The following is a 57,671-nucleotide window of genomic DNA, read 5'->3' as shown; positions in this document are numbered from 1 at the left end:
CATCTAACCCAGAGGCTCTAGGAAGTTATGTTTATGCTAGTAGAGAGGGAAGCGGTAACGGCGATGAAGCATCGGGTGATGGTTATAAATATCGCGGCAGGGGATTAATTCAAATAACATTCAAGGATACATATAAAAAATTCACAAAAGAACACAATAAAAGAAACCCTGAGGATTTAAAAGATTTTGTGCTTTCTCCTGACGATGTGCTTGATCTTGGATATGCTACGGAATCAGCATTTTTCTTCTGGTTTGTATATAAAAAAGACTTAAATAAGGTCGCTTCTATAGGGACTGTTAGTGAGGTAACTAAAATTGTAAATGGTGGGAAGAATGGATATGATGATAGACTGATGAGATTTAATTCTGTTGCTTCTGTAATTGGTATAAATAAAAGCAGTGAATAAAGTGGTGGTTTTCATGAATATACGCAAATGTCTTTTGGTTATTTTTACGTCTTTTGTATGTTTTTTTTCTTATGCGGGAGAGGTAATACAAGGTCCCTATAAAATAAGTCATGACACAGATTCTATTAGTGTGGAAAAAAGTAGCGATGAAGATTGTCCTGTAAACCTAATCGTATCTGGTAATAAGACATCCTATGTTATGGATAAGTTATGTATCAATGGTGATTTTCCAAATGTTAGGAGTGTTTTTTTTGCTAGGTTGGGAGGTGTAAACTATATTGGCACAATCGTTTCTTGGTATAACAAACATCAAGCTGAAGGGATAGATCAAACGGATTATCAGGTGACTATGTACAAAAAAAACAAGAGCGGGATTTATGTAATTGATAAAGAAAAAAACAATGATGCATCTTTTTATGGAACAGAAGATGGCACTGGTGATGGAAGTTATAGGTTTAATACCGCTTCGGCAGTAAAAAAATATTTAATGGGGAAGTATAACTAGGGTAGATAAAACTAGGGCAGGTGCGAATCGAATAAGAGCTCGATTCTAGTGATTACTAGGCATCGGCCAATAGTCTGGCTTGCGTGACTTTAGTGTATATTTCCTGCTGTATCAATTTCAGCCTCATCTTAGTGTATGGCCGGGGGGGGGGGGGGGGCGCTAGCCATCCTATTATTTGTAACAATGGTCAGATTATCCGCAAGGTCGGCTCTAGCAGATAAAAAGAAACCCGCCATGGGCGGGTGGAAGGATTGCAACACTAACCAGGAGGAGGTGTTATCAAGTAGACCCCGCTTCTTCGGTAATAGTTCAATTTTATTGAAGTTTTTTCGATTTCTTCGCGGGGTTTCCATCGGGATCTGCGGGGGAGGATAGGTTATCATTCTGCTCCCGTCATCCGGTTGCAGAGGATCTATGCCCGCGTTCTCCTGGTTAGCGCTCTTTTTCGGCGCCTTCTATTTTGTCTACGGCGCTTACTTGCCGTTCTGGTCGCTCTGGCTGGAGGGGGTGGGCGTCAGCGCCGAGATGATTGGTCTCCTGCTGGGGGCGGGGATGGCGATCCGCTTTGCCGGCAACCTGATGGTGATGGGACAGATCAAGGGGGCGGGCCATCTGCTGCCGGTTACTCGATTGCTCTCCCTGCTCAGCCTGCTCGCCTTCCTTGGTTTCTATCTCAGCCATCACCTCTGGTGGCTGGTTGGTCTCACCCTGATTGCCAACTTTATCTACCCGACCCTGATGCCGGTGGGTGAGGCGCTGGCAACCCGCATGGTGGTGCAGGCGCATATCGACTACGGCAAGGTGCGGCTGTGCGGTTCGTTTGCCTTTATCGTTGCCTCGACTTTGGTGGGGGCGCTGGTGGGCAACTTCGGCAGCGACTGGATTTTGCACACCATGGTGGCGGGGCTGGTGCTGATGCTGCTGCTCAGCTGGCTGCCACTTAGTCCCGCGCCACAGGATGTGCAGGGGGAGCGCGCCAAGGCATCCTTGCTGGCGACCCTACGCAGCGCGCCGGTGCGCCGCTTCCTGTTGCTGACAGCGCTGCTGCAGGGAAGCCACGCCGCCTATTACGGTTTCAGTGCCATCTACTGGAAGGCGCAAGGATATAGCGGCACCATCATCGGCTATCTCTGGGCGATCGGGGTGGTGGCCGAGATCTGTATGTTCGCCGCCGACAAGCGCTTCCTGCAACGCTTCGGGGCGCAGAGCCTCTTTATCGCCGGAGCCATCGGTTGTGTGGTGCGCTGGGTATTGCTGGGAGCTTCGACCGAGCTGTGGGTACTGGTGCTGGGGCAGCTGCTCCACGCGGTGACGTTCGGGGTGAGCCATCTCGGGGCGGTGCGCTTCATGACCCGCCAGCTACCGGCCGAGCAGTTGATCCCGACCCAGTCCCTTTACGCAGCGCTGGGTCTTGGCATGACGGTGGCGGCTCTGATGGCACTCTGCGGCGTGCTGTTCGAGCCACTGGGCGGCGGCATCTTCTTCCTGATGGTGCTGGTGGTCTTGCCGGTTTTCTTCCTGCGGCTGCGCCCCTTTGTGCCCTCTGCGCAGGAGAGTGCTCCATCCTGATATCTGTCTATCTGAACCATCACCTGGAAAAAGGGAGAGCCACGGCTCTCCCTTTTTCGTTGCTGCGGTTTGCGGTGTTACTGTGGTTCGCCAAGATAGCGGCGGCTGAGGCGGCGCCAAGTATCCGAGCCGATGGTGCCGGCAAGCAGTTCACTGGATGCGGCATCAAAGCGGCCATCCGTTAGCCAGCCCAGTTGGGGCAGCAGTTGGGCCAGCGTCACGTCATTGTGCTGCAGCTCCCGCTCCAGCGCTTCCCAGAAGGCGCTCCCCTTGACGTAAAAGAGCGGGTAGTAGGAGCGATCGCCAGCCATCACCTCGCGAGCTGCCCGATAGAGGCCACTCTCGCTATGGGGCAGCTGTTTGCCCCGCTCGGCCAGCTCGTTGACCGCCGTGACCTGATGCAGCCGAAAGCGGCGCAGTGCCTTGATGGCGAGGTACTCGGCGAGGCTCTCTTCAACCCAGGTGGGCTGTGGCGTCGAGCTGCGGGCGTTAAGAATGTGCGCAGCCTCGTGGGCCGAGGTGCGCAGCAGGCGCAGGGGCGCCTGTGGCGTCGGCTTGCCATTCATGGTTGGGTAGTTGGCGACAAACACCTGATCCCCGGCGGCTCCGCCAAGAGAGCGGGTCGCCACATCTCGCCCGAGCCACACCAGTTGCCATGGATGAGTGGGCGGGGCCACATCGAGCTGAAAGGCCAGATAGTCGATGATCTCATTCAGTTGTTGCTGCAAGGCCGGCAGATCGAGCTGGTTGGCAATCTCGTCATGGCTCAGCACCAGCCGCGGATCCGGTTTGGTGACGGGCACAGTTTGCAGACCAAATGGCAGGATCAGCGGTGGCTGGTTGACATCCGGTAACGGTTGGCAGCTGCCATCCGGCAGACACACCTTCCCTTGGTGGCTCCCCTGCTGGCGCACAAAGTTACCCCACTCGGTCAATAGCCACTGGTCGGGGGCAAACAGCAGCGACTGTTGAGCCGAGGCATCCGCCCCCAGCGCTGGAGCTGGTGTGAGAGTGATCTGCCAGCCAACCTCTTTGCAGGAGAAGGGCTGGTTGAGGGCTACCGGCTGGTTGTCTGCAAGGCAGACCAGCGCGGGGGAAACCGGCGTGGCACTGCCCGGCAACTGGCGGGCGGGGAGCAGGGTAAAAGGGGGCTCGCCCTGCATGGTGAGGCGCACTTGCAGCACATTAGCGCTGGCGTCCTGTTCGACAAGGTAGCGGGGGCCGCTCGCGTCATCGCTGGCGCAAGCCCACAACGGCAGCAGCCACAGGGCAAACAGGGTGATATGACGACTCATAAGGGGTTAGCGCTCCTGCTCGTAGCCCAGCAGATCGCCGGGCTGGCACTGGAGTTCACGGCAGATGGCCTCCAGAGTGGAGAAGCGCACCGCCTTGGCGTGGCCATTCTTGAGGATCGAGAGGTTGGCTTCGGTGATGTCGATGCGCTGGGCCAGTTCGCGAGCGGTCATTTTGCGTTCGGCCAGCAGGGCATCGAGCCGGATGATGATGGGCATGGGATCCTCACACCGTCAGTTGCTGTTCATCGGCCAGCAGTTTGGCCTCGCGCATGACCAGTGCCAGCGCCAGCACGATCAGTCCCGCCAGCAGTACCCGGAAATCGGAGGTACTCAGCGCTATGGTACCGAGTACTTCCGGGCCTCTCATGGTGAGCACCGTATCCAGCAGGGGCAGGTGGATCAACTCGACCACGAAGGTTGCACAGAGCAGCAGCCCGATTTGCCGGTAGCGGCGGATCTGCTCGAAGGTGAAGAGCAGGCCGTGGCGGTAGCCACGAAACAGCTGGCGCAGTTGCCAGAGCATCATCATGAAGACCAGATCCGGCAACAGTTGTACCAGAGTGCCGAGCAGCCGGGTGGAGAAGTGCAGTGGATAGTCTGCCGGGTTGATGCCGGGACGGCTCAGAATGGTGTTGAGCTTCTCCTGCAGCAAATCGGCGCCACCGAAGGGGGTCCACACCTCCAGCAAGGTGATCAAAGGGGTCGCCAGCAGAGCCAGTAGCAGCAGCCATTCGATCAGCATGCTCGAGCGTTCGAGTTTGTTGGATATCATCTCATTCCTCACCGTGATGGGTTTTGTATGAAAGGTAAAGTTTATCGTTTATCAATATTCATAGCGGCAATGTTTATTGTTTTGCGATATACAGTCAAGGCAAAACTTATTGAAAAACGATAATTTCAATCTGTCTGAAGGTGATGACTTTTAGCGGCCACCTCTCTAGACTGGCCGAACCTGCATACAAATTCTCAACATGGACAAGGGGTTGCAGATGCACCAGGGATGGTTGCTGATCGGATTGTCGCTCTCCTATCTGGGGCTGCTGTTTCTGATCGCCTTCGTGGCGGACAAGCACAAGCGGCATCGAATGAAGGGGCAGCCGCTGCTCTACAGCCTGTCGCTGGCGGTCTACTGCACCTCCTGGACCTTCTTCGGCACCGTGGGGCAGGCGAGTGAATCACCCTGGTCGCCGGTGCCCATCTATCTCGGCCCCATGCTGGTCTTTCTGTTTGGCTGGCGGCTGCTGGCGCGCCTCATTCTGGTGGCCAAGCGGGAACACATCACCTCCATCGCCGACTTCATCGCCGCCCGTTACGGCAAGTCCCAGCGTCTCGCCATGCTCATCGCCCTTATCGCCATCATGGGGATCCTTCCCTACCTGGTGCTGCAGCTCAAAGCGATCGTGACCGGGCTCGATCTGCTGATGGTCAACAGCGCAGGGACGGGGCACGCCAGCGCCATATCGGGCAATACCGCCGAACTGGCGCTCGGGGTCGCCATGCTGCTGGCGTTGTTCAGCATCCTGTTCGGCACCCGCCATCTCGATGCCACCGAGCACCACAGAGGAATGGTGGTAGCCATCGCTTTTGAGTCGGTGGTGAAGCTGCTCGCCTTTATCTCGGTGGGGGGCTTTGCCCTCTGGCTCATTCTGAGCAAGCCGAGCCCGGCACGCAGCGAGGTGGCGGGACACTTCTTCGATGCGGTGATGGCGGTGACGCCCGGCAGTCTGCTGGAGCTGGCCATCTACACGGTATTGGCGATGTGCGCGGTCATCTGCCTGCCGCGCCAGTTTCATGTGACTGTGGTGGAGAACAATCAGGGGCAGGATCTGCACTGGGCGCGCTGGATCTTCCCGCTCTACCTGTTCGTGATGGGGCTCTTTATCTGGCCGCTGGCGCTGGCTGGCAAGCAGTGGGTGGGGGCGGACATGGCCTCCGACACCTATGTGATCAGTCTGCCGATGGCCCTTGGTTTTGACGGGGTCGCCATGCTCGCCTTCCTTGGCGGCACCTCGGCGGCGACCGGCATGGTGATCGTCTGCACCATCGCGCTGGCCATCATGGTGAGCAACGATCTGGTGCTGCCGGTGCTGCTGCGCCGTTTCTGGCAGCAGGGGCGCGATGAGCGGCTGGTGCGGTTGCTGCTGCAGGTACGTCGTGGCGCCATCCTGTTGATCCTGCTGGCGGCCTGGTTGCTCTACCTCTGGCTTGGCGATCTCACCAGCTTGTCGCGCATCGGTTACCTCTCCTTTGGTGCCGTGGCCCAGTTTGCCCCAGCCCTGCTGCTCGGTCTCTATTGGCGGCACGGCAATCGCAAGGGGGTCTATCTCGGCCTGATCCTCGGCGTGAGCCTCTGGTTCATCACCCTGCTGGCGGAGAGCGGTCTGCTGGCCGGCTCACCGCTGGAGGCGTTGCTGGCGCCACCCGATTGGCCCGCTTTTCGCGATCTCAGCCTCGGGGCCTGGTGCATCTTCCTGAGCCTGCTCTTCAACCTGCTTGGCTATGTAGCGGGCTCGCTGCTCTCCCGTCCGGCGGTGAGCGAGCGGTTGCAGGCGGCCAACTTCGTCGGCAAGCCGAGTCGCGATACCACGGCGCTCTATCAGGCGCGGGTCTCGGTGAAGGAGCTGGAGATGCTGGCCGCCCGCTTCGTCGGGTCGAGCCGGGTCAAGCGTGCCTTTGGTCGCTTTGCCGGTGAGCATGGCGGCACGCTGGCACCGCAGATGCAGGCGTCGGCCGAGCTGATTGCCCATACCGAGCGGCTGCTGGCCGGGGTGTTTGGCACCTCGTCGGCGCGGCTGGTGCTCGCCTCTGCCCTGCAGGGGCGCAACATGCAGCTCGAGGAGATCGCCACCATAGTGGACGAGGCCTCTGACGTATTTCGCTTCAACCGCGGTCTGCTGCAAGGGGCGATCGAGCATATCGGGCAGGGGATCTCGGTGGTGGATCGGGAGCTCAAGCTGGTGGCGTGGAACCGGCGTTACATTGAGCTGTTCCACTATCCGCCCGGGCTTATCCAGGCGGGGCGCCCCATCGAGGAGATCATCCGCTACAACGCACTGCAGGGGCTGTGCGGCCCCGGCGATATCGAGGAGCATGTGGCGCGCCGGGTCGCGTTTATGAAACGGGGCAGTGCCCATATCTCGGCGCGGGAGCGCCCCGATGGCCGGGTGATCGAGATGCAGGGCAATCCCATGCCGGCAGGCGGGTTTGTCATGACCTTTACCGATATCACGCCGTTTCGTGATGCCGAACGGGTGCTGCGCGAAGCCAATGAACATCTGGAGGCGCGGGTCGCCGAGCGTACCCGCGAGCTCTCCGAACTCAACCGCCAGCTGCTGCTGGTGAACCAGCAGGTGGAGCGGGCCAATCAATCCAAGAGCCGTTTTCTGGCTGCGGTCAGCCACGATCTGACCCAGCCCCTCAACGCGGCCAAGCTCTTTACCTCCTCCTTGCTGGAGATGCTGCCGGCCGAAGAGGAGCCCGCCCGCATCGCCCGCCATATCGACGATGCGCTGGGGGCGACCGAGGATCTCATCAGCGATCTGCTCGATATCTCGCGCCTTGAGGCGGGCAAGTTCAAAGCCAAGAAACTCGACTTCGCCCTGCACGATCTGTTCGACAACCTGAAGGCGGAGTTCGGGGTGCTGGCGCAGGCGGGGGGGATCCACTTCTCGGTGGTGGAGAGCAAGCTGGCGGTGCACAGCGATGTGCGCCTGCTGCGCCGGGTGCTGCAGAACTTTCTCACCAATGCGTTTCGCTACAACCCGGGCGGCCGGGTGCTACTCGGCTGCCGCAGGCTGGGGAGTAAGATCCGCATCGAGGTGTGGGACAACGGCCCCGGCATTCCGCAAGACAAGCAGGAGGCGATCTTCGACGAGTTCTCCCGCCTCGATCACTCCCGTACCGCCAGGGAGCAGGGGCTGGGTCTGGGGCTCGCCATTGCCCGCGGCATCTCGCTGGTGCTGGGCCATCAGCTCACATTGCAGAGCTGGCCGGGCAAGGGATCGGTCTTTGCGGTGACCCTCAATCTGGCCACCCGGCCGGTGGCTGCCCATCCGGTTGCCGCGCCCGCTCTGCGTGACAGCCAGCTGGAGGGGGTCAGGGTGCTCTGCATCGACAACGAGCGCGATATTCTGGCGGCGATGAGTTCACTGCTTGGCCGCTGGGGCTGCGAGGTGCGCTGCGCCGTCGATCTGGCCGAGGCCGAGGCGCTGGTGGCAGAAGGGTTTGTGCCGAGACTTGTGCTCTCGGACTATCACCTCGACGACGGCAAGACCGGGCTGGAGGCCATTGCCGCGCTGCAGCAGGCTTGTGGTGACGAGCCGGGGGGGATCATCATCAGCGCTGATCGCAAGAGCGAGCTGCAGGCGCAGATCCGCGAGCGGGGATACGGCTACATCAGCAAGCCGGTCAAACCGCTCAAGCTGCGGGCCCTGATGAACAGCTTGTTGTTGCCGGTGCAGTGAGCCAGCTCACAAAATTAATCAAATGATGGAGGGATGGGAGTGGCGCGAAAGGGGGAGGGATAGAGGCTGATGTCGGAATAATCCTCACCATATCGAGCCAGTTCCCCTGAAACGAGTCCCATCACCTGTCATTTTTACTAGGTAGCACTTCGCAAATCGCCCCCCTATAGTCGAGGGGCGATTTTTTTTGTCGCGAATGAAGTGTGTTAAGGGCAAACCGGTCGAAAGGCCGGGACGCAAAGCTTCCGGTCTAAGGGTCAGCAGTACCTAAGATAGCGGGGCCACCACAGGTTGTTGCGCTCCTTTTGCCAAGGAGGAGCACTGCTGTCTGCGTTACCTGTCAGGCGCGTCGCCCTTTTCGTTGCAAACAATAACGAAATAGGGAAATACAACAAATGCCAAGTCCAAAACCTACCTTGCTGGCCCTTGCGGTCGGTCTTTTCTGTACCTCCGCCGCTTACGCGGCTGCGCCCGGCAAACCCACCATCGGCTGGGGCCCCACCAAGTTCGCCATTGTCGAAGTCGATCAGGCGGCAACCTCCTACAACAATCTGGTCAAGGTGAAAGATGCCGCCGATGTGGAGGTGAGCTGGAACCTCTGGAGCGGTGAAGTTGGCCAGACTGCCAAGGTGCTGCTCGATGGCAAGGAGGTGTGGTCTGGCCCCTCCGCCGCCGCAGGCACCGCCAAATTCAAGGTGAACAAGGGGGGCCGCTACCAGATGCAGGTGGCCCTCTGCAATGCCGACGGCTGCACCCTCTCCGACAAGAAGGAGATAGTGGTCGCCGATACCGATGGCAGCCACCTTGCACCGCTCAAGGCTGCGCTGCAGGAGAACAACAAGCCCTACGCCAACAAGTCCGGCAAGGTGGTGGGCACCTACTACGTGGAGTGGGGCGTCTACGGGCGCAAGTTCACCGTGGACAAGATCCCGGCACAGAACCTGACCCACATCCTCTATGGTTTCACCCCCATCTGTGGCGGGGATGGCATCAATGACAGCCTCAAGGAGATCGAGAACGGCAACAGCTTCCAGGCGCTGCAGCGTGCCTGTGCCGGCCGGGCTGACTTCAAGGTGGCGATCCACGATCCCTGGGCTGCCGTCCAGATGCCGCAAAGCGGCCTGACCGCCTATGACGAACCCTACAAGGGCAACTTCGGCGCCCTGATGGCGCTCAAGCAGGCCTACCCCGATCTCAAGATCCTCCCCTCCGTCGGCGGCTGGACCCTCTCCGATCCCTTCTACTTCCTCGGCGACAAGAGCAAGCGCGATACCTTCGTCGCCTCGGTCAAAGAGTTCCTGCAGACCTGGAAATTCTTCGATGGCGTGGACATCGACTGGGAGTATCCGGGCGGACAGGGGGCCAACCCGAAACTGGGCAGCCCGAGCGATGGTGCAACCTATGTGACCCTGATGAAGGAGCTGCGCGCCATGCTCGACGAGCTGGAGTCGCAGACTGGTCGCAAGTATGAGCTCACCTCCGCGGTTGGCGCCGGTTACGACAAGATTGAAGATGTCGATTACCGCGCGGCCCAGCAGTACATGAGCCACATCTTCATGATGACCTACGACTACAACGGCGCATGGAGCAATACCGAGCTGGGTCACCAGACCAACCTCTACGCGGCGAGCTGGGATCCCAACACCAAGTACACCACCGACAAGGCGGTCAACCTGATGCTGGCGCAGGGGGTTGACCCCGGCAAGCTGGTGGTCGGTGCCGCCATGTATGGCCGTGGCTGGACTGGCGTGAGCGGCTATCAGGGCAACAACCCCTTCACCGGCAAGGCGACCGGCAAGGTGAAAGGCACCTGGGAAGATGGCGTGGTCGATTACCGTGACATCGTCAACAACCGCATGGGCAGTGGCTGGGAGAAGAGCTACGACGAGGTGGCCGAGGCTCCCTATCTGTTCAAGGCTTCGACCGGTGATCTCATCACCTATGACAACGACCGCTCGGTCAAGGCCAAGGGGCAGTATGTGCTGGCCAACAAGCTGGGTGGCCTCTTCTCCTGGGAGATCGATGCCGACAACGGCGACATCCTCAATGCCATGCACGAGGGGCTGGGTCACGGTGAGGGAACCACTCCGCCAGCCAACAAGCCGCCGGTGGCCAACGCGGGCAGCGATCTGAGTGTCACTGGCCCGATCGAGGTGACGCTGAACGGCTCCGCGTCCCACGACCCGGAAAATGGCGCCCTCACCTATAGCTGGAAGCAGGTCTCCGGCCCGCAGGCTGCCCTGCTGGATGCCACTCAGGCCAAGGCCCGGGTTGTACTTGATGCCGTGTCTGCCGACATCAATCTGGTGTTCGAGCTGGCAGTGACCGACGACCACAACCTCACCGCCCGCGATCAGGTGGTGGTCACCAACAAGGCGCCACAGCCCAACCTGCCGCCACTGGTGAGCCTGCCGGCCACCGCCTCCGTGGAGTCCGGCAAGCAGGTGACCCTCAAGGCGACCGCGTCTGACCCGAACGGCGATCCGCTCACCTATCAGTGGACGGTGCCGGCCGGCCTCACCGCCAGCGGTCAGAACAGTGCCACTCTGGTGGTCACTGGCCCGAACGTCACCAGCGATACCGCCTATGACCTGAGCCTCACCGTCTCCGACGGCGCGCTGGATGCCAGTGCCGCCACTCGTCTGACGGTCAAGCCGGTCAGCGGTGGTGGCGGTTGCTCGGCCACCGACCCTGATGCCGCCAACTGGCCTGCCTGGCAGGCGAGCAAGGTTTACAACGGTGGTGACAAGGTGAGCCACAACCAGCTGGTGTGGCAAGCCAAGTACTGGACTCAGGGCAACGAACCGAGCCGCACTGCCGATCAGTGGACGCTGGTGAGCAAGGTGCAACTGGGGTGGGATGCCAATATCGCCTACAACAGCGGTGACCTGACCAACCACAATGGTCGCCAGTGGAAGGCCCAGTACTGGACTCGCGGTGATGAGCCCGGCAAGGCTGCGGTCTGGCAGGATGTCGGCGCCGCCAGCTGCAAGTAATACCTCCCGCTTGATGACAGGGGCATGGCGACATGCCCCTCCTTCCCGGTAGCCATCAACACGAGAAAATAAATGACTACATACATGACCCCGATAGCCGGCCTCATTATGGCAACGCTGGCGGCACCCCCTTTGTCTGCTGGCAGCGCGCCCCTGATATTCAATGACACGACCCCGCAAAGCGATCTGGCGGGCAGCCTGGCTGCCAGAGTGCAGTTTGCCCAGAGCCAGATCCTGCCATCCCATCCCAAGGAGGGGGATCGCCAACCCATCCTGACCAGCCTGCGCAAGAGCTTGCTGCTGGTGCAACCGCTCCAGGCCGACGGGGTGACCCCCATGATGGTGGAGGCCCGTGACGGCAGCGGCAAGCTGCTTGGCACCCTGACCTTGTCACCGCCGTCAGCGCTGCCAGAGACGGTCTACCACCTCGCGGGGGTTCCCGAAGGCGGAGTGAGCTTCGTCCCGGAGAGCGGCACCACTGCCATCATCAGCAGCAGTGCTGATTTGGCCAAACTGAGCGACAAGAGCGGCGCCTTCCTCAAGGATCGACTGAGCGGGCGTGCGCTGGTGGAGATCCAGACCGCCGACGGCCGTTGGGTTCGGGATATCTATCTGCCCGTGAGCCCGGAGCTGGAGGGCAAGATGGTGCGCTTCCGTTCCAGCGCAGGCTACAACTCGACAATTTTCTATGGCGAGCGGCAGGTGACGCTCTCCCGTGGCCAGACCCTGCAGTTCAAGTTTGCCAAGGGGCAGTGGTTCCGTGAGGGGGAGCTGGAGAACAACCGCATCACCTATGCCCCGGATACCTGGAGTGGCGAGCTGCCCGCAGAGTGGATCCAGCCCGGACTGAGCCTCTCCGTTCGTCAGGGCAACCTCACGGGTGAACTGCGTGACATCAGGGTCGGTGCCCCCGGCGAGCTGCTGCTGCACACCATCGACATCGGCATGCTTACCACGCCGCGGGATCGCTTTGCCTTTGCCAATGACAAGGAGGCCCATCGCGAATACTTCCAGACCATCCCGGCCAGCCGGTTGATCGTCAGTCAGTATGCGCCGCTCTCCCTGCCTGAGGTGATGCTGCCCAATGGCACCTTGCTGACCGATTTTGACCCGAGCGAGGGGGGGTGGCATGGCGGCACCATGCGCCAGCGCATCGGCAAGGAGCTTATCTCCCACGGCATCGACAATGCCAACTACGGCATCAACAGCAGTGCCGGTGAAGGGGAGGGGAGCCATCCCTTTGTGGTGGCCCAGCTGACGGCGCACAACAGCCGCGGCAAATATGCCAATGGGGTTCAGGTGCACGGTGGCTCCGGTGGCGGTGGTATCGTCACACTGGATGATTCGCTGGGCAACGAGTTCAGCCACGAAGTGGGCCATAACTTTGGCCTTGGCCACTATGTGGATGGCTTCCGTGGCTCGGTTCATCGCAGTGCCGATCAGCTCAACTCCAGCTGGGGCTGGGACAGTGACAAACACCGTTTCATCCCCAACTTCTCGCCGACCCGCACCAATGAGGATGCCTGTCTGGATGGCCAGTGCCAGCCACCGTTCGATGGCCGCAAGTTTGGCTACGATGCGATGGCGGGCGGGAGCCCTCTCTCCGGCGCCAACCGTTTCACCCTCTATACCCCCAATTCCGCCGCCATCATCCAGCGCTTCCTGGAGAGCAAGGCGGTGTTCGATGCCAACTCGGCCACCGGCTTTAGCAAGTGGAACAGTGCGACGGCCAGGATGGAGCCCTATCAGCACACAATCGAGGGGATCGAGAAGGTCGATGCCCCCATGGATGCCCTGAGCGAGGCCGGACTGAGTGCCCTGCTGGCGGATTACGGCTTGGTCAGGGTCGCCATGTGGGACGGTCGCTGGACTCGTGATATCCGGGTGCCGATTGCCTCTGCGGACAACCGGGGGCGCAGTCTGACCATCGATCACGGGGCCGGTTACAACAGTCGCCTCTTTATCAACGGCAAGGAAATTGTGGTGAACCGGGGCTTCAAGAAGAGCTTCACCTCGGATGGCCAGAGCTGGGTGGAGGTCTCCCCCATCGATACCAAGGTTGTGCGCAAGCCCGAGCAGTTCGGCGTGCCGGTGACCACCCTGGTGGGCTATTACGACCCGCAGGGGAGTCTGCCCAGCTACATCTATCCGGCGCTGCACGGCGCCTACGGCTTCACCTACCCGGATGACAGCAACACCCTGTCCGGCAGTGACTGCCAGTTGCAGGTGGAGACCCGCGATGGTCTGCAGCGCTTCAGGCTGGCCAATCACCGGGCTGCCAGCAGCGTCATGAACAAGTTCCACATCAACCTGCCCACCGCCAGCGAGCCCGGCCGCGCCACCATCCAGTGCCGTGGCCAGACACTGGTACAGCAGAGCTTGCTGCCACCACAGCAGTCACTCTCCTTTACCGTCAACGGGCGGCCGCTGGAGCAGGGCGTGGTTGAGAACCAGCCTCCGGTGGTGACCGTACCGGCGCATCTCGGCGGCATCGGCGGTGAGTGGCTGACCGTCACTGCCGAGGCGAGGGATCCCGAGGGGGATGCACTCAGCTACCGCTGGCACTTCCCGGCGGGCTGGCAGGCGGAAGGCGAGACCAGTGCCAACCTGCGTCTGCTGCCGCCAGCAGTCACCACCAGCGAGCAGCATGAGCTGAGTGTGAGCGTCTCGGACGGGGTACACCAAAGCGAAGGGCGCATCGTGCTGACGCTGGATCCCGTGGTCGACGGCTCTTGCAACACCACAGATCCGGAAGCGGCCAACGTTCCCGCATGGCAGGCCAGCAAGGTCTACAACGGCGGTGACAAGGTGAGCCACAACCAGCTGGTATGGCGTGCCAAGTACTGGACTCAGGGCAATGAGCCGAGTCGCAGTGCCGATCAGTGGGCGCTGGCGAGTCAGGTTGATCTGGGCTGGAGCGCCGCCGTTGCCTACAGCGGCGGGGAGCTGACCAACCACAACGGCCGTCGGTGGCAGGCCAGGTGGTGGACTCAGGGTAATGAGCCGGGCAAGCACGGCGTCTGGCTGGATGTCGGGGCGGCAAGCTGCCGTTAAGCCGGGATCCCTATGATGGTGGCGGGGTCTTATGAGGCCCCACCTTTTCTGCTGAAAACCTAGACAGAGAGCAACAATAATGAAAAAAAATCGCATATCCCTTCTGCTTGCCGGCTTGATGCTGAGCGGCCACCTGTGGGCGGCCGAGGCATACGACATCAACAAATCCTACCCGGGCGGCAGCCAGGTCAATTACAACGGCCAGGTTTTCGAGGCCAAATGGTGGGTCAACCCGGGTCAGACTCCGGGCATGGCGGCCGCCAATGAGTGGGATACCCCGTGGAAGCTTGTCGGCGAAGGGGAAGTGACCCCGCCGGATACTGGCGGCGATGACAAGCCCAATCCGCCGACGCCAACCCCGCCGGATGGCAGCACAACCCCCGTCTATATGAGCCAGGCCGAGCTGGATGCCAAAGAGAAGGCGCTGACCGACTTCCCGGCGATGGAAGCGGTCAAGGCTTCCATCGCTACCCGGGACAATCTGGTGGTCGAGGCCGTGCTGCCGGGCCGTGCCGACAACCCGGGCAACGTCAAGCGGGTCGAAAGCCTGCTGAGCGAGGGGCAGTTCAACTACCTGTTCCCGCTGCGCGCCCCCGAGTACACCTATCGCGGCCTGTTGCAGGCGGCGGCCAAGTTCCCGGCCTTGTGCAGCGACTACAGCGATGGCCGCGATGCCGATGCCATCTGCCGCAAGACCCTGGCGACCATGTTCGCCCACTTCGCCCAGGAGACTGGCGGCCATGAAAACTGGCGCCCGGAAGCCGAGTGGCGTCAGGCGCTGGTCTACGTGCGCGAGATGGGATGGAATGAGACCATGCGCGGCGGTTACAACGCCGAGTGCCGTCCCGATGTGTGGCAGGGTCAACAGTGGCCGTGCGGTACGTTCGATAATGGCGAGTTCAAGAGCTACTTTGGCCGCGGCGCCAAGCAGCTCTCCTACAACTACAACTACGGCCCCTTCTCCGAGGCGATGTTTGGTACGGTGCGCACCCTGCTCGACCGTCCCGATCTGGTGGCAGACACCTGGCTGAACCTGGCCAGCGCGGTGTTCTTCTATACCTATCCGCAGCCGCCCAAGCCCTCCATGCTCCATGTCATCGATGGCACCTGGCAGCCGAATGACCATGACAAGCAGAACGGTCTGGTGCCGGGCTTCGGGGTCACCACCCAGATCATCAATGGTGGGGTGGAGTGCGGTGGCCCGGTCGAGCACGCCCAGTCCCAGAACCGCATCAACTACTACCGCGAGTTTGCCAACTACCTCGGGGTGGCGGTGCCATCCGACGAGGTACTGGGTTGCAAGAACATGAAGGTGTTTGACGACAAGGGCGCCGGTGCCCTGCCCATCTACTGGGAGCAGGACTGGAGCTATGTGGCAGAGAACCCCAACGGCGGCAAGAGTTACGCGTGCAAGCTGGTGGGGTACCAGACCCGTTTCAGCGCCTTCAAGGAGGGGGATTACAGCCGCTGCGTTCAGCACTTCTATCCCGAAGTGGTGATCGAGGATAACGGCGGTGGCACCAACCTGCCGCCGGTGGCCAATATCACCGGCCCGGCGCAGGCGGAAGGTGGCAGCAAGGTGACCCTCTCCGGCCAGCACTCCAGCGATCCGGAAGGCAAGCCGCTCACTTATGCCTGGACTATCCCGGCCGGTGCCTCTGCGCCTGCGCTGGATCAGATGACGCTGGAGTTGACTCTGCCCAAGCCGGCCAGCGATACCAGGCTGGAGATCAAACTGACGGTCACAGATGAAGGTAATCTGAGTCGCAGCACCACCCATAGCCTGCTGGTGAAAGGAGAGGAGGGGGGCGTAACGCCGCCTGAATATCCAGCCTATAAAGAGGGGACTCCCTACAAGGCGGGCGAGCGGGTCAGCAACGGCGGTGCCAGCTACGAGTGCAAACCGCACCCCTACACCGGCTGGTGCGCCGGTGCGGCCTGGGCTTACAAGCCGGGCAAGGGAACCGCGTGGAGTGATGCCTGGATCAAGCTGTGATCCGGCATTAAGCCGAAGCAATAAAAGATGGGGCCTGCGGGCCCCATTCTTGTTTGGTGGAGTTCAGGTTTGGCCGTGGAACATCTGGCCCGGACAGGACAGCGCCTCGAGAGGGCTGTGTGATGATGTGTGTGTTGTAGTTTTATTACGTTTTCCGTGAAAGGCTTTCAGCAATTACTTGCCGTAGCGGAAGTAGTATTCACGGGTAGACGGAGCGTAGGTATCTTTCTCGACTACGCCGCTTTTTCTGGTTGCACCGCGCAGGTGGAACAGAACTGCCAGATTCTCGAACATGGTTTCACCTCATATCTCTGTTGGTTTGTTACTTTGTGTGACCTGGGTCACGGTTTGATCCTATGGCTATTTGTGAGCCAGATCAACTTTGCGTGTTGTAAATTTACATAAATCATGGAAAGGGTTTTCAAATTCAATCCTCTTTATGGAAAGGCTTTCGTGAACCGCCTCCTGCTGGGCGCTTCTGCCTTGCCATCTCGTAGAGCGCCCTCTCCTGCAGTGATGACTGGGTGAGTGGTGGCAGAGGCTGTGGTGTTGCGACCAGCACGCCAAAGCGCTGGTTAAACAGCGGGATTACGGGCATTTAGTCGATAAAAACAACGACTTGCTGCAATTTTGATTAAACGCGCCAATCGGGGTGATTTTAGGGTTGACAGTGAAGCGGGTGATGCCTATCATGCGCCTCCGTTGCCGGAGATAACTTCGGTGGCGCCGAGGTGAGTTGGGGTTATAGCTCAGCTGGGAGAGCGCTTGCATGGCATGCAAGAGGTCCGCGGTTCGATCCCGCGTAGCTCCACCAAATTCTCCTCGAACAATCTGGAATCAAAGGGGTTATAGCTCAGCTGGGAGAGCGCTTGCATGGCATGCAAGAGGTCCGCGGTTCGATCCCGCGTAGCTCCACCAGGTTCCTGATTGAAATGAAGTACCCAGGGCAGTGCGGTGTGTATCACCCAAGCCGACCTTTGTGGGGTTATAGCTCAGCTGGGAGAGCGCTTGCATGGCATGCAAGAGGTCCGCGGTTCGATCCCGCGTAGCTCCACCATTGTTGAGGATGAATGGCCGCCAGAACCATTCATTCAGTGCCGAATTTGGGGTTATAGCTCAGCTGGGAGAGCGCTTGCATGGCATGCAAGAGGTCCGCGGTTCGATCCCGCGTAGCTCCACCAAATTCAGAGTGACGTCAGTCATTCACACACATCGGGGTTATAGCTCAGCTGGGAGAGCGCTTGCATGGCATGCAAGAGGTCCGCGGTTCGATCCCGCGTAGCTCCACCATCTTTCGTAAAGAAAGTAGAAAAGGCCACCGCATTGCGGTGGCCTTTTTGTTTTCTCAGGCATTTATTTTCCCCATGCTTTCCTGCCTTTCATTTGCAAATCAAATGGCCAAAACTGAAAAGCCCGCGGATATCGCGGGCTTTTGGCTACTTTCAAGCGGGTTACCGGTTAGCGCCGACGGCGCCAGGCCAGCGGCAGCAGGGCCAGTAGGCCGAGCCCCAGTGCACCACCGCCACTTGAGCCGTGGTCCGGTTTGACGGCATCACCCTTCATTTTCAGATCGACGATGATGGGGTCGTGGTCGGAGGCGCTGAACGGATTATCCGATTTCAGCAGGGTGCCGGTGTACTGGTTGCCGTACTCGAACAGGTTGCTCTCGAAGGAGTTGATGTGCCAGTCGGCCACGTTCGCCACCTTGCTGGCCAGCGCCGGATTGGCGAGAGCATAGTCGAGGGTGCCGAGTTCGCTGTCATAGCTGTAGGAGATGGCTTTTTCCTTGTTGAACTTGACGTTGAGATCGATCAGGCCATAGCTGCGAGTCACCTCGCGACCGAGCTGTTCATAGGACTGGTCACCGATAAAGGTATGAGAGGCCGAAACAATCTTGCGCTCGCTGGCAGCCGGGTTGTAATCGGTCAGCACCCGGATCGGATCTTCTTTGGCGTAGGAGTTGAAGTCACCCACCAGCAGCACCTGTCCCGGCAGCTTGCTGACCGCTTCACCCAGCACCTTGGCCGCACTCACGCGGAACTCGGTACACTTGCCCTGCAGGTCGGCCGGTTCTGTCTTGCCATCGCCGTTTTCATAGCAGCCCGACCCCTTGGACTTGAGGTGGTTGACCACCAGCGTCAGCGGATCCTTGCTGCCAGCGACGGTAAAGCTCTGCACCAGAGAATCGCGCTGGCCGGCGGTTTTGGCCACGCCTCCCGTGGTATAGCGCTGCTCTGGCATGCGGATGACATTGGCCTCGCTAGCCGGGGTGAGCAGGGCAGGGCGATAGATCATGGCCACCATGATGGCGTCGCCACCGAAGAATTTCTCGCTGGTGAGCAGGCTTGCTGGCAGGCGGACATAGGCGTAGCGCTTGTTCGCATCCTTCTGCTGCTCGTTGAGGCGGGTCACCAGATTGTTGATGGCGGAGTTGTCGCCAAAGCCATTGTTCTCCATCTCCATCAGGCCGAGCAGGTCGGCATCCATCTCGGTGATGGCGTTGACGATCTTGGTGCGCTGCTTCTCGAAGTCGGCCTGACTCTTGGCGCCGCGGTTGCACCCTTTGGCGTTGTCGGCATCCGCCTGATCTTTGCACAGCACGTTGAGTGCGCCGCCAATGCTGGAGTGGCTGGTGAAGTAGTTGAGCACGTTGAAGCTGCCAATCCGCAGATCGCTGCCTGTGGCCCGGGCGGGTGCCGGCTGGCGGTCATCTTCCGGTGTACGCAGCAGGGCGCCGGTGCTCAGGGTGACATCGCTGGGTACTACCAGACGGAAGGCATCCTTGTTGTAGACAATGACCCCCTCCAGCCCGGTCAGTTGATCACCGATACGCAGATAGCCCTGATCGGCATCCCAGCTCGGGAACCAGGGTAGTACGCCATCCGGCGCCTTGTAATCAGACTCGACCACCAGCCGGTTGCTGCCATTTTTGGCGGCCAGAGCGACCGCTTCCGGGCTGCTGGCAATATGGAGCTGGGTCGGCTTGAGCAACGGCGCCTTGTGGGAGAGCTCGACGTTGTTGCGATAAACCTTGTAGTCGAAACCGTAGTTGCGGGTCAGGTGGAGATCGCTGCTGCTGTCGAGCCGTACCCGCATCCCTTCGTGGCGATTGAGCGCCTGCGCCAGCGTCTCCCCTTCATTGACCTGCAATACGCTGGTCGGCACATTCAGCCCTTGTGCGGTGACCTGCAAGTTGGCCTTTTTGGTGGCTTTGTCGACAAACGGGGTCAGCTGGGTGCCGCCGTAAAACTCTTGAACCTGCGCTTCCAGACAGACTTCGCTCCCCGGTTTGACGTCTTTGTATTTGGTTGCCATATCGTTCAGATAGACAAAGATGCCATCGGAGGTCGCCGGATTGCCATCTCCCGCCGGATCAGTCAGATAGAAGCCTTTGGTCAGACTCTGGCCTAGGGTGGTGACGACACCGCGCACCATGAAGGTACCCGGACTGATTTTTCCCGTGATGGTGCCGTTTTTATCGGTCACGGTGTCGGTCGCGAACTGGCTCCCTGAGCCTGTTCCCTGAATAGTCGGAATGGGGGTGAGTTGCGCCGGATCGGATGGGCAGACAAATGCCGCATGGGCGCCGGGGGCAGCGAGGGCCAGCCCCACGGCCAGAGACAGTAGGGTGCGAGTACCTTTCATAAGTGTTCCTTTTTTATTTTTGCCAGTGTTTCCATAGCCCTGGTCGCTGACCAGGGGCGCGCATTGTCACATTTTCGGCATATCGTACCAGTGAGCCAACGCACATTACCGGGATACAAATGAACGCAACTTGGCGTTTTTTGACTTGGCTAACACTCTGAAATTACTGATAAAACACTTACCAATGGTCGTGGTGGGAAAGTGTGATCCCGCTGGCAACCACATATTTTTCTCCGAGAATGAAGATTGAGACTCGGCAGCATGCTTTCTATACTCGGCTTGTTCCTCACGGAACCCAGGTAAAGGGCAAACCGGTTGAAATGCCGGGACGCAATACCTCCGGTCTTCCGATCAGACGATGATCCAGATAGCGGGGTTTCCCCGGGTGAAGAGGCAGTGTGCGGCGAGTCCATGGCCGGTAGTCTCCCTCCCTTCACGCAGGTTGCGCTTGTGCTTTGCCTTGGTCACCAATGCCAAGACAAAACAAGGAAGATAACAATATGCAACAGTTCCTGAGGCCCAGCCGGCTTGCCGTGCTGGTGGCTATCGCTGCCATGCCCGCCTGGGCGCAGGCAGCCTATCCCGCCTACAAGGCCGGTACTGCCTACAAAGCCGGTGACATCGTCAGCAATGCCGGCGCCCTCTATGAATGCAAAGAGTTCCCCTACTCGGGTTGGTGCGGGGCATCACCCTATCACTATGAACCCGGTATCGGGGTGGTCTGGGCGGATGCCTGGAAGCTCTACGGCGGCGAAGTGCCGCCACCGGCGCTCGGCGTGGCCGTCAGCTCTCCGGCTGCCGGTGCCAGCTTTAACGAAGGTGCCAGCGTTGCGCTGGCGGTGATCCTGAGTGGCCCGGTGACGGCGCTGGTTCGGGTGGAATACCTTATCGACGGCAAGCTTGCTGCCACGGCCAGCGCCTCGCCCTGGGGCGCCAGCTGGAGTGCTGCGGGCGTTGGGGCGCACGCCCTGAAAGCGCGGGCACTGGATAAGGATGGCAAGGTACTGAGCGAGGCGGATTCGAGCTTCAACGTCGCTGCCGTGGTGGCGCCAGAGGCGCCCAAGGTGAGCATCAGCAGCCCGGCCAGTGGTGCCAAGGTAACGCTGGGTCGCAGCGTGGCGGTGAACGGCAACGTCACCGATGCCAACAACGATGTGGCCAAAGTCGAGCTGTTTGTCGATGGCAAGAAGGTAGGGGAAGACAATGCCGCCCCCTGGCAGGTCAACTGGACGCCCGATGCCAAAGGCAGTGCCGCCCTCAAGCTGGTTGCCACCGACAAAACCAATCTGAGCGGCGAGTCGGCGGCAGTGAACGTCACTGTCGAGGAGGCCGCGCTGCCACCATCCGGTGGCAACCTCTCCTGCGATATCCGCCAGATCTATCGTCCTGATGGCTACGAGTGCATGGGGGATGACCATGCCCGCAGGGTCATCGGCTACTTCACCTCCTGGCGCACCGGCAAGAATGGCCTGCCCGCCTATCTGGTGAGTGACATTCCGTGGAGCAAGATCACCCACATCAACTACGCCTTCGCGGCGGTGGACGAGCAGAGCCACACCATCAAGGTGGATGACTCGGCGACCAAGATGACCTGGGATGGCGTGCCGGGTGCCGAGATGGATCCGGAGTTTGCCTACAAGGGGCACTTCAACCTGCTGTCGAAGTTCAAGAAGCAGTATCCGGACGTGAAAACCCTCATCTCGGTCGGGGGCTGGGCCGATACGCGCGGCTTCTACACTGCCACCACCAAGGGCGACTGCTCGGTCAACACCGATGGCATCAATGCGCTTGCCACGTCGGCGGTGAGCTTCATCCGTCAATACGGTTTTGACGGGGTCGATATCGATTACGAATACCCCACCTCCATGAAGGATGCGGGCAACCCCAACGACTTCCCGCTCTCCAACCAGTGCCGCGGCAAGCTGTTTGCCAACTACAAGGTGATGATGCAGACCCTGCGCAGCAAGCTGGATACAGCGGGCAGCGAGGATGGCCGCAAGTACATGCTGACCATCGCCTCGCCAGCTTCCGCCTATCTGCTGCGCGGCATGGAGAACTTCCAGGTCACCCAGTACCTCGACTATGTCAACCTGATGACCTACGACTTCCACGGTGCCTGGAACCACTTTGTCGGCCACAACGCCGCCCTGTTTGACAACAAGGCAGACGCCGAGCTGGCGCAGTGGGGCGTCTACACCCAGAAAGAGTTTGGCGGCATCGGCTACCTCAACGCAGCCTGGTCTGCTCACTACTTCCGTGGTGCGCTGGCGGCCGGCAAGATCAACGTGGGTGTGCCCTATTACACCCGCGGTTGGCAGGGGGTCAGCGGTGGCACGCACGGTCTGGGTGGCAAGGCAGCACTGCCGAGCCAGAGCAATTGCCAGCCGGGTACCGGTGGCGGCACCATTCCGTGCGGTAACGGGGCGGTCGGCATCGACAACATCTGGCACGATCTGGACAAGAACGGCAAGGAGATCGGCGGTGGCGCCGTCCCCATGTGGCATGCCAAGAACCTGGAGCACGCAGCCGATTTGGGGATCACCACCATGCCGAGCTACGGGCAGGCCTGGGGTCTGGATCCCAACAACCCGGCCCACGTGATGCAGGGCAAGTATGTCCGTTACTACGACGACAAGGCTCATGCCCCCTGGCTGTGGAACGAGGAGAAAAAGGTGTTCCTCTCCACCGAGGATGAGGAGTCCATGGGTCACAAGCTCGACTACATCGTCAATCGTGGTCTGGGTGGCGTGATGTTCTGGGAGATGGCGGGTGACTACGCCTACGATCCGGTGAAAAAAGAGTACGGCATGGGGGATACCCTGACCACGCTCGCCTACGACAAGTTTGCCAAGGCGACCAAGTACAACACCAAGCAGAACGATCTGGCAGCTCCGGCGGCCCAGCTCGACATCGCGGTGAGCCTCTCCGGCTTCAAGGAGGGGGATTCCAACTATCCGATCAACCCGACCCTGAAGCTCACCAACAACTCGACCCAGACCATTCCGGGCGGTGCCCGCATCGAGTTCCTGGTGCCAACCTCTACCTCTGACACCATCACCGACCAGAGCGGGATGGGGCTGAAAGTGGTGGAGAGCGGCGGCAACCAGAACTCCGACGGGATTGCCAACGAGAAGGATTTCCACAAGGTGGCTCTGACGCTGCCGACCTGGAAAGCCTGGACGCCGGGCAGCGATGTGGAAGTGGCGATGACCTACTATCTGCCGGCCGCTGGCGTGCCGAGTGGCATCCGCATCATCAGCGGCAGCCAGACCGCGGGTCTCAAGGCCGAGTTCCCGACCCTGCCGGAGGCCGTATTGGGCTCGGGCGGTGGTGAGGGCGGTGCGACCTGCAGCAGCCAGAACATCAATCCGGCAGCCTACAAGGCTTACCCGACCTGGCCGCAAGGGGATCATGCCAATGCGGGCGATCGCATCACCCACAACAAGGTGGTGTGGCAGGCCAACTGGTGGACCAGCAGTGAACCCAAGGCCACCGATGGCAGCTGGAAGTCTGTCTGTAGTTATTGATTTTTAAATCAAGGAGATAAGTGAGGCTTAGGCCTCACTTTTTTTATCTGCATGGTCGATCTGGTTGAAAATGCGTCTGCCTTTCCTGGCAGGCAGCCTCTATAATAGAAGTCGATTAATAATCAGATGGATGTCAGCATATGGCGAGTATATTGGATTCAGTTGATCAACGAACCCAGCTGGTAGGGGAAAACCGCCTGGAGTTGTTGATGTTCCGTCTCGGCACCCGCCAGATGTTTGCCATCAACGTCTTCAAGGTGCGAGAAGTGGTCAAGCTGCCGCACCTCAACAAGATGCCGGGCTCTCACCACAATATCAGCGGGGTAGCCAATATCCGCGGTACCTCGATCCCGGTGATCAATCTGCGCAGCGCCATCGGCATGCGTCCCATGCCGGTCGACAGTGAATCCAACCTCATCATCACCGAATACAACCGCACCATTCAGGGCTTTCTGGTGGGGCAGGTAGCCAACATCGTCAACATGACCTGGAAGGATATCCTGCCGCCGCCTCGCTCGGCCGGGCGTGCCAACTATCTCACCGCCATCACCCGCATCCCAGAAGACGGGGTGGATCAGATTGTCGAGATCATTGATGTTGAGAAGGTGCTGGCGGAGATCATCACCTACGACATCAGCATCTCCGAAGAGGTGCTGGATCGGGATATTCTGCCCGAGATGCATGGCCGCAAGGTGCTTATCGTCGATGACTCCAGCACTGCCCGCAATCAGGTACGCGAGACGCTGGGGCAGCTGGGGCTTGAGGTTATCGAGTGTCAGGACGGCTTGCAGGCGCTGACCCTGCTCAAGGGGTGGTGCGATGCCGGCAAGAAGGTGACCAACGAGATCCTGTTGATGATCACCGATGCGGAGATGCCGGAGATGGATGGCTATCGCCTGACCCACGAGGTGCGCAGCGATCCGCGCATGGCCGATCTCTTCATCACCCTCAATACCTCCCTGAGTGGCAACTTCAACGAAGCCATGGTCAAGAAGGTGGGGTGTGACCGCTTTATCTCCAAATTCCAGCCCGACCTGCTGGTTGGCGTGGCGCAGGAGCGGCTGCGTCAGGTACTGGAAAAGTAACCCGCCATACAGTTTGCAATAAAAAACATCCCGCCTCGGCGGGATGTTTGCTTATCTGCCGTCGTATATATGACACAGCCTGTTGCCAAGGTGTCAGCGGCTCATCAGTGGCTCCATAAAACGGGCTACCTTGTCGCGGATCTGCGGCTGCGCCGCCGGGGTAGGGTGAATACCATCGTTCATCATAAGTTCAGGGCGCAGCGCAATATCATCCATGAAGAAGGGGAGCAGGGGCAGCTTGTTGGTCTCGGCTAGTTCCGGGAAGATCTGCTCGAACTGGCGCAGATAGCGGGCTCCGTAGTTGCGGGGCAGCTGGATCTGGGTCAGTGCGACCTGAATCTGCTTCTCTTTGGCAAGGGCAATCATGCTGGCCAGATTCTGGCGGGTAATGGCAGGGGCAAAGCCGCGCAGGCCATCGTTGCCCCCCAGTTCGATCAGCAGCCAGTCCGGCTCATGCTGCTCCAGCAGGGCGGGCAGGCGCGCCAGTCCGCCCTGGGTGGTCTCACCGCTGACGCTGGCATTGATGAGGGTGTGCTCGCCCCCCTCGTTCTGCCATTTTTGTTCAAGCAGGGCAGGCCAGCTCTGCTTTTCCTGCATCTGATAACCGGCGCTCAGGCTGTCGCCGAGCACCAGCAGAGTCTGGGCCTGAACCGACGAGAGCAGGCTGCCGAGGCCAACGAACAAGGCAAACAGAATACGCACCATCAATTCAACTCCCGCTATGGATTGCCATCAAGGGATTGGGACAAAGGATATCGAGCATGAGTTCAACCCCCATTATTGTCGTCAAGGGCCTCGGCAAATCGGTCAGCCTAGGCCAGGAAAGCCTCACCATCCTTGAAGGGATCGATCTGCAAGTCAATAGCGGCGAGACGGTGGCACTGGTCGGCGCCTCCGGGTCAGGCAAGTCTACTTTGCTCGGATTGCTGGCCGGGCTCGATCTGCCGAGTCTTGGCTCCATCGAAATTCTCGGCAAGTCACTCGGCGAGCTGGATGAGGAGGGGCGGGCCAGATTGCGCGCCAAGCAGATCGGCTTTGTCTTCCAGTCATTCCTGCTGCTCCCGACCATGACGGCGCTTGAGAACGTGATGCTCCCTGCCGAGCTGCGCGGTGAGCGTGACTGTGAGCTCAGAGCCCGTGAACTGCTGGCGGCGGTAGGGCTTGCTGAACGTCTGCATCATATGCCGCCACGGCTCTCCGGTGGCGAGCAGCAGCGGGTGGCCATTGCCCGCGCCTTCATGACCCGGCCCAGCCTGCTGCTGGCAGACGAACCGACCGGCAACCTCGACAGCAAGACTGGTGACAAGGTGATTGAGCTGCTGTTTGAACTCAACCGCAAGCACGGCACCACCTTGGTGGTGGTGACCCATGACCAAGAGCTGGCCAGCCGGTGCCAGCGTCAGCTGGTGATGGCGGCAGGCAGGCTGGATCGCGAGGTGAGTCATGCCGTGGTGTAATGCAGGGGGCAGGCGAGTGAGCGGAGGTGGTCAGGGATGATGCAGTGGCGATTGGGATGGCGACTGCTGCGCCGGGAAGGATGGAGCGGCGAGCTGCGCTGGTTTGTGTTGGCGCTGGCCCTGAGTGTGGCCTGTGTGCTCAGCGTGGCGCTGGTGGCAGATCGGCTGGAGGCGGGACTCAAGGCATCTGGCCGCGACTTTATCGGGGCGGATCGGGTGCTGCGCAGCGCCACTGCGATACCGGATGGCTGGTTGCTGCAGGCACAAAAAGATGGTCTGGCGTTGCAGACCACGGTCAGTTTCAACAGCATGCTGTTTCACGGCGATGCGCTGCAGCTTGCCTCAATCCGGGCGGTGCCCGACGGTTTTCCCTTCTACGGCAAGCTGGAGCTGACCCCGGCCCGGACTCCTGCCCCCGGTGAAATCTGGCTCTCCGCCCGGGTAATGCAGTTGCTGACGGCCAAGGTGGGGGATGAGCTGGAGGTGGGCAATACGGTGCTCAAGGTGGCTGGTCTGCTTGGCGAGGAGCCCGATCAGGGATTCAGCCCCTTCCTGCTGGCGCCGCGGGCGCTCATCCACAGCGCCGACATTGAGGCGACCGGCGCCCTGCTGCCGGGTAGTCGTCAGCAGTGGCGCTATCTCTTCAAAGGGTCGCGAGAGGCGCTGGCCCGCTATGAACGCTGGCTGGTTCCTCAGCTGCAGGCCGGGCAGAAGTGGATCACGCCCGATGACAGTGAATCCCAGGTGGGCCGCTCGCTGGTCAATGCCGAGCGCTTCTTCCGGCTGGCGTCCCTTTGCGGCGTGCTGCTGGGCGCGCTGGCGATGGGCATAGCGGTACGTCACTTTGCCGAACGCCAGACCAATATGGTGGCCCTGCTCAAGACGCTGGGGGCATCGCGCACCAGTCTGTGGCAACTGATGAGCGGGCTGCTGCTGTCGCTGACCCTGATCGGCACCCTGCTGGGGCTGGTGGCGGGCACCATCATGCAGTGGTTCACCCTGCAACTGCTGGGTGAGTTGCTGCCACCGGATCTGCCGCCACCCTCCTGGCGCCCCTTTGCGCTAGGTGTGGCGGTTGCCCTCTTCATCACCCTGCTGCTCGCCTTTATCCCCTTCCTGCGGCTGCTGAAAGTGCCGCCGCTGCGAGTGTTGCGCCGCGAGCTGGAGGCGGGGATTCCCCCCTGGCTGGCGCTGCCGGTCGGTCTGCTCGGCCTGTTTGCGCTGGTATGGGGCTTTACCGCCGATGTGCGGCTGGCGCTGGGTTTGGTGGGTGGGATGGGCCTGCTGATGGGGCTGCTGGCTCTGCTGGCTTCCCTGATGTTGAGAGTGGGAGCGCGGGTGAGCGGCCCGCACGCCCTGCGGCTGGCATTGGCCCATCTGTCGCGCGAGCGGCGCAGCGGTCTGTTCCAGCTGGCCGGTTTTGCGCTGGCGCTGATGCTGTTTGGCTTGCTCTGGGCGGTTCGCATCGATCTGCTGGAGGAGTTCTCCGCTCGTTTGCCTGCCGATGCCCCCAACCGTTTTCTGGTCAATGTGGCCGAGAACGAGCGGGAAGGGATCCTGAGCGAACTGGCGGGAGCCGGCGCCGTTACCTCAGACTTCTATCCCATGGTGCGCGGGCGCCTGACCCATATCGCCGGTGATGCGGTGGGGGAAGGGGCTCGCAGTGGTCGCGAAGGGGTCGATCGGGAGCTCAACTTTACTACCACTACGACCCTGCCAGCCGACAACAAGCTGGTGGCAGGGAAGTGGTTCTCCGGCCCCGGCGAGGTATCGGTCGACAGCGAACTGGCCAAGCGGCTCGATATCAAGCTGGGTGACATGCTCGCCTTTACCATCGAGGGGCGCAGCTTCGGGGCCCGGGTCACCAGTCTGCGCAGTATCAAGTGGGACAACATGCGGCCCAACTTCTACATGATCTTCTCACCCGATCTGCTGGCCCCCTTTTCCCGCACCTGGATCGGCAGCTACCGGCTGCCGCCAGAGGGGCGTACCGCCGAGGTGGGGCTGATCCGCCACCATCCCACGGTGAGCCTGATTGATGTGGATGATCTCATCGTGCGGCTGACCCGGGTTTCGGAGCAGGTGAGCCGGGCGCTGGCCCTGATGCTGGGGCTGGTGACGGTGGCGGCACTGCTGGTGCTGCTGACCCAGACTCAGGCCAGCATGGCCCAGCGGCGGCGTGAACTGCTGTTGATGCGCACTCTGGGGGCTGGCAGCGCGCTGCTTGGCAAGATGTTGCGCTGGGAGCTGGTGGCGAGTGGCTTGCTGGCCGGACTCTGTGCCGCCATGGTGGTGGAGTTGTGTGCCGTTGCTCTCCAGTTCTGGTGGTTTGATGGTCAGTGGCAGTTCCACTGGCGCATCTGGCTCGGATTGCCAACCCTGGGGGCGTTGCTGGTCACCCTGGCCGGTCAGGGAATGCGGCGCCAGCTGCTGGCGGGCACCCTCAGCGACCGGTTGCGTGGTCTGGGTCAGGGATTGCTGTAATCAGGCCCCTGAGAGCGCAGGTGCCGGAGGCAATCAGCCCGACCAGTGGTCGGGCTGATTGCTGTGCGGCCTGTGGTGGTTAGGGGAAGTGTTAGCGAGTCTCTCGCAACAGATCGGTCAGTGCCTGCGGCAGCTGGGGGTAGGTAAAGTGGAAGCCGGCCTGTTGCAGATGCGCGGGCAGTACGTTTTGCCCGGTCAGCAGCAGATCGGCCGCCTCTCCCATCACCAGTTGCAGCAGCGGTGCCGGGACGAAGAAGAGGTGCGGGCGGTGGAGGGTGCGAGCCAGAGTCTGGCTAAACTCCCGGTTGCTGACAGGATGAGGCGCCGTGCCGTTGAAGATACCGTTGCACTCCTCGTGCTCCAGCAGAAACAGCATGGCGCGCACCAGATCCTGCACATGGATCCAGCTCATCATCTGGTTGCCGCTGCCCATGGGGCCGCCAAGGCCGAGTCGATAAGGTGGCAGCATTTTGGGCAGGGCGCCGCCATCCATGCCGAGCACCAGCCCGATCCGCACGATGCAGACCCGGGTCTGCTTGCTGCCAGCTTCCTGCGCCAGCGTCTCCCACTGCTGACAGAGCTGGTGGGTGAACTCCTGATGGGGTGAGCGGCACTGCTCGTCGAGGGGCTCTGCCCCCTGCCTGCCATACCAGCCGATGGCGGATGCGTTGACCAGCACTTTAGGGGGCGTTGTGGAGAGTTTGATAAGGTCGACCAGCTGCTCGGTCAGCAGCCAGCGGCTGTCGCAGAGCTGCTGTTTGCGCTGCTCGCTCCAGCGGCCTGCGGCTATGGGTTCCCCTGCCAGATTGATCACTGCATCCACATCGTTGAGGTCATCGAGGCTGTCGAGGTTATCGATGATCTGCACATCGTGGCCAAGCAGGGAGTAGGCGCGACTGCCTTGTCGGCTCAGGACGACCACGTCGTGATTGACCTTGAGATGGGCCACCAGACGGCGGCCAATAAAACCGGTTCCCCCGGTGATCAGAATCTTCATCGCTGCGCGCTCCTGCGGTCGTTTGCTCAACTTTAATGGTGCGGCTTCCCTTCAACAAGTGAGACGTGCTTCGGGAGTTTTTTGTTTGACGGATGTTAACTCTATCCTTTTCTTACAAGATATTGTTGAACAACAGCTTGAATTGATTGATTTTTGTTGGTTGGGTATTTGTTGAACAATCGCTATTATGGCGACCCTTTTCGCCTGTCCACCGAGGCTGTCACCCATTATCCGAGCATCAAAGAGGCCGCCATGCCATTTCGTCGTTTAAAACTTCGCCAGCTTTACTCGAGGATTCTGGTGGCGCTGCTGATGGGGGGCGGGATCCTGCTGCTGGGGGTTGTTGCCGTTATCTGGCAGACCGTGACGGAGATAGAGCGTGATGCCGAGTCACGGTTGCAGCATGCCCGTATGATGTTTGATCGCTCCATCGGCCATGCCTTGCAAGCGGCCATCAATGTGGAGGGGATGCTTGGCCACCCCTGCAAGGATGCGGCACAACTGCTACGCGAACAGGTGGCAACGGTGCCCGATGTTCGTTCCGCCAATCTGGCTGTCGGCGGCCACATCTACTGCACCTCGCTTTATGGTGACTATGATGGCCCCTTCAATCCTGACAGTTATGTGGATGGCAGGTTGCAACTGCTGCCAGGCAATGAAGTCACGCCGGATCGTCCCTTGATCGTGCTGCGTCATGAAACGGACAGGGGGAGTGTGCTGATTGGTATAGATGGCTACTACCTGCGCAATACTCTGGAGATCTCCAGCAAGAACTCCCCGATGGCTCTGGTGGTGGGGCAGAGGGCACTGTTTGGCTCAGGTCAGTTCGGGGCTGCGCCCTCTCCGCCAGAAGAGGGCTATATTGCCCTCACTTCGGCCAATTTCCCCTATCAGGTCGTCACCCAGGTCACGGTGCATGACTACTTGAGCCACGCATGGCGCTACTCCAGATATACCTTGCTCCTCTCTCCGTTACTGGCGCTGCTGATTGGATTCGGCACCTTCAGACTGATGGGGCGTAGCAGCTCACCATCGGAGGAGCTCAAGCGGGCGTTGATCGATGAGGAGTTTCTCCCCTACCTGCAGCCGGTGGTCTCCGGCGATGACGAGCATTGGCGTGGCTGTGAGGTGCTGATGCGCTGGCAGCATCCCAAACAGGGGATGATTCCGCCGGATCGTTTTATCCCTCTCGCGGAAGATAGCGGGCTGATTGTGCCCATGACCAGCCTGTTGATGGCCGAGGTGCGCGACCACTTCTCCCCTTATGCCGGCAAGCTGCCAGCCAAGTTTCATTTTTGCTTCAATATCAGCGCCAAACACTTTCAGGATCTCGACCTGTTGGCTGACTGCAAGGCGTTTCTCGACGCCTTCAAGGAGAATCCCGTTGATTTGGGGCTGGAGTTGACGGAGCGGGAGTTGCTGGTGGCCGATGAGACAACGGCCCGGATGTTTGCCGAATTGCGCAAGCTGGGCGTGTTGATCTCTATCGATGACTTTGGCACCGGCCATTCCAGTCTGACCTATCTGCAACAGTTTCAGGTCGATGCCATCAAGATTGACCGGAGCTTTGTGGAGATGATTGGTACGGATTCACTCTCCAGCCACATCGTCGAGAACGTGATTGATCTGGCGAAACGGCTTGAATTGATCCTGATCGCGGAAGGGGTCGAGAAGCAGTCGCAGGCGGACTATCTGCGGGATCGCCATGTCGACTATCTGCAAGGGTATCTCTATGGTCGCCCCATGCCGATGGCGCAGTTTTGCAAGAGCTTGTTTGGCTGATTGTGGTTAAGTGAAGGCATAAAAAAACCAGCGAACTGTTCGCTGGTTTTTTTGTTTCAGTGCGGTGGCTTGGGTCAGAGCATCCGCTGGAGGGCGCGAGCCAGCCGCTTGACCCCCTCCTCAATGGTCGCTTCATCGACGCAGGAGAAGCTCAAGCGCAGGGTGTTCTGAATTTCGGGGCGCACATAGAAGGGGGCGCCCGGTACGAAGGCTACCTTCTCCTTGATCGCCTCATCAAACAGGGCCATGGCGCTAATATGAGCCGGCAGGGTCAACCAGAGGAACATGCCCCCTTCCGGTCGAGTGTAGCTGACACCGGGCGGGCAGTGACGAGTCAGGGCGGCTTCCATGGCGGCGCGCTGACGGCCATAGACCTCCTTGATCTTCTCCAGATGGGCATCGAGGGAGTTATCCATCAGGAAGCGGTGCAGCACTTGCTGGCTGAAGGCGTTGCTGTGCAGGTCGGTCGCCTGCTTGGCGATGGTCACCTTCTTGCGCAGCCACTCCGGCACCAGCATCCAGCCCAGACGGAAGGCGGGCACCACGGTTTTGGAGAAGGAGCCGAGCAGCACTGTATTGTTTGGCGCCAGCTTGGCAATCGGGGGCAGATGTTCGCCCTCGAAGCGTAGCTCGCCGTAGGGATCATCTTCCACCATCAGGAGCTCGTGGCGCACCAGTCGCTCGGCCAGTGCCTCGCGGTTGGCGCGGCTGTAGGAGACGCCACTCGGGTTCTGGAAGTTGGGGACGCCGTAGAGCAACTTGGCATTGGAGTCGCTTGCCAGCAGCGCATCCAGCGCCGCCAGATCCAGCCCGGCTTCGCCGAGGGTGATTGGCTTGAAATTCGGTTGATAGACAGAGAAGGCCTGAATGGCGCCCAGATAACCAGGCTCTTCGATGATGAGATCCTGGCCTTCATCGATCAGCACCTTGCCCAGCAGATCCAGCGCCTGCTGGGAGCCACTGGTAATGAGGATGTTGTCCGGATTGACCTGCATGCCGTGGCGGGCCAGATAGCGGTCGGCAATGTATTGGCGCAGCGGCGCATACCCTTCGGTCGCCGCATATTGCAGGGCGGCAGCCCCCTGTTCGCGCAGCACATCCTGACAAGCCTGATCGATCGCCTTGACCGGAAACAGGTGGGGATTAGGCAGGCCACCGGCGAAGGAGATGATCTCCGGATTGGCGGCAACTTTGAGGATTTCACGGATAAAGGAAGGCTCGACCTTCTCGAAGCGCTGGGCAAAAAACGGCTGCATAGGCAATTCTCTCGGCATGTGGGCAGTCGCTCCATTCGACCGCCAGGTTATCCGTTTGTATCAGATTTCAGAAATGAGGCAATGATTGTCACAAAAATCGCTAAAAAAGGGCTGGATTGACTCTACTGCGGATTATATTGGGCGGTTAGTCGGAGTAGTGATGCCAGTAAGGGGGCAGGGGAGCGGCTGTCTGGAATATTTGTTGCTCGAAACACTTGCGCCTTGGGCCCATCTTGGGATAATTCGCTCCCCTGTTTTTGCGGTGCGATGAAATAGCGGGCCGCAAGCGATCCCCGGCGGGATCGGACACCAGATGTATTACCCGGATTGATGAAATAACGAGACCATTATGCCTGTGACCCAAGATGTATTTAACGAAGACGGCAAGTTCATGCGCAAGATCCGCAGCTTTGTCCGTCGCGAAGGCCGCCTGACCAAAGGGCAGGAGAAGGCCCTGGAAGAGCTCTGGCCGGTCATGGGCATCGATTTCGAGCCAAAGCAGCTCGATCTGGTCGCACTGTTTGGCCGTGAAGCACCAGTGGTGCTGGAGATCGGCTTTGGCATGGGCGCTTCTTTGGTCGAGATGGCCAAGAATGCACCCGAGAAGAACTTCATCGGCATCGAAGTGCACTCCCCGGGCGTGGGTGCCTGTCTGGGTACCGCTCAGGAAGCGGGTGTCACCAATCTGAAGGTGATTTGCCACGATGCGGTCGAGGTGCTGGAGCACATGATCCCGAACGGTTCACTCTCCTGCCTGCAGCTCTTCTTCCCGGATCCCTGGCACAAGAGCCGTCACCACAAGCGCCGCATCGTGCAGCCGGCCTTTGCTCAGGACATTCGCCAGAAGCTGGCCATCGGTGGCGTGTTCCACATGGCCACCGACTGGGAAAACTATGCCGAGCACATGCTGGAAGTGATGAGCGCCGCCGATGGTTACGAGAACACCTCTGCCACCGGCAACTGGGTGCCGCGCCCTGACTGGCGCCCGCTGACCAAATTCGAGCAACGTGGCCATCGTCTGGGGCACGGGGTCTGGGATCTGATTTTCAAGCGTGTCAGCTGAGCTGGCACGTCAACACACCTAGCGTATCAACTAACTTGAGGAGCTATCATGGCCAATCGTAGCCGCCGCCTGCGCAAGAAACTGCGCGTCGATGAATTCCAGGAAATGGGTTTCGACATCAGTTTCAACTTCCCGGTCGGCACTGCCGAAGAGACCATCGATGCCGTAGTCGATGCGATGATCGATGAAGTGATCGAGCCGCGCAAGCTGGCTTTCGCCGGTTCCGGCCACCTGGCCTGGGAAGGGATGATCTGCACCCAGCAGCTGGGCAAGTGCAGCGAAGAAGACCGTGCCGCCGTCAAATCCTGGCTGGAAGGCAAGGGGATGGAAGCTGTCGTGGTCACCGAACTGTTCGACCTCTGGTACGGCGAACCCGCCTGATACCAGACTCGCTGTGGCAGGCGAGCCGGTGTCGACTGCCTGCCGCAGTCAGATAGACAAATCCCGCCACTGGCGGGATTTTTGTCAGTGGGGATGGGATCTCCACACCCGCATTAGTCATGGAATTGCTTATGGTGTTGTCATCCGAATTACTGGCCAGCATTCTGGAAGAGGTGCGCCCGCTGCTGGGGCACGGCAAGGTGGCCGACTATATTCCTGCGCTGGCGCAGGTGCCGGCCGACCGGCTGGGCATTGCAGTCTGTACCGTGGAGGGGGAGCTGTTCACTGCCGGTGACGCCTTCGAACCCTTCTCCATCCAGAGTATCTCCAAGGCCCTGAGCCTGACGCTGGCCCTCACCCTCTATCAGGAGGAGGAGATCTGGGCCCGGGTCGGCAAAGAGCCCTCAGGCCAACCCTTCAATTCGCTGGTTCAGCTCGAGTTCGAGCAGGGGATACCCCGCAACCCCTTTATCAATGCCGGCGCTCTGGTGGTCAACGATCTGCTGGAGACCCGCCTCACTGCACCGCGTCAGCGTACTCTGGAGCTGGCTCGCCGCCTCTCCGGCAATCCGGCCATCATGGCGGATCAGGTCGTCGCCCGCTCCGAATATCAGCACTCGGCCCGCAATGCCGCCATCGCCTATCTGATGAAGGCCTATGGCAACTTCGAAAACGAAGTGGACAAGGTGCTGCAGAGCTATTTCAATGCCTGTGCCATCCGCATGAGTTGCGTCGATCTGGCGCGAACCTTTATCTATCTGGCCAACCGCGGCTTGCCGCTTGGCGAGACAACCCCGCTGCTGCCGGCGCGCACTACCAAGCAGGTCAATGCCCTGCTCGCGACCTGCGGCCTCTATGACGAGGCGGGAGATTTTGCCTACCGGGTTGGCATGCCGGGCAAGTCCGGGGTCGGCGGTGGTATCGTGGCCCTGATCCCGGGAGAATTGTGCGTCTGTGTCTGGTCGCCCGAGCTTAACAAAGCGGGCAATTCGCTGGCAGGGACGGCAGCGCTGGAGTTATTGGCCGAGCGTCTGGGCCGCTCCATTTTTTAACCTTGTTCACTATGAATCGAGAAATCACCATGAAACGACATCTTCGCTTCTTGCAGGCCGCGCTGGCGACCTTGCTGCTCTGGTGTGCCCTGCCCACCTTTGCAGCCGAGTTGCCACCGCTTTCGCTGGCTGATGCCAAGGCCAAACAGGCGGTCATCCTGGATACTCGCGCCAGCTACTTCTATCAGGGGTGGCCCATGGAGGGCGAGAAGCAGGGCGGCCATGTGGCCGGCGCCGAGAACCTCTCCGCCGAGTGGAAATACCGCGATGCGGATTGGCCTGCCGCCCTTGCCACCAAGGGGCTGAAAGCCGATCGCCCGGTCGCGCTCTATGGTGCGCCGCGCGAAGTGGCCGAAGTGGCGCGCATGCTGCGTATGCAGGGCATCAAGCAGCTGTTCGAGCTGCAGGGCTGGCAAAGCGCCCCGCGCGAACACCTGGCTCGCTGGCAACAGCTGGTCTATCCGCGCTGGTTGCTCGACCTGCAGGAAGGCCGGCCGGTAGCTGCAGCGCCCAAGGGTGACTGGAAGCTGTTTGAAGTGGATTGGGGTTCACCCAAGGCCTATCTGCTGAGCCATATTCCGGGGGCGGGTTATATCGATACCAACCGTCTGGAAGAGGAGCCGCTGTGGAACAAGGTCTCTGACGAGGCGCTTAAACAGCTGCTGCTGGAGAATGGCATCCGCCACGACACCACCGTGATCCTCTACGGTCGCAACACCATGGCGGCTGCCCGCGCTGCGCATCTGATGATGTATGCCGGCGTGGAAGACGTCCGCTTGCTGGACGGCGGCCTTGATGCCTGGTTTATCCAGCACCTGCGCACCGAAACCGGCCTGCCCAATAAATATGAGCCGGTGAAGGATTTTGGCGTGGCCATTCCGGCTCACCCCGAGTACTACACCACTTTGGATCAGGCCAAGACCCTGCTCAAGCAGCCCGATAGCGCGCTGGTCAGCGTGCGTACCTGGGACGAGTTTGTCGGCAACACCTCCGGCTACAGCTACATCAAGCCGAAGGGTGATATCCCGGGGGCCAAGTGGGGTCATGGTGGTGTCGATGCCAACAGCATGAGCGACTTCCACAACCCGGACGGCACCATGAAGCCGGCCCGCGAGATCCTCGCCATGTGGGATGAGTGGAACATCGAGCCGACCCAGCAGGCCGCTTTTTATTGCGGTACCGGCTGGCGTGCCTCCGAAGCCTTCTTCTACGCCTGGCTGATGGACTGGAAGCGGATCAGCGTCTACGACGGCGGCTGGTACGAGTGGAGTTCCGATCCCAAGAACCCGACCGTGACCGGCGAGCGCAAGCCTGCCAAGTAACGGATAGAGATCGCATAACAGGCCGGACAGCTGTCCGGCCTTTTTTATTCCGGCGCCTGATTCATCGCCGTCATAAAGGCTAACTCACTGATTTTTGACGCAGATCCCGTTCCCGAAATCGATGCAAACGGGGTCATGATGTTGAGCTAGGCTTCACTCATCATCCTCGTGGTGAGGGTGCAGAGGGAGGCAAAAGCGGCGATGAAACAACTGATGATGATCCTGATCTGTGCGCTGGGACTGGTGGCATGCAGCTCCCAATACATCATGAGCACCAAAGACGGCAAGATGATCACCACCGATAGCAAACCCAAACTGGACGAGAGCACCGGCATGTATCGTTACTACGATACCGAAGGTCGCGAAGTGATGATCAAAAAGGATGATGTCACCCAGATTATGGAGCGTTGAGCCAGCCATGAGATGACAAGGGCTGCCAGTGGCAGCCCTTGCTGTTTTTAAATTCATGCAAATTGCCGACATTCATAGCAAATTACCATCAATTCACTGCTTTTGGCCGCGGGGTACAGCTTCCGTTATGGTTGCTTCACTATCATGGCGCTCCATTTTTTATTGGAGGTGTTATGTCCCTGCTCGCTCTCTGGCGTTCCCGTTTTTCCGTTCGTGCCCTGCTGGGAACTCTTCTGCTGGTTGTCGCTACTGCCAGCCATGCCGGTGAAGATCAATTCACCCTCGGCCGCACCATTTTGCTGGGGGCCGGTGATCATGGTGCCACCATTCCCATGGTGATTTGCCGCCAGACCAAATATATCAAGGTGAAGGCAGAGCGTGATTTGACCCTGGAGCGAGTCGTCGTCACATATGGCGGTGATCGCACCAAGACGATCTATTTCGATCAGGATATGCGTGGTGATACCGAGACCGGCTGGAAATCCCTTGGCTCGCGCCGCTGTGTAAAGAAAATCGAAGTGTACGGTAATTCCGAGCGCAGCAAGGCCGGCGTGAAAGTATTTGGCCGTAAATAAGCGAAGCGGTTTGTTGGTGTGAAAAACCGGATAAAAAAATAGTGGTGAGCAATGCTCGCCACTATTTTTTATGGCCTGTTCAGAATTGGGTTATTTCTTTGGCCTAAATGGCTTGATGACGGTTTCGTCGCACTCCAGATAGGGCCCTTCCATCAGGTCGATGCAGTAGGGAATGGCGGGGAAGACCGCATCCAGACACTCACGGATCGATTTGGGCTTACCCGGCAGGTTGACGATCAGGGTATCGTCGCGCAGGCCCGCAGTCTGGCGTGACAGAATGGCGGTCGGTACAAACTTGAGGGATTCGGCCCGCATCAGCTCGCCAAAGCCCGGCATCATGCGATCGCATACCGCTTCGGTCGCTTCCGGGGTGACGTCCCGTTTGGCCGGGCCGGTGCCGCCGGTGGTGACGATGAGGCAGCACTGCTCCTCGTCCGCCAGCCGGATCAGGGTCGCTTCAATCTGAGCCTGCTCATCGGGGATCACCTGATACACGGGCTCCCATTCGGAGGTCAGATAGGCGTTGAGGGTGTCGATGATGGCCTTGCCGGAGAGGTCTTCGTAGATGCCGGCACTGGCGCGATCGCTGACGGTAACGATACCGATTTTTGCCTTGCTCATGGTCTGCTCTTGGATATCCGAAAAAGTGGTAATTAAAATAACATAATCAGTGAGATAAGTTAAATCGCCAGAAAAGCTGAGCCTTCCGGACTACGATTATCCAGTGTCGAATGAAGCAAAATATCCAGCAACAATTCATTAATCGGCAATAAAAAACAAATTACATCAGACAAAATTTTATAAGTGGCAGGTGGGCCGGATTATAAAAATAATCGTTTGATCCTTAACAGAATTAAAATAGAGAGAAGCGGCCAATACCAATAATACCCCGAAGGTCGTCATCAGGTGGATTGAACCCCTTATATCGGCATTGTATACAGAGAAAGAGATGCGTGGGGAAGGGATGCAGCACAGGCTGTGCTGCCCGTTGGCGTTGCCTGGGAGGGCATATGGAGTTGCCTGATTTTGACACCCTGAAAGAGCTGGCTGCGAGTGAACCCTCCCGGCTGGATGCCATTCTGGAGCAGCAGATTGAACAGCTGATGGCTCGGGCCAACCCCGATCAGCAGCGCCGTTTGCGCGGGCTCCAGTTCAAGATTGACGGTCAGCGCAGGTTGGCAAAAAACAACCTCGACAGCTGTATCCGCATTGCCAATATGATGCGGGACTCCTTTTATCTGATGGGCAGTGAAATGCGACAATTTCGCGAGGAGGAGATACCTCCGCCTGCAAACGATGGCAGTGGTAAAATAATCCGGCTGATCGACTATAAACGGCCCAAATAATCTGTCGCAATATTTAATATTGAAACTTGATTTGATGGAGAGTGGCAAAATAAGAACCTGTCACTCTCTTTTTATTTGTTATGAATTCTTGTGTCGCTGGTGATGAAATTGTGATGAGGTTTTATTTTATTGGGCCCAAATAGATTATTCAGGGAGTTGTGATAAGGGTGGATGAATAGCGATAAAAGTTAAGCTAATATGGCCAAAATTTATTGCTACGACTCGAAGGGATTATGAGAAGTATCACACCAAGACGGGTGCTGTCGCGGGAGCAACAGACAGAGATCACCCGCATTATCGTCAAGGTGGGGCAGATGCTGGCCCAGTTTGGTGCCGAGAGCCGGATCATCGAGCAGACCACGGTACGCCTTGGCATGGCACTGGGTCTGGAGAGCGTCGAGATGGCCATCTCCTCCAGTGCCATCGTACTCACCAGCCTCTATCAGGGCAGTTGCGTCACTACCACCCGGCGGGTGCGCGAACACGGCATCAACATGCAGGTGGTGTGCGAGATCCAGCGCATCTGCATCATGGCGGAGAAAGAGCTGATCGGTGCCCGTGAAGTGCGCCTGCGGCTCGAAGCCATCGTCCCCTTTCACTATCACCCCTGGCTGGTGGTGCCCATGGTGGGGCTCTCCTGCGGTGCTTTCAGCCTGCTGTTTGGCGGTGACTGGCCCATCTTCGTGGTGACCTGTCTCTCTGCCGCGATCGCGATGCGGGTGCGCCAACTGATGGCCCGCCACCACCACAGTCCGCTCATCAACTTTGCCGTGACCGGCTTTATCGCCACCCTGCTTGCCTCCAGCGCCACCTTTTTTGGCTGGGGCAGTCAGCCCTATCTCGCCATGGCGGCCAGCGTGCTGCTGCTGGTGCCGGGTTTTCCGCTCATCAATGCCGTCTCCGACATGGTGAAGGGCTACTTCAACATGGGGCTGGCTCGCTGGGGCACTGCGACCCTGCTCACCATCAGCGCTGCCATTGGCATCATCCTCGCCATGTCGGTGACCGGGATCTGGGGGTGGAAGGTATGATTGATCTGCTCTGGCTACTGGCCAAGGATGCCTTCTGGTCGGCCATTCCGGCAGTCGGGTTCGCCATGTTGTTCAACGTGCCGCCGCGAATGCTGAAGTACTGCGCCATGGGTGGTGCGCTGGCCCATAGTCTGCGAACCCTGCTTATCCACTACGGCATGCCCATCGAGTGGGCGACCCTGACCGCATCCACCACCGTGGGCTTTGTCTGCGTCTACTGGTCGCGCCGTTTGCTGGCGCCGCGCCCGGTGTTTAGCGTCGCCTCCATCATCCCGATGATTCCGGGCAGCTACGCCTTCAAGACCATGATCGCGGTGGTGGAGCTCAACATCAACGGCGTGACCATGACCCTGCTCCAGAGCGCGGTGGAGAACGGCCTCAAGGCGCTTTTTATCGTGGGAGCCCTCAGTTTCGGTTTGGCGATCCCCTCCCTGGTCGTGTACCGTAACCGCCCCATAATCTGACGGATGGTGAGAAGCCCAATGAAGATTTCCATGATTGCCGCAATGGCCCACGATCGGGTGATCGGCAAGGACAACCAGATGCCCTGGCACATGCCGGCCGATCTGGCCCACTTCAAGCGGGTCACCCTTGGCAAGCCGGTATTGATGGGGCGCAAGACCTTCGAATCCATCGGTCGTCCGCTGCCCGGTCGTCGTAATCTGGTGATCAGCCGCAATCCCGACTATCAGGCCGAGGGTATCGAGGTGGTGGGTTCCGTCGAGGCGGCGCTGGCGCTGCTGGCCGACAACGAGGTGGCGGAAGTGATGGTGATCGGGGGAGGGCACCTCTATGCCGAGCTGCTGCCCAAGGCCGATTGCCTCTATCTGACCCGCATCGAGCTGGAGGTGGAAGGGGATACCCGCTTCCCTGCCTTTGCGGATGAGCAGTGGCAGTGTGTCGAGCGTGAAGTTCACCAGGCCGATGAGAAGAACCCGCACCCCTATCGTTTCGAAACCTGGCTGCGCAAATAACGTCTCATGACACAAACAACAAGGGCACCTTCTGGTGCCCTTGTTGTTATGGGGTCAGATGCCCGACCCGCCGTTTTCAGCGCTCTCTTCGTGCAAGCCGCACTCGCGCTTGAGGCCGAAGAATCGGGTCTGCTCCTCGCTCATGCCGGGCTCCCACCTGGTGGTGGTGTGGACATCGCCCACCGAGAGGTAACCCTGCTCCCACAAGGGGTGGTAGGGGAGGTCGAACTCTTTGAGGTAGTAGTGCACATCCTTGTTGCTCCAGTCGATCACCGGCAGAAACTTGAAGCGGCCGCGCTGGATGGCCAGTACCGGCAATCCTTGGCGGCTGCCCGATTGCTCGCGGCGCAGCCCCGAGAACCAGGTGCGGGCCCCCAGCTCCTGCAGGGCGCGCTCCATTGGCTCCACCTTGTTGAGCTGGTTGTAGCGGGTGATCCCCTCGACGCCCTGTTCCCATAGTTTGCCATAACGCGCCTCCTGCCAGGCGGGGGTAAGCGTCGCCCGGTAGGTTTGCAGGTTGAGCCCAAGACGCTCGGTCAGTTCATCGATAAAGCGGTAAGTCTCGGGGAAGAGATAACCGGTATCGGTCAGCACCACCGGAATCTGCGGTTGCTCGCGGCTCACCAGATGCAGCATCAGCGCCGCCTGAATGCCAAAGCTTGACGACAGGATATGGCCACCCGGCAGGTTGGCCAGTGCCCAGCGCACCCGCTCGGGGGCACTCATCTGCTCCAGCTCCCGGTTATGGGGAGCCAGTGCCTCAATCTGCTCGTCCCGAGTCAGGGTAAGCAGGTGGTCGAGATCGAGAGTCATGATATCTCCCTCAGGCGGCATAGAAGTCGATGGCCGAGTTGACCACAGGTGCGACGATTCCGGCGCGGATGACGAAGTCGCCGAAGCACTCGCCCGCGTTGCGCTCGCTGGCCCAGCGGCCGATCAGCGCGTCCAGTTCGGCCAGGATCTGCGGCTCTGTGATGTTCTCCCGGTACATGCGCGGAATGCGTGTCCCTTCGAGGTTGCCGCCCAGATGGAGGTTGTAGCGGCCGGGCGCCTTGCCCACCAGACCTACTTCGGCCAGCATGGCGCGGCCGCAGCCGTTGGGGCAGCCGGTGACCCGGAAGACGATGGCATCGTTCGCCAGCTCGTGCTTGGCCAGCAGCCCTTCAAGTTCGGTGACGAAGGCGGGCAGCATGCGCTCCGCCTCGGCCATCGCCAGCGGGCAGGTAGGCAGGGCCACGCAGGCCATCGACTGCTTGCGCTGCTCGCTGACGCCGTCATCCAGCAGGCCGTACTGGCGTGCCAGCCCTTCGATACGGGCCTTCTCGCCAGCCGGGACGCCCGCGATGATCAGGTTCTGGTTGGCGGTCAGGCGAAAATCTCCCTGATGTACCTTGGCGATCTCCAGCATGCCGGTTTTGAGCGGCTTGCCTGGGAAGTCGAGCAGGCGCCCATTCTCGATAAACAGGGTGAGGTGGTGCTTGCCGTCGATCCCTTCGACCCAGCCGAAGCGATCGCCACGGCTGGTGAACTCATAGGGGCGAACCGGCCCGAACTGGATGCCAGCGCGGCTCTCCACCTCGGCCTTGAAGGCCTCGACGCCAACACGTTCGAGGGTGTACTTGGTCTTGGCGTTCTTGCGATTGGCCCGGTTGCCCCAGTCGCGCTGGGTGCTGACCACGGCTGCCGCCACCTCCAGCACGTGGGAGAGCGGAATAAAGCCAAAGTCGCTCGCCTTGCGTGGATAGGTGCTGGTGTCGCCGTGGGTCATGGCCAGGCCACCGCCCACCAGCACGTTGAAGCCCACCAGCTTGCCGTGTTCGGCAATCGCCACGAAGTTGAGATCGTTGGCATGGATATCCACGTCGTTGTGAGGCGGGATCACCACAGTGGTCTTGAATTTGCGCGGCAGGTAGTTGGAACCCAGGATCGGCTCCTCGTCCTGCCCCAGTTTTTCACCGTCCAGCCAGATCTCCACGTAGGCGCGGGTCTTGGGCAGCAGATGCTCGGAGATCTTCTTGGCCCACTCGTAGGCCTCCTGATGCAGTTCGGACTCCACCGGGTTGCTGGTGCAGAGCACGTTGCGGTTCACGTCGCCCGCAGTGGCGATGGAATCGATGCCGGTGCTGTTGAGAGTCTGGTGCATCAGCTTGATGTCGCGCTTCAATACCCCGTGAAACTGGAAGGTCTGCCGGGTGGTGAGACGGATACTGCCATAGAGGGTGTTCTCTTCGGCGAACTTGTCGATCACCTGCCACTGAGCCGGAGTAATGATGCCGCCGGGCAGACGGGCACGCAGCATGACGTTGTGCAGCGGCTCCAGCTTTTGCGCCGCGCGCTCCGGGCGGATGTCGCGGTCATCTTGCTGGTACATGCCGTGGAAGCGGATCAGCTGGAAGTTGTCGCCATTGAAGCCGCCGGTGAGCGGATCCTGCAGATCCTGTTCTATGGTGCCGCGCAGAAAGTTGCTTTCGCGTTTCAGACGTTCGTTGTCGGCCAGCGGTCCTTCGACCGGTCCCGCTTTTGGGTGAGAAAGAGGTTGTTTGCTCATCAATAGACATCCCTTTGATAACGTTTGGCACGACGCAATTCGCTCAAATACTCTTCTGCTTCCTCACGGCTCTTGTGGCCATGTTCGGCAATCAAATCCAGCAGGGCCTCCTGCACATCCTTGGCCATCTTGTTGGCGTCACCACACACATAGAAGTGAGCGCCTGCTTCCAGCCACTGATAGAGCTCCTGGCCCGCTTCGCGCAGGCGGTCCTGCACATAAATCTTGTGGGTCTGATCCCGACTGAAGGCCAGCGAGATCTTCGACAGTAGCCCCGATTTCACATAACGCTGCCACTCCACCTGATAGAGGAAATCCTGGGTAAAGTGCGGGTTGCCGAAGAAGAGCCAGTTTTTGCCCGAGGCCCCGATGGCTTCCCGCTCCTGCATAAAGGCGCGGAACGGGGCGATGCCGGTACCCGGGCCCACCATGATGACGGGGGTATCGGGATTGGCGGGCAGGCGGAAGTTGTCGTTGTGCTCGACAAACACCCGTACCTCGGCGCCCTCTTCAAGGCGATCAGCGAGGAACGAAGAGGCGCCACCACTGCGCACTGTGCCGTCCTCTTGCGGATAGCGCACCACTCCGACGGTCAGGTGCACCTCCTCTTCCACTTCGCGCTGGCTTGATGCGATGGAGTAGAGGCGCGGGGTGAGCGGGCGCAGCAGGCCAAGCAGCTGCTCGGCAGTGAGCGCGGTCGGGAAGCGCTTCAGTACATCCACAATCTGGGCTGAAGCGACCAGCGCATTGACCTGAACCTTGTCGCCGGCCAGATCTTTCAGCGCCGCGTTGCCTGCGATTTCGGCAAGGCCTGTGATAAAGCCACTGTGCAACCGGGTCAGTTCGAAGTGACCGGTCAGGGCTGCACGCAAGGTGCCGTGGGCCGTGGCTTCATCACCGGAGAGGCCGGTCAGAGCCTGCACTTCGCTCACCAGAGCTGCGTCGTTGTCGAACCAGACGCCGAGGGCATCCCCCGGTTGGTAGCTGAGGCCAGACTCTTCAAGGTTGATCTCGATGTGGCGGATATCCTTGGTGGAATCCCGGCCGGTGATCTTCTGATTGACCGACAGGCGGGCAGGGAAGGGGTTCTCCTTGCTGTAGTGGCTCAGGCCAACCGCCTGCTGCACCGCGCTGGCCACGTTGCTGCTGAGGGTCGCGGTGATGGCATTGAGTGCCTGTTCGCTCCACGCTTTGGCGGCATCCTGATAATCCACATCGAGGCTGGCGAGTTCGTGAATGCGTTCGGCCCCCGCTTTGGTGAGGAAGTCGTCAAAATCTTTGCCGGTCTGGCAGAAAAATTCGTAGGAGCTGTCGCCCAGCCCCAGTACGGCGAACTTGAGGCCCTCGAGTTTGCCAACTTTGCCTTTCTTCAGCTGGTCGTGGAGGTCGACGGCGCTCTCCGGCGGTTCACCCTCCCCGTAAGTGCTCACTACCACCAGCAGGTGGCTCTCTTTCTTGAGCTGCTTGGGTTTGTAGTCTGCCATCGACGCGAGGGTTACCGGTAGGCCACGGGCCTCTGCCTGCACCTTGATGGCACTGGCGACACCTTTGGCGTTGCCGGTCTGCGAGCCGTAGAGAATGGTCAGGCTGCCACTGGGCGCAGACACAGCCGCACCGGTCACGGCAGGCTGCAAGCCGGTCTGGGAGAGGCCGTAGAGATATCCGCTCACCCAGGCAAGCTGTTGGGTATTGAGGGTGGCGAGCACTTGGCTTAGCTGGCGTTGCTGCTCGTCGGAGAGGGGCGTCAGGTTGATCAGGGAGTCCTTCAATTGCATCACACACGTCTTCCATGGTCTGATTTTTGGTCAGGGTAAGGGGTGGGATAGCTAACAACAAAGAATAAAAATTTCTTCTTTATTCTATTACTGCATTAAAAAGCGCATTGGCTTGAGCGGGAAGTGACTCAGGTCGACAGGAGCCCCATGGTATAAAGAGCGATAAATGAGCCCGTTTGAAAAATACAGGAAGCGTGAATGTCGACCATCAGATTGTTTCATGTCAATGCCTTCAGTCAGCACCCCTTTGGCGGTAACCCTGCGGTGGTGGTGCTGAGGCCGAATCAGCCAGATGCCCACCTATTGGCCATGGCGGCCGAGTTCAACTTGTCGGAGACCGCCTTTCTGGTGCCTATTGGGCGGGCTCGCTATCAGTTGCGCTGGTTCACCCCCAAGGTGGAGGTGGAGCTCTGTGGTCATGGCACTCTGGCTGCAGCTCACGTGCTGTGGCAGGCGGGAGAGGTAGCCTCGGATGAGGCAATTTGCTTCGAAACCCGCAGCGGCGAACTGCTGGCCCGCCGCGAAGGGGAGTGGATCTGGCTCGATTTTCCGCGAATATCCCTTTCCCCGCAGACGCTGGCTCCGGCCTATGCGACGGCTGTTGGTTGCCAGCCACTGCAAACTCTGGCGGCTGGTGCCAAGTTTTTGCTGGAGCTGGCCAGCGAGGAAGAAGTCCGAGCGCTCACCCCGGATTTTCACGCCCTGCGGGCGCTGCCTGGTCGCGGCCTGATGGTTACTGCGCCCTCAAGTGACCCGAACCATGACTTTATCTCCCGCTATTTCGCTCCCTGGGTCGGGGTGGAGGAGGATCCGGTGACCGGCTCCAACCACTGCGCCTTGGTGCCCTTCTGGGCCGAGCGGCTTGGCAAACAGCAGCTGCGGGCCCGCCAGATTTCGGCCCGGGGTGGCGAGCTGCGGCTAGAACAGCAGGAGAATCGGGTGCTGATGGCCGGTCAGGCCATTACCCTGTGGCAGGGGGAGTGGTTACAGCCTCAGGCCTCATAAGTGGCAAGCTGGCGGCGTATTGAAGGTTCGTCACCGGTTTGTGCCCACCATAAAAAAACGCCCCGCTGTTGCGGGGCGTTTTCAAGCTATCGCGCTCGGGATGGATCCCGGCGGCATGAACCTTACTTCTGCGGACGCAGAGCCGGGAACAGGATGACGTCGCGGATGGTGTGGCTGTTGGTGAACAGCATCACCAGACGGTCGATACCGATACCCTGACCGGCAGTCGGCGGCAGACCGTGCTCCAGCGCGGTAACGAAGTCGGCGTCGTAGAACATGGCTTCGTCATCGCCTGCGGCTTTCTGGTCAACCTGAGCCTGGAAGCGCTCGGCCTGATCTTCTGCATCGTTCAGCTCGGAGAAGCCGTTGGCCAGCTCGCGGCCACCGATGAAGAATTCGAAGCGGTCGGTTACGTCCGGGTTCACGTCGTTGCGACGGGCCAGCGGAGAAACAGCAGCCGGGTACTCGGTGATGAAGGTCGGTTGCAGCAGCATGTGTTCAACGGTCTCTTCGAAGATCGCGGTGATCACGTGGCCCAGTTCCCAGCTCTTCATCAGCTCGATCTTCAGGCGCTTGGCGACGGCAGTCGCCTTCTCCAGAGTGGCCAGATCGTCACGGGTGACGTCCGGGTTGTACTTCAGGATGGAGTCAACCATGGAGAGGCGCTGGAACGGCTGACCGAAATCGATGGTCAGACCCTCTTCGCCCTCTTTGGCGTAACGGATCTTGGTGTCACCCAGAATGTCCTGTGCCAGAGTGCGCAGCATCTCTTCAGTCAGGTCCATCAGGTCGATGTAGTCGGCGTAGGCCATATAGAACTCGAGCATGGTGAACTCGGGGTTATGGCGAACGGAGATGCCTTCGTTACGGAAGTTGCGGTTGATCTCGTAGACACGTTCGAAACCACCAACCACCAGACGCTTCAGATAGAGTTCCGGTGCGATACGCAGGTACATGTCGATGTCCAGCGCATTGTGGTGAGTGATGAACGGACGGGCAGACGCGCCACCCGGGATGACTTGCATCATCGGGGTTTCCACTTCCATGAAACGCTTGTCGTTCAGGAACTTGCGGATACCGGCAACCACTTTGGTACGGGTTACGAAGGTCTTGCGGGACTCTTCGTTGGCGATCAGGTCCAGGTAACGCTGGCGGCAGCGAGCTTCCTGGTCGGTCAGACCCTTGTGCTTCTCGGGCAGCGGACGCAGTGCCTTGGTCAGCAGACGGATGTCGGAGACATGGATGGAGAGTTCACCGGTCTGGGTCTTGAACAGAGTACCTTCGACACCCACGATGTCGCCCAGATCCCACTTCTTGAACTGCTCGTTGTAGAAACCTTCCGGCAGGTCGTCGCGAGTGACGTAGACCTGGATCTTGCCGGCCATGTCCTGCAGGGTGGCGAAAGAAGCCTTGCCCATGATCCGGCGGGTCATGATGCGACCGGCAATCTTCACCCGTTTACCCAGGCTCGTCAGCTCCTCGGCGCTCTTGTCGCCAAACTCTGCCTGCAGATCGCCGGAGAGGCTGTCACGACGGAAGTCGTTGGGGAAAGGATTGCCCTGGGCGCGCAGGGCGGCCAGCTTGGAACGACGCTCAGTCATCTCGTTGTTGAGTTCGAGTGTTTGATCGACTTCCGGAGTGATGGTTTGTTCAGACATGGTGATTCCTGCTTGTTTACAGACCTGATTTCAGGCTGGCTTCGATAAACTTGTCCAAGTCACCGTCGAGCACCGATTGGGTATTACGGGTTTCGACGCCGGTGCGCAGATCCTTGATACGGGAGTCATCCAGCACATAGGAACGGATCTGGCTGCCCCATCCGATATCGGACTTGGTTTCTTCCAGGGCTTGTTTTTCGGCATTCTGCTTCTGAATTTCCAGCTCGTAGAGCTTGGCTTTCAGCTGCTTCATACACTGGTCTTTGTTTTTGTGCTGGGATCGGTCGTTCTGGCACTGTACCACGACACCGGTCGGAACGTGGGTAATACGCACCGCAGATTCGGTACGGTTAACGTGCTGACCACCGGCACCGGAGGCGCGGTAGACGTCGATACGCAGGTCGGCGGGGTTGATATCGATTTCGATATCGTCGTCGATTTCCGGGTAGACGAACACAGAACAGAAAGAGGTGTGGCGGCGACCGCCCGAGTCGAACGGGGACTTGCGTACCAGACGGTGCACGCCGGTTTCAGTACGCAGCCAGCCGAAGGCATATTCGCCGGTGAACTTGATGGTGGCGGACTTGATGCCGGCCACGTCGCCCTCGGAGCATTCAATCAGCTCGGGCTTGTAACCGTGGGCATCGCCCCAGCGCAGATACATGCGCAGCACCATGTTGGCCCAATCCTGCGCTTCGGTACCACCGGAGCCGGATTGAATATCGATATAGCAGTCGGAGCCGTCGTGCTGGCCGGAGAACATGCGGCGGAACTCGAGGTCCACCAGCTTGGCTTCCAGCTGTTCGGATTCGGCGATGGCTTCGTTGAAGGTCTCTTCGTCTTCCCCTTCCACGGCCAGGCTGACCAGCATCTCGACGTCATCGACGCCCTGGGTCAGGGTGTCTATGGTACCGACTACGTTTTCCAGCGCTACGCGCTCTTTGCCCAGCGCCTGTGCGCGCTCGGGTTCATTCCATACATCCGGCTGTTCCAGCTCGGCATTGACCTCTTCCAGACGCTCTTTCTTGGCGTCATAGTCAAAGGTACCCCCTAAGAAGCTCGGTCCGCTCAGACAGCTCCTTAAGTTTATTTAAAACGGGATTAACTTCGAACATCGTGAAAACTCTCAGGATCGATGTGATTTGAAAACGGGTCATTCTAGCCAATTGTGGAAGGAATAAACAGGGTTGCCTGAGTTTACGCGCGCCAGGTGAGCAATTTCTGATGCAGTTTTCCGCGCATCGGGAGAAAATATCGCCCGTCGATCCATTTTCCTGTTCAGTTTTGGAGCAGGGGGTCGCTAATGACTACTAGCGTTCGGTGTACATACGAGATAACTGCTTCCTAACCTCAAATAAGAAGAACAGATGATGAAAAACCTATCACTCAAGCAGAAGATACTGTTGTCGGTGGTGATTGCCCTTTCGTTGGTGATCCTGATGCTCTCCTGGCAGAGCTATAGCAGCCAGAAAAACCTGTTGCTGCAGGGCAGCCAGGAGCAGGTTCAGCGTCTTGGCAACCAGCAGGCCACCAGCGTCAGCGACTGGCTCGCAGCCCGCCGCGACGTCATTCAGGCACTGGGCAGCAAGGCGGGAGCCGAGCCCCTCAACGCCCTGCAACAGGCCCAGGTTTCCGGCCGCTTCCAGCTAACCTATTTTGGCGAGAGCAGCGGCAAGATGAATGACTCCGATCCCTCCATCAACCGCAGTGGCTATGACCCGCGCTCCCGTGGCTGGTATCAGGAAGCTGTGGCCAAGGGGGGTCTCATCGTGACCAAACCCTATCTGGATGTGGCCTACAACATCATGGTAGTGACCCTGGCCCAGCCGGCTCAGGGTGGCGTAGTGGGGGGCGACCTCTCCATCGCCTCGCTGGTGGAAGACGTCACCAAGATGAAACTGCCAGCTGACGGCTTTGCCATCATGATGCACAAGGATGGTACCGTCATCGCCTACAAGGATGCAGCCAAGGCGATGAAGCCGGCCACCGAGATCGACAACGATCTGACCAATGCCCTGATCGAACAGAGCAAGGCGAGCCAGGGGCTGGTGCCTGCCTACTTCGAAAACGAAGGGCGTGACAAGCTGCTTTGGGCGACCGACATCCCCGATACCGACTGGGAGCTGGTTCTGGTGCTGGACAAGGATACCCTTGAGGCGCCGCTCTCCTCCCTGCTGATGACCCAGCTCGGTCTGGCGCTGCTGGTGCTGGTGGGCAGCATCCTCGCCATCTCCTGGCTGGTCAGCATGCTGCTTGGCCCGCTCAGCAAGGTATCCCAGGCTCTGGCTCGCATCGCCGATGGTAACGGCGATCTGACCCAGCGCATCAAGATCGACGCCAACGATGAAGTGGGTCAGCTGGCCAACAGCTTCAACCGCTTCGTCGGCAGCCAGCACCAGCTGATCGCCAATATCCGCCAGCTGGCCAACGAGCTGAACGCCGATGCCGAGCGCAGTCTGGTGACCAACCAGGCCGCCGTGGACGAGCTGCAGCGTCAGCAGCAGGAGGTGACCATGGTCGCCACTGCGGTCACCGAGATGGCGAGCGCCACCATGGAGATCGCCGGTAACGCCGAAAACACCGCCGCTGCCGCCCAGCAATCGACCATGAGCAGCGAGCAGGGCAAGAAGCTGGTGCACAAGACCCGCGCCTCCATCAACAATCTGGCGCAAGAGGTGGGGCAGGCCACCGAAGTTATCGGCGAGCTGAGCCGTCATGCTCAGGCCATCTCCGGCATTCTCTCCACCATTCAGGGGATTGCCGAGCAGACCAACCTGCTGGCACTGAACGCCGCCATTGAAGCCGCTCGCGCCGGTGAGCAGGGCCGCGGCTTTGCCGTGGTGGCCGATGAGGTGCGGGTGCTCTCCAAGCGTACCCAGGACTCCACCCAGGAGATCCACGCCACCATCGAGACCCTGCAGCAGACCACTGCCCGCGCGGTGAGCCTGATGCAGACCAGTCAGGGGCTGGCGGACAACAGCGTACAGGATGCCGATGCCGCCGCCGCTGCGCTGGAGGAGATCACCCAGGCCGTATCGCTCATCTCCGACATGGCTGGCCAGATCGCCACCGCTGCCGAGGAGCAGACTCAGGTCACCGGCGAGATCACCCAAAACACCACCGCCATCAAGGATGTGAGTGACGAGATCACCGCCGCCGCGATGCGCGATCTGGATCAGGCCGAGAGCCTCAAGGGGCGGGCGACTGACCTCAACAAGCAGGTCTCGACCTTTATCCTGTAAGTTCTGAAGCGCGGCGAGCACGGCCGCCCGAGAAAGCCCCGCACTCTGCCGAGTGCGGGGCTTTTTATTTATCTATCTCGCAGGAATGACCGAATGAATGAGGTGCAGAAAGAGTGACGAGCCGAGGTTGCCCGCGTGCAGAAATGGCAGAGCCCACCAAAGGTGGGCTCTGTTCTTATACGTCTGACAGGAAGGGGTATTAGAGGAATGGCATCGCCATAAACAGCTTGATCACCATGGCGTTGATGATGTCGATAAAGAAGGCGCCCACCATGGGCACCACCAGAAACGCCAGGTGGGAGGGGCCGAAGCGCTGGGTGATGGCCTGCATGTTGGCAATCGCGGTCGGGGTGGCACCCAGGCCAAAGCCGCAGTGACCCGCCGCCAGCACGGCTGCATCGTAATTTTTGCCCATGACCCGGAAGGTGACGAAGATGGCGTAGAGCGCCATCGCCACGGTCTGGGCGGCCAGCAGGATGAAGATGGGCAGTGCCAGGCTGGCCAGATCCCACAGTTTCAGGCTCATCAGTGCCATCGCCAGGAACAGCGACAGGCTGACGTTGCCCAGCAGCGATACTTCGCGATCGCTTACCTCATGCCAGTTGAAGAGGGTGAGCAGGTTGCGCAGCAGCACACCGACAAACAGCACGCAGACGAAGATGGGCAGCTCCAGTGCACTCCCCTTGAGGTAGGCGGAGAGCAGCTCGCCCCCTTTCAGGCTGATGGCGATGAGGGCCAGGGTCTCGATCAGGCTGAAGGTGGTCAGCGGGCGCTCCATATCGGGCATCTCGAAGCCTTGCGGCGCGTCGTCGCGGTTGTGCTCCTCACCGGGCACCTCCACTTTTTTGACCAGATAGCGGGCTACCGGGCCACCGATCAGGCCACCCAGTACCAGACCAAAGGTGGCGCAGGCGATGGCCAGTTCGGCGGCGGATTGCACCCCGTACTTCTCGGAGAAGGTGGCACTCCAGGCCGCGCCGGTACCGTGACCGCCGGAGAGGGTGATGGAGCCGGCCAGCAGCCCCATGTGGGGATCAAGGCCCAGCATGGTGGCCAGCGTGACGCCCAGACTGTTCTGCACCAGCAGCAGGCCGGTGACCACCATCAGGAAGGTGACCACCGCCTTGCCGCCGCGTTTCAGGCTGGCGAGATCGGCAGAGAGACCGATGGAGGCGAAAAATGCCAGCATCAGCGGGGTTTGCAGGCTGGTATCAAATTGCAGCTCCAGCTGCATGGTAGAGCGCAGCAGCAGCAGGATCAGGGCAACGACCAGACCGCCTGCGACCGGTTTGGGGATGTTGAAGGTGCGCAGCAGTCCGACACGGGTGACCAGCATGCGGCCAAGCAGCAGGACCAGAGTGGCAGCGACCAGGGTGGCGTAGGAATCAAGTTGTAACATTCAGTACTCCCATGTTGATTGGCTGTGCCTTCGGGGTGAAGACTCACAGATTCAGCCGGGATAAAAACAGTGTGGCTTATGTGCCAGCAAAGAAGGGGAAACATCTCCCCGCCCCAGCAAATATGGGGCTTGTGCGGGCCTGAAATGCTCAGGCATCCAGATGAGATTTTAGTAAAATCCGGCGGATTGTAGCAAAAAGCATCGTTTAATTCCATCTTTGTCGTATTAATGCTCGTTTTAGTGTCTTATTGTGAAATTTAACACCATTGAGGTATGGCAACTAAACGCCGAAAAGGCGCAGAGAACGGCTGTCATTTGAGGCGTCAGTCTCTATAATTCGCCGGTTTCCAGCCCGCGGCGGAAACGGACGGGATCCGAGCAGTTGGTTCGCCCCGCATGGTTTATCATTCGCTGGTTTTCGGCCCACAGAGAGGAGAGGGTGTGAAGAAGTCCATCTACATCGCCTACACAGGCGGCACCATAGGGATGCAGCGTTCCGACCACGGTTATGTACCGATGGCGGGCTTTATGGAAGACTGTCTGGCGCGGATGCCCGAGTTCCATCGTCCCGAGATGCCGGATTACCATATCCACGAATATGCCCCTCTCATCGACTCCTCCGACATGACCCCGGCGGATTGGCAGCGCATCGCCGAGGATATTCGCGACAACTACGACAAGTACGACGGTTTCGTCATTTTGCACGGCACCGACACCATGTCGTTCACCGCCTCGGCGCTCTCCTTCATGCTGGAGGATCTGCACAAGCCGGTCATCATCACCGGCTCCCAGATCCCGCTGGCCGAGCTGCGCTCCGACGGCCAGCAGAACCTGCTCAACGCTCTCTATATTGCGGCCAACTACCCGATCCACGAGGTGACGCTGTTCTTCAACAACCAGCTCTATCGCGGCAACCGCAGCAAGAAGGTGCACGCCGATGGCTTCCACGCCTTCGATTCGCCCAACTATCCGCCGCTGCTCAACGCCGGGATCGCCATCTCGCTGGAAGCGGGCGAGTTGGGCGTGCCCTCCGAGCGGCCGCTGGTGCTGCACGACATCACCCCCCAGCCCATCGGCGTGGTGACCCTCTATCCGGGTATCTCCAGCGAGGTGATCGCCAACATCCTGCAACAGCCGGTGAAGGCGCTGATCCTGCTCTCGTTCGGGGTCGGCAATGCGCCGCAGAACCCGGCCATGCTGGCGCTGCTCTCCGAGGCATCGGCCCGCGGCGTTATCATCGTCAACCTGAGCCAGTGCCTGCACGGCAAGGTCAATATGGGGGGCTATGCCACCGGCAATGCGCTGTCGCGGGCCGGGGTCATCTCGGGCTTTGATATGACCGCCGAAGCGGCGCTCACCAAGCTCCACTTCCTGCTGAGTCAGGACTTGCCATCCCACCGGATTCGCGAGTTGATGCAACAGTCGCTGCGTGGGGAGCTGACCCCCTGAGCGTTGCGCCCCTCACCCTAACCCTCTCCCGGCGGGAGAGGGGATAGATCGAGGTGCTGTTGGCCACGAGGCTTGCCATGAAAATCGCCGGCTGGTGGCCCGTTCACTGTGCGCAGGTGCGAGCCTGCCCCCTTCTCCCCTGGCGGGAGAAGGGCTGGGGATGAGGGGGATAAGTCATCCGGCATCGATAGGAAAAAAGAGGGGAGCCATCATGGCTCCCCTCTCTGTTGTGGCCGCCGCGAGCGGCCTGCCGGATCAGGCTCAGTGGTTGAGGTCGACCCGCATTATCTCTTCCTCGTCGCGATACTGACGCTTGAGCTCGCTCTTGCTCTTCATCACGATCTCGCCGTCGCGGCCGATGTTCATGTGCTCCGGGTTGTCGAGGTGCATCGCCTGCCAGGCCATCACAGCCTGTAGCGACGTGGCCTTCTGCTCGTCGGTAAGGGGCTTGCCATCGGGCCACTTGCCCAGCTCGACTGCGGTCTTGAGCCGCTCGTACACCTCTGCGGGCATCTGCCTGATTGCTTGCAAAAACTCACCCTGTTGAAACGACATCCGGCCTTCTCCTTGAACTATTGAGCCATAAACTTCGGGGTCAGCCCGGCAGATCCTGGCGGGCTATGCAGGCAGATCCTGGCGGACTACGCCAGCCATCTGCTCCATCACCCGCACTACCTGACAACTGTACCCGAACTCGTTGTCATACCATACGTAGAGCACGCAGTGATCCCCCTCGGCGATGGTCGCCTGGGAGTCGACGATGCCCGCATAACGGGAGCCCACCATGTCGGAGGAGACCAGCTCGGTGCTGGCGCTGAAGTCGATCTGGCGATGCAGGGCCGAGCTTAGCGCCATCTGTTGCAGATAGGCGTTGAGGCTCTCCCGATCGGTGGCCTGCTCCAGCGACAGATTGATGATGGCCAGCGAGACGTTGGGGGTCGGCACCCGGATGGCGTTGCCGGTGAGCTTGCCCTTGAGCTCGGGCAGCGCCTTGGCCACGGCCTTGGCGGCGCCGGTGCTGGTCATCACCATATTGAGGGCGGCGCTGCGACCGCGGCGCTCGCCCTTGTGATAGTTGTCGATGAGGTTCTGATCGTTGGTGTAGGAGTGAACCGTCTCCACGTGGCCATGGCGGATGCCGTACCGCTCCTGCATTACCTTGAGCACCGGAGTGATGGCGTTGGTGGTGCAGGAGGCGGCGGAGATGATCCTGTCATCCGGCGCTATCACCTCATGGTTGACGCCGAACACCACGTTCTTCATCTCCCCCTTGCCGGGAGCGGTCAGCAGCACCTTGCCGGCACCGCGCGCCTTGAGATGCTCGGAGAGGCCCGCCTCGTCACGCCAGACCCCGGTGTTGTCGACGATCAGCGCATCGTGAATGCCGTAGGCGGTGTAGTCGATGTCGGCCGGGCTGTTGGCGTAGATCACCTGAATGAAGGTGCCGTTGGCTATGATGGCGCTGCGCTCAACATCCACTTCGATGGAGCCGTTGAAGGGGCCATGCACCGAGTCGCGGCGCAGCAGGCTGGCACGTTTCTCCAGATCCCCGTCGCGACCGCCACGTACCACGATGGCGCGCAGCCGTAGCGGATTGGCGGCGCCGGTGCGCTCGATCAGCAATCGGGCCAGCAGGCGGCCGATGCGGCCAAAGCCGTAGAGCACCACGTCGGTCGGCTGCGGCATCTGGCTGCGGCCAAGGGCCGGTGCCAGTCGCGCTTGCAGATAGTCCTCGATCCCCGCTTCATCCTGATGATCCTGCCAGTAACCGACCGCCAGCTTGCCAAGGTCTACCTCGGCGGCGGTGGGTTTGAGGGCTACGATGGCCTGAAGCAGGGGGAAGCTTTGCTGGATGGGGAGGGGGGCGCCCTGGTGGCGGCGGACGACCCGGTGGGCCTTGAGGATATCGATGGTGGAGGCGTTTTGCAGCGGGCGGCCGTAGAGGGTGATCTCGACCCCTTGTTGTCGGTAGAGGCGACCAATCAAGGGCTGCATGGCTTCGGCGAGCTCCTGGCTCTCCTGCCACGTTTGCAGATAGTGCTCGTGGGTCATTGACCAGATCCTTTATTTCACGTTGTTGGTGCAAATAGAAAATTCGTCGAATGCAGATCAGTGTAGGGGTGTCGATTTCGTTATAGTATTCTGCAATCGCGGCCTTATACGGCGCGCGCATTGTAATGGATATGTAACCGGTTTGCTAGCCGAAGGTGGCCACATAAGGCTCCAGTTGTTGCCAGTCACTGTTATCAACCAGATGTGAGCCATGATCCCCACAGCCCTGCGACAACCGCTCTTTATCCTCTCGGCCGGCCTTGCCGTCGCCGGTTGCGATAACGATCGGCTCCACACCATCTGCAGCAATCACCCCGAGCTCTGTCAGGATCTGGTGGACGACGGCTGGTGCCGCTACGAGCGCACCGATGTCATCCGTAGCCGCTTCTATCTGCAAGAGGAGCAGAGCGATCGCCGCAGCTACGAGCTGATGCGTAGTCTGGAGCGTTACATCAAGTGCGCCGAGCACTCCACCAACATCGAGTACAAGCGGGCCCGCGAGCAGAAGAGCCCGCGGGTGGAGGGGATGCTGGCCGCCGGCGATCAGCTGGCCCGGCTCGATGCGGCGACCCGCAACTCGCAGGATCCCTACCTGCTGCTCTGGCACTGGACCAACAACAGTGACGAGCGGGCTCGCCAGCAGTTTCTGGCGCAGGAGGGGAGCAAGGGGCTGGAAGAGCCCGACCTGCAGCTGGTACTGGCCGGTATCTATGCCAAGAGCGAGCCGGACAAGGCTATCGCCATCCTGCACCACGGCCTCTCCCTCTATCGCGAGGGGGAGCAGGTCAACAGCCGTCTGCTCACCTCCCTCAGCACCCTCTACATGGGCCAGAAGCAGTATGAGCAGGCCTATCTGTGGGGCAAGGTGAGCGAAGCCTTCCCGAACAACCACGAGGTCTCCGCCAAGCGTTTTGGCCTCTACTACAGCCTGAGCAAACCCCGTCAGGATGCCCTCGATGCCCAGGCGGCCGAGATCGTCCGGCAACTGCAAGGCGGCAGCTACCGACCCTGAGGAGATGATGAGCAACCCATCCGGGGCCAGCGCCTGGCCCGAGCCCTTCGACCTCTCGTTTGTGCATGGCGAGATAACCACCGATGGCCGCACCCTGGAGCGCCTCACGGTGCGCGCCGTGGTGCTGCGCGGCGACGAGCTGCTGCTGGTTCACTCCCGGGTCAACGGCGATCTGATGTTCCCCGGTGGCGGCATCGAGGCGGGGGAGAGCCACCATGTGGCGCTGGCCCGCGAGCTGCTGGAGGAGTGTGGCGCCGAGCTGCTGGACGTTGGCGCCCTGCTTGGCGAGACCCGCGAGTATCGCGCCGCCCGCGAGTTGGGGTTCGATGCCTACTGCATTCGCTCGCTCTACTATCTGTGCCGGATTGGCGAGCAGCTGGTGGCGCCGCAGCCGCAACCCTACGAGATCCGGCTTGGCTTTGTGCCGGGCTGGTTTGCGATCGATGAGGCGCTGCAGACCAACAAGACCCAGCTGGCGGGGCCATGCCCCCAGTGGACGGCGCGGGAGACCCGGGTGCTGGCCCAGTTGCAGCGCTGGCATCAGCAGGGGCGCTTCGAGGAGGAGTGACCATCAGGGGTGACAAGGGGGGGCGCTACGCCTCTCTTTGTCGTCTATATCGGGGGGGGCATCGAGCCTCGCCTGCTCGTATAGCGGGCGGCTTCACGATTCAGATTGTTGCAAATAAATCGGTTGGAATTTTCTATCTGTTGCACTGGTGAGACAATTTGCCTTGCCGATGCGTCCTGCTTGCCGGCCATGCTGGCCAGCAGAGGCGTCCGATCTGCCGCCGTAATCAGCATAAACAGATGAATGCGGGGGAGGGGCGTCGGCGGTCTTGATAGTGCAGCATCAGCCAG

General features: G+C 59.9%; 43 protein-coding genes, 5 tRNA genes and 2 riboswitches (1 of these 50 cut by a window edge). Of the genes, 32 read left to right on the top strand and 16 right to left on the bottom strand.

Annotation, left to right across the window (positions count from 1 at the left end; genetic code table 11):
* From I6L40_RS21085 to I6L40_RS18555, 3 genes are all read left to right on the top strand, one after another.
* Positions 1-407: the 3' end of a hypothetical protein gene (locus tag I6L40_RS21085; RefSeq protein ID WP_239693824.1), read on the top strand. It extends 2,176 nt beyond the left edge of the window; only the last 407 of its 2,583 coding nucleotides appear in the window; its start codon lies off the left edge, out of view; its stop codon occupies positions 405-407.
* 13 nt (positions 408-420) lie between these two features.
* A complete protein-coding gene (locus I6L40_RS18560; RefSeq protein WP_143241773.1) occupies positions 421-912 on the top strand; it encodes a hypothetical protein in 492 nt (163 codons plus the stop codon).
* Positions 913-1,326: 414 nt separating this feature from the next.
* Positions 1,327-2,481, top strand: coding sequence for a 3-phenylpropionate MFS transporter (locus tag I6L40_RS18555; protein WP_071912948.1), 1,155 nt, complete (start codon positions 1,327-1,329; stop codon positions 2,479-2,481).
* Positions 2,482-2,558: 77 nt separating this feature from the next.
* On the opposite strand, the gene I6L40_RS18550 is transcribed toward I6L40_RS18555, so the two are convergent.
* The 3 genes from I6L40_RS18550 to I6L40_RS18540 are packed head-to-tail and all read right to left on the bottom strand — an operon-like array spanning position 2,559 to position 4,548.
* Positions 2,559-3,776: a hypothetical protein gene (locus I6L40_RS18550; RefSeq protein ID WP_071912950.1), complete on the bottom strand. Its 1,218-nt coding sequence runs from the start codon at positions 3,774-3,776 to the stop codon at positions 2,559-2,561.
* A 6-nt stretch (positions 3,777-3,782) separates the two neighbouring features.
* Positions 3,783-3,992, bottom strand: a complete 210-nt coding sequence (locus tag I6L40_RS18545) for a helix-turn-helix transcriptional regulator (protein WP_033112641.1) — start codon at positions 3,990-3,992, stop codon at positions 3,783-3,785.
* 7 nt (positions 3,993-3,999) lie between these two features.
* Positions 4,000-4,548 carry a DUF2975 domain-containing protein gene (locus tag I6L40_RS18540; protein ID WP_041210868.1) on the bottom strand — a complete coding sequence of 183 codons (549 nt, stop codon included), beginning with the start codon at positions 4,546-4,548 and terminating at the stop codon, positions 4,000-4,002.
* Between the two features lie 217 nt (positions 4,549-4,765).
* Between I6L40_RS18540 and I6L40_RS18535 the strand changes: the two genes are divergently transcribed.
* The 9 genes from I6L40_RS18535 to I6L40_RS18495 all read left to right on the top strand — a co-directional run bounded on the left by I6L40_RS18535 (position 4,766) and on the right by I6L40_RS18495 (position 17,575).
* Positions 4,766-8,239: a PAS domain-containing hybrid sensor histidine kinase/response regulator gene (locus I6L40_RS18535; protein WP_071912952.1), complete on the top strand. Its 3,474-nt coding sequence runs from the start codon at positions 4,766-4,768 to the stop codon at positions 8,237-8,239.
* A 201-nt stretch (positions 8,240-8,440) separates the two neighbouring features.
* A riboswitch (cyclic di-GMP riboswitch) is annotated at positions 8,441-8,528 on the top strand.
* A gap of 106 nt (positions 8,529-8,634) precedes the next feature.
* Positions 8,635-11,235 (top strand): glycosyl hydrolase family 18 protein, encoded by a 2,601-nt coding sequence (locus I6L40_RS18530; RefSeq protein ID WP_071912954.1) that lies wholly within the window; start codon positions 8,635-8,637, stop codon positions 11,233-11,235.
* Between the two features lie 72 nt (positions 11,236-11,307).
* On the top strand, positions 11,308-14,289 hold the full coding sequence (locus tag I6L40_RS18525; RefSeq protein ID WP_216994692.1) for a M66 family metalloprotease: 2,982 nt from the start codon (positions 11,308-11,310) through the stop codon (positions 14,287-14,289).
* 79 nt (positions 14,290-14,368) lie between these two features.
* A complete protein-coding gene (locus I6L40_RS18520; RefSeq protein WP_216994691.1) occupies positions 14,369-16,285 on the top strand; it encodes a glycoside hydrolase family 19 protein in 1,917 nt (638 codons plus the stop codon).
* Between the two features lie 738 nt (positions 16,286-17,023).
* Positions 17,024-17,099 (top strand) — tRNA-Ala (locus tag I6L40_RS18515).
* Positions 17,100-17,127: 28 nt separating this feature from the next.
* Positions 17,128-17,203, top strand: a tRNA-Ala gene (locus I6L40_RS18510).
* Between the two features lie 63 nt (positions 17,204-17,266).
* Positions 17,267-17,342, top strand: a tRNA-Ala gene (locus tag I6L40_RS18505).
* 48 nt (positions 17,343-17,390) lie between these two features.
* Positions 17,391-17,466: transfer RNA gene (locus I6L40_RS18500), tRNA-Ala, on the top strand.
* A gap of 33 nt (positions 17,467-17,499) precedes the next feature.
* Positions 17,500-17,575 (top strand) — tRNA-Ala (locus I6L40_RS18495).
* A 168-nt stretch (positions 17,576-17,743) separates the two neighbouring features.
* Here I6L40_RS18495 and I6L40_RS18490 read toward each other — a convergent pair.
* A complete protein-coding gene (locus I6L40_RS18490; protein WP_071912959.1) occupies positions 17,744-19,930 on the bottom strand; it encodes an ExeM/NucH family extracellular endonuclease in 2,187 nt (728 codons plus the stop codon).
* A gap of 295 nt (positions 19,931-20,225) precedes the next feature.
* Positions 20,226-20,314: riboswitch (cyclic di-GMP riboswitch) on the top strand.
* A gap of 116 nt (positions 20,315-20,430) precedes the next feature.
* Here I6L40_RS18490 and I6L40_RS18485 point away from each other — a divergent pair.
* Entirely contained in the window at positions 20,431-23,457 is a 3,027-nt protein-coding gene (locus tag I6L40_RS18485; protein ID WP_071912962.1) for a glycosyl hydrolase family 18 protein, read from the top strand.
* 140 nt (positions 23,458-23,597) lie between these two features.
* Positions 23,598-24,542, top strand: a complete 945-nt coding sequence (locus I6L40_RS18480) for a chemotaxis protein CheV (protein ID WP_033112748.1) — start codon at positions 23,598-23,600, stop codon at positions 24,540-24,542.
* Positions 24,543-24,635: 93 nt separating this feature from the next.
* Here the strand turns inward: I6L40_RS18480 and I6L40_RS18475 are convergent, their stop codons facing one another.
* Positions 24,636-25,247 (bottom strand): arylesterase, encoded by a 612-nt coding sequence (locus tag I6L40_RS18475; RefSeq protein ID WP_071912964.1) that lies wholly within the window; start codon positions 25,245-25,247, stop codon positions 24,636-24,638.
* 56 nt (positions 25,248-25,303) lie between these two features.
* Between I6L40_RS18475 and I6L40_RS18470 the strand changes: the two genes are divergently transcribed.
* Positions 25,304-25,999, top strand: coding sequence for an ABC transporter ATP-binding protein (locus tag I6L40_RS18470; protein WP_216994690.1), 696 nt, complete (start codon positions 25,304-25,306; stop codon positions 25,997-25,999).
* A gap of 36 nt (positions 26,000-26,035) precedes the next feature.
* Positions 26,036-28,483 carry an ABC transporter permease gene (locus I6L40_RS18465; RefSeq protein ID WP_216994689.1) on the top strand — a complete coding sequence of 816 codons (2,448 nt, stop codon included), beginning with the start codon at positions 26,036-26,038 and terminating at the stop codon, positions 28,481-28,483.
* Positions 28,484-28,574: 91 nt separating this feature from the next.
* On the opposite strand, the gene I6L40_RS18460 is transcribed toward I6L40_RS18465, so the two are convergent.
* A complete protein-coding gene (locus I6L40_RS18460; protein ID WP_071912969.1) occupies positions 28,575-29,480 on the bottom strand; it encodes a TIGR01777 family oxidoreductase in 906 nt (301 codons plus the stop codon).
* Positions 29,481-29,732: 252 nt separating this feature from the next.
* On the opposite strand from I6L40_RS18460, the gene I6L40_RS18455 reads away from it, so the two are divergent.
* Positions 29,733-31,262: a cyclic diguanylate phosphodiesterase gene (locus I6L40_RS18455; RefSeq protein ID WP_071913194.1), complete on the top strand. Its 1,530-nt coding sequence runs from the start codon at positions 29,733-29,735 to the stop codon at positions 31,260-31,262.
* 74 nt (positions 31,263-31,336) lie between these two features.
* On the opposite strand, the gene I6L40_RS18450 is transcribed toward I6L40_RS18455, so the two are convergent.
* On the bottom strand, positions 31,337-32,518 hold the full coding sequence (locus I6L40_RS18450) for a PLP-dependent aminotransferase family protein (RefSeq protein WP_033112742.1): 1,182 nt from the start codon (positions 32,516-32,518) through the stop codon (positions 31,337-31,339).
* Positions 32,519-32,867: 349 nt separating this feature from the next.
* Here I6L40_RS18450 and trmB point away from each other — a divergent pair, with 349 nt between their 5' ends.
* The 6 genes from trmB (at position 32,868) to I6L40_RS18420 (ending at position 37,322) form a co-directional block, all read left to right on the top strand.
* A complete protein-coding gene (gene trmB, locus I6L40_RS18445) occupies positions 32,868-33,581 on the top strand; it encodes a tRNA (guanosine(46)-N7)-methyltransferase TrmB (RefSeq protein ID WP_071912970.1) in 714 nt (237 codons plus the stop codon).
* Between the two features lie 48 nt (positions 33,582-33,629).
* Complete coding sequence (locus tag I6L40_RS18440) at positions 33,630-33,962, top strand: YggL family protein (protein WP_033112740.1); 333 nt, start codon at positions 33,630-33,632, stop codon at positions 33,960-33,962.
* A 131-nt stretch (positions 33,963-34,093) separates the two neighbouring features.
* Positions 34,094-35,014 carry a glutaminase B gene (glsB, locus tag I6L40_RS18435; protein ID WP_033112739.1) on the top strand — a complete coding sequence of 307 codons (921 nt, stop codon included), beginning with the start codon at positions 34,094-34,096 and terminating at the stop codon, positions 35,012-35,014.
* Between the two features lie 29 nt (positions 35,015-35,043).
* Positions 35,044-36,336 (top strand): sulfurtransferase, encoded by a 1,293-nt coding sequence (locus tag I6L40_RS18430; RefSeq protein WP_071912971.1) that lies wholly within the window; start codon positions 35,044-35,046, stop codon positions 36,334-36,336.
* 201 nt (positions 36,337-36,537) lie between these two features.
* Positions 36,538-36,747 (top strand): YgdI/YgdR family lipoprotein, encoded by a 210-nt coding sequence (locus I6L40_RS18425; protein WP_033112737.1) that lies wholly within the window; start codon positions 36,538-36,540, stop codon positions 36,745-36,747.
* A gap of 173 nt (positions 36,748-36,920) precedes the next feature.
* On the top strand, positions 36,921-37,322 hold the full coding sequence (locus I6L40_RS18420) for a DUF2541 family protein (RefSeq protein ID WP_216994688.1): 402 nt from the start codon (positions 36,921-36,923) through the stop codon (positions 37,320-37,322).
* Between the two features lie 90 nt (positions 37,323-37,412).
* On the opposite strand, the gene mog is transcribed toward I6L40_RS18420, so the two are convergent.
* Positions 37,413-37,943, bottom strand: coding sequence for a molybdopterin adenylyltransferase (mog, locus tag I6L40_RS18415; RefSeq protein WP_159144258.1), 531 nt, complete (start codon positions 37,941-37,943; stop codon positions 37,413-37,415).
* 389 nt (positions 37,944-38,332) lie between these two features.
* Between mog and I6L40_RS18410 the strand changes: the two genes are divergently transcribed.
* The 4 genes from I6L40_RS18410 (at position 38,333) to folA (ending at position 40,673) form a co-directional block, all read left to right on the top strand.
* Positions 38,333-38,668 (top strand): DUF3135 domain-containing protein, encoded by a 336-nt coding sequence (locus tag I6L40_RS18410; RefSeq protein WP_216994687.1) that lies wholly within the window; start codon positions 38,333-38,335, stop codon positions 38,666-38,668.
* Positions 38,669-38,901: 233 nt separating this feature from the next.
* Positions 38,902-39,699, top strand: coding sequence for a threonine/serine exporter family protein (locus I6L40_RS18405; RefSeq protein ID WP_042029862.1), 798 nt, complete (start codon positions 38,902-38,904; stop codon positions 39,697-39,699).
* Positions 39,696-40,163 (top strand): threonine/serine exporter family protein, encoded by a 468-nt coding sequence (locus I6L40_RS18400; protein WP_216994686.1) that lies wholly within the window; start codon positions 39,696-39,698, stop codon positions 40,161-40,163. The genes I6L40_RS18405 and I6L40_RS18400 overlap by 4 nt, the downstream gene beginning before the upstream one ends.
* Positions 40,164-40,181: 18 nt before the next feature.
* On the top strand, positions 40,182-40,673 hold the full coding sequence (gene folA / locus I6L40_RS18395; protein WP_216994685.1) for a type 3 dihydrofolate reductase: 492 nt from the start codon (positions 40,182-40,184) through the stop codon (positions 40,671-40,673).
* A 54-nt stretch (positions 40,674-40,727) separates the two neighbouring features.
* Here folA and I6L40_RS18390 read toward each other — a convergent pair whose 3' ends face one another.
* The 3 genes from I6L40_RS18390 to I6L40_RS18380 are packed head-to-tail and all read right to left on the bottom strand — an operon-like array spanning position 40,728 to position 44,996.
* Positions 40,728-41,489, bottom strand: a complete 762-nt coding sequence (locus I6L40_RS18390; RefSeq protein ID WP_216995453.1) for a phosphoadenylyl-sulfate reductase — start codon at positions 41,487-41,489, stop codon at positions 40,728-40,730.
* A 7-nt stretch (positions 41,490-41,496) separates the two neighbouring features.
* Entirely contained in the window at positions 41,497-43,221 is a 1,725-nt protein-coding gene (cysI, locus tag I6L40_RS18385; RefSeq protein ID WP_216994684.1) for an assimilatory sulfite reductase (NADPH) hemoprotein subunit, read from the bottom strand.
* Positions 43,221-44,996 (bottom strand): assimilatory sulfite reductase (NADPH) flavoprotein subunit, encoded by a 1,776-nt coding sequence (locus I6L40_RS18380; RefSeq protein WP_216995452.1) that lies wholly within the window; start codon positions 44,994-44,996, stop codon positions 43,221-43,223. Before I6L40_RS18380 ends, cysI begins: the two co-directional genes overlap by 1 nt.
* Positions 44,997-45,194: 198 nt before the next feature.
* Here I6L40_RS18380 and I6L40_RS18375 point away from each other — a divergent pair, with 198 nt between their 5' ends.
* On the top strand, positions 45,195-46,001 hold the full coding sequence (locus I6L40_RS18375) for a PhzF family phenazine biosynthesis protein (protein WP_216994683.1): 807 nt from the start codon (positions 45,195-45,197) through the stop codon (positions 45,999-46,001).
* A 122-nt stretch (positions 46,002-46,123) separates the two neighbouring features.
* On the opposite strand, the gene lysS is transcribed toward I6L40_RS18375, so the two are convergent.
* Together lysS and prfB are read right to left on the bottom strand one after the other, a co-directional pair.
* Positions 46,124-47,602, bottom strand: a complete 1,479-nt coding sequence (lysS, locus tag I6L40_RS18370; RefSeq protein WP_225628457.1) for a lysine--tRNA ligase — start codon at positions 47,600-47,602, stop codon at positions 46,124-46,126.
* A 73-nt stretch (positions 47,603-47,675) separates the two neighbouring features.
* Positions 47,676-48,774, bottom strand: a protein-coding gene (gene prfB / locus I6L40_RS18365; protein ID WP_104014039.1) for a peptide chain release factor 2 whose coding sequence is annotated in 2 segments (ribosomal slippage) — positions 47,676-48,698 and positions 48,700-48,774 — 1,098 coding nt in all. Because the reading frame shifts where the segments join, the coding sequence is not laid out codon by codon here.
* A 255-nt stretch (positions 48,775-49,029) separates the two neighbouring features.
* Between prfB and I6L40_RS18360 the strand changes: the two genes are divergently transcribed.
* A complete protein-coding gene (locus I6L40_RS18360; RefSeq protein ID WP_216994682.1) occupies positions 49,030-50,901 on the top strand; it encodes a methyl-accepting chemotaxis protein in 1,872 nt (623 codons plus the stop codon).
* A gap of 199 nt (positions 50,902-51,100) precedes the next feature.
* On the opposite strand, the gene gltS is transcribed toward I6L40_RS18360, so the two are convergent.
* Positions 51,101-52,300 (bottom strand): sodium/glutamate symporter, encoded by a 1,200-nt coding sequence (gene gltS / locus I6L40_RS18355; RefSeq protein ID WP_042029850.1) that lies wholly within the window; start codon positions 52,298-52,300, stop codon positions 51,101-51,103.
* A 441-nt stretch (positions 52,301-52,741) separates the two neighbouring features.
* Between gltS and ansA the strand changes: the two genes are divergently transcribed.
* Positions 52,742-53,749, top strand: a complete 1,008-nt coding sequence (gene ansA, locus I6L40_RS18350; RefSeq protein ID WP_005354141.1) for an asparaginase — start codon at positions 52,742-52,744, stop codon at positions 53,747-53,749.
* 261 nt (positions 53,750-54,010) lie between these two features.
* Here ansA and I6L40_RS18345 read toward each other — a convergent pair whose 3' ends face one another.
* Positions 54,011-54,304 carry a YeaC family protein gene (locus I6L40_RS18345; protein WP_043120956.1) on the bottom strand — a complete coding sequence of 98 codons (294 nt, stop codon included), beginning with the start codon at positions 54,302-54,304 and terminating at the stop codon, positions 54,011-54,013.
* Between the two features lie 63 nt (positions 54,305-54,367).
* Positions 54,368-55,801, bottom strand: a complete 1,434-nt coding sequence (locus tag I6L40_RS18340; RefSeq protein ID WP_104014041.1) for a glyceraldehyde-3-phosphate dehydrogenase — start codon at positions 55,799-55,801, stop codon at positions 54,368-54,370.
* Positions 55,802-56,012: 211 nt separating this feature from the next.
* Here I6L40_RS18340 and I6L40_RS18335 point away from each other — a divergent pair, with 211 nt between their 5' ends.
* Both I6L40_RS18335 and I6L40_RS18330 read left to right on the top strand, forming a co-directional pair.
* The gene (locus I6L40_RS18335; RefSeq protein WP_071912993.1) at positions 56,013-56,813 is read left to right on the top strand and encodes a DUF2989 domain-containing protein; all 801 of its coding nucleotides are present in this window, start codon (positions 56,013-56,015) and stop codon (positions 56,811-56,813) included.
* Positions 56,814-56,820: 7 nt separating this feature from the next.
* The gene (locus I6L40_RS18330; protein WP_143241776.1) at positions 56,821-57,381 is read left to right on the top strand and encodes an NUDIX domain-containing protein; all 561 of its coding nucleotides are present in this window, start codon (positions 56,821-56,823) and stop codon (positions 57,379-57,381) included.
* The last annotated feature ends 290 nt before the right edge of the window (positions 57,382-57,671 follow it).

The organism is Aeromonas sp. FDAARGOS 1410 (genome assembly GCF_019048745.1).
Lineage (GTDB): Bacteria > Pseudomonadota > Gammaproteobacteria > Enterobacterales > Aeromonadaceae > Aeromonas > Aeromonas jandaei.
The sequence above is the reverse complement of the archived record's forward strand: the minus strand, read 5'-3'. Positions and strand labels throughout refer to the sequence as shown.

Bases quoted from the DNA above. Each gene is read 5' to 3' on its own strand.
- I6L40_RS18560 (WP_143241773.1), top strand. From the start codon at position 421: ATGAATATACGCAAATGTCTTTTGGTTATTTTTACGTCTTTTGTATGT.
- I6L40_RS18555 (WP_071912948.1), top strand. From the start codon at position 1,327: ATGCCCGCGTTCTCCTGGTTAGCGCTCTTTTTCGGCGCCTTCTATTTT.
- I6L40_RS18550 (WP_071912950.1), bottom strand. From the start codon at position 3,776: ATGAGTCGTCATATCACCCTGTTTGCCCTGTGGCTGCTGCCGTTGTGG.
- I6L40_RS18545 (WP_033112641.1), bottom strand. From the start codon at position 3,992: ATGCCCATCATCATCCGGCTCGATGCCCTGCTGGCCGAACGCAAAATG.
- I6L40_RS18540 (WP_041210868.1), bottom strand. From the start codon at position 4,548: ATGATATCCAACAAACTCGAACGCTCGAGCATGCTGATCGAATGGCTG.
- I6L40_RS18535 (WP_071912952.1), top strand. From the start codon at position 4,766: ATGCACCAGGGATGGTTGCTGATCGGATTGTCGCTCTCCTATCTGGGG.
- I6L40_RS18530 (WP_071912954.1), top strand. From the start codon at position 8,635: ATGCCAAGTCCAAAACCTACCTTGCTGGCCCTTGCGGTCGGTCTTTTC.
- I6L40_RS18525 (WP_216994692.1), top strand. From the start codon at position 11,308: ATGACTACATACATGACCCCGATAGCCGGCCTCATTATGGCAACGCTG.
- I6L40_RS18520 (WP_216994691.1), top strand. From the start codon at position 14,369: ATGAAAAAAAATCGCATATCCCTTCTGCTTGCCGGCTTGATGCTGAGC.
- I6L40_RS18490 (WP_071912959.1), bottom strand. From the start codon at position 19,930: ATGAAAGGTACTCGCACCCTACTGTCTCTGGCCGTGGGGCTGGCCCTC.
- I6L40_RS18485 (WP_071912962.1), top strand. From the start codon at position 20,431: ATGCAACAGTTCCTGAGGCCCAGCCGGCTTGCCGTGCTGGTGGCTATC.
- I6L40_RS18480 (WP_033112748.1), top strand. From the start codon at position 23,598: ATGGCGAGTATATTGGATTCAGTTGATCAACGAACCCAGCTGGTAGGG.
- I6L40_RS18475 (WP_071912964.1), bottom strand. From the start codon at position 25,247: ATGGTGCGTATTCTGTTTGCCTTGTTCGTTGGCCTCGGCAGCCTGCTC.
- I6L40_RS18470 (WP_216994690.1), top strand. From the start codon at position 25,304: ATGAGTTCAACCCCCATTATTGTCGTCAAGGGCCTCGGCAAATCGGTC.
- I6L40_RS18465 (WP_216994689.1), top strand. From the start codon at position 26,036: ATGATGCAGTGGCGATTGGGATGGCGACTGCTGCGCCGGGAAGGATGG.
- I6L40_RS18460 (WP_071912969.1), bottom strand. From the start codon at position 29,480: ATGAAGATTCTGATCACCGGGGGAACCGGTTTTATTGGCCGCCGTCTG.
- I6L40_RS18455 (WP_071913194.1), top strand. From the start codon at position 29,733: ATGCCATTTCGTCGTTTAAAACTTCGCCAGCTTTACTCGAGGATTCTG.
- I6L40_RS18450 (WP_033112742.1), bottom strand. From the start codon at position 32,518: ATGCAGCCGTTTTTTGCCCAGCGCTTCGAGAAGGTCGAGCCTTCCTTT.
- trmB (WP_071912970.1), top strand. From the start codon at position 32,868: ATGCCTGTGACCCAAGATGTATTTAACGAAGACGGCAAGTTCATGCGC.
- I6L40_RS18440 (WP_033112740.1), top strand. From the start codon at position 33,630: ATGGCCAATCGTAGCCGCCGCCTGCGCAAGAAACTGCGCGTCGATGAA.
- glsB (WP_033112739.1), top strand. From the start codon at position 34,094: ATGGTGTTGTCATCCGAATTACTGGCCAGCATTCTGGAAGAGGTGCGC.
- I6L40_RS18430 (WP_071912971.1), top strand. From the start codon at position 35,044: ATGAAACGACATCTTCGCTTCTTGCAGGCCGCGCTGGCGACCTTGCTG.
- I6L40_RS18425 (WP_033112737.1), top strand. From the start codon at position 36,538: ATGAAACAACTGATGATGATCCTGATCTGTGCGCTGGGACTGGTGGCA.
- I6L40_RS18420 (WP_216994688.1), top strand. From the start codon at position 36,921: ATGTCCCTGCTCGCTCTCTGGCGTTCCCGTTTTTCCGTTCGTGCCCTG.
- mog (WP_159144258.1), bottom strand. From the start codon at position 37,943: ATGAGCAAGGCAAAAATCGGTATCGTTACCGTCAGCGATCGCGCCAGT.
- I6L40_RS18410 (WP_216994687.1), top strand. From the start codon at position 38,333: ATGGAGTTGCCTGATTTTGACACCCTGAAAGAGCTGGCTGCGAGTGAA.
- I6L40_RS18405 (WP_042029862.1), top strand. From the start codon at position 38,902: ATGAGAAGTATCACACCAAGACGGGTGCTGTCGCGGGAGCAACAGACA.
- I6L40_RS18400 (WP_216994686.1), top strand. From the start codon at position 39,696: ATGATTGATCTGCTCTGGCTACTGGCCAAGGATGCCTTCTGGTCGGCC.
- folA (WP_216994685.1), top strand. From the start codon at position 40,182: ATGAAGATTTCCATGATTGCCGCAATGGCCCACGATCGGGTGATCGGC.
- cysI (WP_216994684.1), bottom strand. From the start codon at position 43,221: ATGAGCAAACAACCTCTTTCTCACCCAAAAGCGGGACCGGTCGAAGGA.
- I6L40_RS18380 (WP_216995452.1), bottom strand. From the start codon at position 44,996: ATGCAATTGAAGGACTCCCTGATCAACCTGACGCCCCTCTCCGACGAG.
- I6L40_RS18375 (WP_216994683.1), top strand. From the start codon at position 45,195: ATGTCGACCATCAGATTGTTTCATGTCAATGCCTTCAGTCAGCACCCC.
- lysS (WP_225628457.1), bottom strand. From the start codon at position 47,602: ATGACTGAGCGTCGTTCCAAGCTGGCCGCCCTGCGCGCCCAGGGCAAT.
- I6L40_RS18360 (WP_216994682.1), top strand. From the start codon at position 49,030: ATGAAAAACCTATCACTCAAGCAGAAGATACTGTTGTCGGTGGTGATT.
- gltS (WP_042029850.1), bottom strand. From the start codon at position 52,300: ATGTTACAACTTGATTCCTACGCCACCCTGGTCGCTGCCACTCTGGTC.
- I6L40_RS18345 (WP_043120956.1), bottom strand. From the start codon at position 54,304: ATGTCGTTTCAACAGGGTGAGTTTTTGCAAGCAATCAGGCAGATGCCC.
- I6L40_RS18340 (WP_104014041.1), bottom strand. From the start codon at position 55,801: ATGACCCACGAGCACTATCTGCAAACGTGGCAGGAGAGCCAGGAGCTC.
- I6L40_RS18335 (WP_071912993.1), top strand. From the start codon at position 56,013: ATGATCCCCACAGCCCTGCGACAACCGCTCTTTATCCTCTCGGCCGGC.
- I6L40_RS18330 (WP_143241776.1), top strand. From the start codon at position 56,821: ATGAGCAACCCATCCGGGGCCAGCGCCTGGCCCGAGCCCTTCGACCTC.